Raw genomic sequence first — 43,756 nt, forward strand, 5'->3', positions numbered from 1 at the left:
CCTCCCGTGGGGACGGTTGACCGAGATGACCGGCGGTGACGGCTGCGGCTGTCTGCCGACGGGATTCCCGGCGTCAGCCCCATTGTGTTGGTGCGTCGCCAGCCGACCTGCGCATTTGCCGGTTGTCGACAGCCACCCCCGCGAGGGACATCACCAAGAAACAGCATCCATTTCAGCTTTTGTCGGTTATGGCGGCCAGTGATCCGACGGGATACGCCCGGAACGACGAAAGTCGCATATCTGTCAGCCGGTGACGAACAGGCCTTTTCACGCCCCCACAGGTCTCAGCAGCTCCACCCCACGCAGGAACATGAGCCGCCACTCGGCCAACTTTCGCCCCTGCTTCAACTGCGAGCGACATCCGTCCCGGGTTAGGTTGGTTGCGCCGGTCCGGCCCAGTGCCGTCCGCCCGGATGGCCCCGGCCGGTGTCGCCGAGGGCGTCAGCAGCCCCGGCGGCCGTGGGAGAGGGGCCTTCCGCTCTTGTCATCCCTGAGAAACCTGCTGCGTACCGTGGCGCTCGCCGGCATGTCGGCCGCGCTGATCGCCCCGACGGCGGTGGCGCACGCCGAGCCGTCCCCCGCCGAACTGACCCGCCGGATCGAGACGTCCTCGGCCGAGTTGGAACGGGTCGTGGAGTCGTACAACAAGCTGCGTGAGGAGATCAAGACCAACGAGGCCACGGTGGGCCGATTACAGACCCGCATCGGCCCGCTGGAGCAGCAGGTCGAGCAGAGCAGGGCCGACGTGGCCGAGCTTGCCTCCACGGCGTACAAGAGCGGCGGCCTGCGGACCGCGGACGCCCTGCTGCGTCCCGGCGGCTCCGCCGCGCTGCTGGACCGGCTGGGCACGCTCGACCAGCTGACCCGCCAACGGCAGGAGCGCATCTCCGGCTTCACCGCCGACCAGCGACGGCTGCTGGACGAGAAGGCCAGCCTGGACGCCACCCTGACCCGGCAGGCAGCGCAGGCCCGTCAGCTCGCGACGGGCAGGAAGCAGATCGAGCAGGACCTGGCCAAGCTGTACGAGCTGCGTCGGCAGGCGTACGGGGCGGCCACCGAGCGTCCCGCGCCGAAGGCGGCGGCGGCCGAGGCCAAGAACGTGCCCGCGGTGGCCGGTGACGCCGGCGCCGCCGTGCGATACGCGTTCGGCGCGGTCGGCAAGCCCTACGTCTGGGCAGCCGACGGACCGAACGGCTACGACTGTTCCGGGCTGACCTCGGCGGCCTGGCGGGCGGCCGGAAAGTCCCTGCCGCACAACACCCGGATGCAGTGGAGTGCCGTCGCGCACATCGGGCGGGGCGACCTACGCCCGGGTGACCTGGTCTTCTACAGCGGGCTCGGGCACGTCGCCCTCTACGTGGGCGACGGCCAGGTGATCGACGCGCCAAGCGCCGGCCGCAACGTGCTCAAACGGGGCATGAACATGATGTCCATCCAGGGCTACGGCCGGGTCCGCTAGCTGACCCGACAACGGCGAACGGCCGGCGTCCCCCTATCGGACGCCGGCCGTTCGCCGTTGTTACTACCAGGTCAGGCTGCCTGCAGCCCCTCCGCCCGGGCCAGCTCACGCAGCCGGCCGAGGGCCTGGATCTCCAACTGCCGGATCCGCTCGCGGGACAGCGAGAACCGGGACGCGACCTCGGTGAGCGAGTGCTCCCGGCCGTCCTCCAGCCCGTAGCGGGCGCGCATGATGCCGGCGGACCGGTCGTCGAGGTGGTTGAGCAGCCCCTCGATGCGCTGCCGCTCCAGGCCGCTGAGGACGATGTCCTCCGGCGACGGCGCGTCGCTGTCGGCGACCAGGTCGCCGAGGCTCGTGTCGCCGTCGTCGCCGACCGGGGTGTCCAGCGAGACGGTGTCCTGCGACCAGCGGCGCAGCTCGTTGACCCGCTCGACGGTGACGCCGAGGGAGGCAGCGATCTGCTCCGGCTCCGGGTCGGAGCCCAGCTCACGGGTCAACTGCCGGGCCACGTTGCGCATCCGGTTGACGTCCTCCACGAGGTGCACCGGCAGACGGACGGTGCGCTCCTGCTGAGCGATCGCCCGGCTGATCGCCTGACGGATCCACCAGGTGGCGTAGGTGGAGAACTTGTAGCCGCGCTCGTAGTCGAACTTCTCGACCGCCCGGACCAGGCCGGTGTTGCCCTCCTGGATCAGGTCCAGCATGGGCATGCCCGACCGCACGTAACGGCGGGCGATCGACACGACCAGTCGGAGGTTGGCGCGGATGAAGAGATCCTTCGCCCGCTCCCCCTCGACGACCAGCCACTCCAGGTCGGCCCGGTCCACACCGGCGGGGACGGCTTCCTCACCGAGCAGGTGCTCGGCGTAGAGGCCAGCCTCGATCGCCTTGGATAGGTCGACCTCCCGGGCGGCGTCCAGCAGTGGCGTCCGGGAGATCTCGTGCAGGTAGACGCCGACCAGGTCGCGCTCCTCGGCTACCTGATCGGTGCGCATGCCGATGTTCTTGTCCACGTTGCCCACGGTCCCCTCGCTCGCGCCGGTTGCCCGGTTCCTAGCCATTCCCCACGTCCGTCAACCCCTGGTAACTTCTGCTGTGCCCATCGGTGCTGACACCTACACAACAGATGAGAAGTGCCGGGGATTCCGTGTGGTGAGTCGAAAGTGTCACGAATGCCTGAGTAGTAGCTGAGAGCACGGTCCACGTTTGCTGTCAGCATCCCGTCGGATGGCTCGCCGCTGGGCACCACGCACGGGTTACGCACCATGGCAACACCGCCCGCCGTGGGGGCACAGCGACCCGGGTCACCACCACGCTGCGATCCTGGTCACTGCCAGATACGCGTCGAAGGACCGGTCGGTTCATCCTCGGGGGTGTTATTACCCCCCGGCCAAGTGAACAATCCGAAGCCCCGTTCGCTTCCCGGGGGCGTACGGCTACGGGGCGAGCAGTGCGAGGGCTCCGCGTACCTGGTCGGCGGAGCGGGCCAGCGCGGCCCGGGCGGCGTCCACCTCGGCACCGGAGACCAGGGAGACCAGCGCCGTCTTCAGGTCACCGTCGGCCTCGGCGAGCGCCTGCCGGCAAACCTCCTCCGAGCAGCCGGTGGCCTCGACCAGAATCGAGATCATTCGGCCGCGGAGCTTCGCGTTGGTGGCCACCATATCGATCATGAGGTTCGAGTAGACCCGCCCCAGGCGCACCATGACGGCGGTCGAGAACGTGTTGAGCACCAACTTCTGCGCCGTGCCCGCCTTCATCCGGGTCGACCCGGTGACCACCTCGGGTCCGGTGTCCACCCCGATGAACACGTCCACCGACCGGCCGGCCTCCGCCTCCGGATTGGCGCAGAGCAACACCGTCGAGGCGCCCTTGGCACGGGCCGCGGCGAGCGCCCCGAGCACGTACGGGGTGCGTCCGCTCGCCGCCAGACCCACCACCAGGTCGCCGGTGCGTACACAACTGGCCGCCTCGACCGCGCCGCCCCGGTCGTCGTCCTCGGCGTCCTCCACGGCCCGCCACATGGCGTCCGGACCGCCGGCGAGGTGGGCGCAGAACCAGTGCCGGGGCGAGTTGAAGGTGGGGGCCAGTTCGGCCGCGTCGAGGACGCCGAGCCGACCGGAGGTGCCGGCGCCGAAGTAGTGCACCCGGTGGCCGCCGCGTAGCGCCTCGACCGCCAGGTCGACGGTGATGGCGATCTCGTCGAGCACCCCGGCGACCGCCGCCGGCACCCGCCGGTCCGCCTCGTTGATCACGGTGAGCACGTCCCGGGTCGACATCAGGTCGAGGTCGACGCTCAGCGGGTTACGCCGTTCGGTGGGTGCGCCCACCCGGACTGTCGGGCGGGCGGGTGGTGCGGGCAGGTCTGCGTCCGGTTCCACCGCACCGGCCGTCACGGCCGCCTCCGGTTGGCACCCACCCGGTGCGACTGGACCGCCTCGGCGGTCGACTCCAGGGCCTTGCGGGCCCGAGCCCGGTTGCGGGCGGCCACCCCGACGAAGAGGCAGTCGACGACGGTGAGCTGGGCAAGCCGGCTGGCCGTCGCGCCGGAGCGGTAGGTGGTCTCCCGGGCGGCAGTGGTCAACACGAAGTCCGCCACGTCGGTGATCGGCGAGCGCGGGAAGTTGGTGAGCGCCACGGTGACGGCACCTCGCGTACGGGCCTGCTCCAGCACCTCGATCACGTCGGAGGTCGTGCCGCTGTGCGAGATGCCGATCGCCACGTCACCCCGACCGAGGAGCGCGGCCGAGGTCAGCGCGGTGTGCACGTCCGGGAAGTAGAAGGCGATCCGGCCGATGCGGTGCAGCTTCTGCTGGAAGTCCGATGCGACGAACCCGCTGGCGCCAGCGCCGTAGATGTCGATCCGACCGGCGCTGTTGATCGCCTCGACCACCTGCTCACAGACGGCGGGGTCGAGCTGCTCGGCAGTCTCCTCGACCGCACGGGCGTCGTTGAACGCGATGGTGGCGATGATCTGGGCGAGGTCGGCACCGGGCGGGATGTCGCCGCCGACCACCCGGGCGTCCGGTGGCTCGATCCGGCGGGCGGCCTCGGCGGCGAGCCGGATCCGCAGTTGGGGGTAACCGTCCATGCCGACCGAACGGCAGAACCGGATGACTGTCGCCTCCGAGGTCTCCGCCGCGGTGGCGAGGTCGGTGATGGTCCGCCGGGCCGCAGCGGCCGGGTCGGAGACGACCAGCCGGGCAACCCGCTGCTCGGCGGGCGACAGCGACGGCAGCAGCCCACTGATGTGGACGATCAGCCCACCGGGCTCCTGACTCGCAGAAATCTTCGGACTCTTCGCCACGGATGAAACTTACTTTCACCTGGCGTGAGCGTCAACCATGACTGGCCGTTACGACGGAAACGGCCGACGGCTGAATCACCGGTCCCGGACAGCCTGCCACTCCCGCAGCACCGCCGCCTCATCCGCCGGGTCCAGTCCCCCCTGCCGGACGGCCGCCGGGTCCGCTGCCATCCAGTCGGCGGTCGCCCGAACAGTGTCGGACAGTGGACGGACCGCCAGCCCGGCGCCCAGAGCCGGACGCGCGTCCCGGTCCATCAGGCCGGCGTTCTCCGGCAGCCGCGCCCACAGCGGGAGAGCCCGCTCCCCCGACCACTCGCGGACGTCGTGGGCCAGCAGGAACTCCTGCTCCACCCAGGTGAGGACCGGTTCGGCGACACCCAGCCCGGCGGCGACCCCGTGCAGCAGGTCGGCGCGGGACATGGCCGGCCCGGTGCCGTCGTACGTGCCGGCGAGGCCGGTGCCGGCGGCATGCAGCAGCCAGGCCGCCAGATCGGCGACGTCCACGAACTGCACCCGGTCGGTCGGCCGACCGGGCGCGAGCACCTCTCCACCTGCCGCCAGCCGCCGCACCCAGTACGGAAAGCGGTCGCTCGGGTCCTCCGCGCCGACGATCAACCCCGCCCGGCAGATGAACGAACGGTCCACACCCATCCGCTCCCGGACCAGCCGCTCGATGCTCACCTTGGACTCGCCGTACCAGCGGTGGTCCGGACCGACCGGGCCGTCAACCTCGGGTGGGGCCGGTGCCAGCACCGGCGCGTCCGACGCGGTCTGACCCGGGGTGGTGTTGTCCGCGTACACCGAGATCGTCGACACGAAGGACCAGTGGCCGACCCGATCGGCAAGCGCGGCCAGCGCGTACCGGGCGTGACTGATCTGGCGGGTCACGTCGACCACGGCGTCGAAACCCGCGTCGGCGAGCGGTGCCAGCGCCTCGGGGTCGTCCCGGTCCACGGGCACGAAACGGACCCCGGCCGGTACGGCGCCAGACACGCCCCGGGCCGGACAGGTCACCTCGTGCCCCTGCTCGACGGCGAGCTGGGCCGTAGCCCGACCGAGGAATCGAGTGCCACCGAGAATGAGGATCCGCATCCGCCGATCCTGCACCCCCACGCTCCAGACAACCCCACCAATCTGCCCACCGCAGACAGCGATCATGAGGTTGTAGCCACTCACCTCGGCGTGTCGCAGCAATAACCTCATGATCGACGGGGGCAGGGGCGGGGGGTGTGGGGGCGCGGCGGGGGGTGTGGGGGTACTAGCGTGGGTTTTATGGCGGGGCGGAGCGTTTTGGTTACTGGGGGGTTCGGGGGGCTTGGCGGGGCCGTGGTGGCCTCGTTCGTCGAGGCGGGTTGGCGGGTGGTCGTACCGGAGCGGACCGCCCGGCCCGGCTCGGGCCCGGCGGCGGACCAGGTGGTCCGGCTGGTCGCGGACCTGGCCGAACCGGAGGGGGCCGCGCGGGCGGTCGAGGCCGCCGCCGACGCGCCGGCCGCGCCGCTGCGGGCGGTGGTCAACCTGGCCGGCGGGTACGCGAGTGGCGGCCTGGTGCACGAGACGCCGGTGACGGATTTCGAGCGGATGCTCACCGTCAACCTGCGGCCCACCTACCTGGTCACCCAGGCCGCGTTGCCCCACCTGGTGGCGGCCGGCGGTGGCGCGGTGGTCTGCGTCGCGGCTCGCGCGGCGATCACGCCGTTCCCCGGCGCAGCCGGCTACGTGACGGCCAAGGCGGCGGTGCTCGCCCTCGCCAACGCGGTCGCGGTGGAGTACCGGTCCCACAACGTGCGCTGCAACACCGTGCTGCCAAGCGTCATCGACACCCCGGCCAACCGGGCCGCCCAGCCCGACGCCGACCACTCCCGCTGGGTGGCCCCGGCCGAGATCGCGTCGGTGATCCGGTTCCTCGCGTCGGCCGACTCCGCGCCGACCAGCGGCGCCACCGTGCCGGTCTACGGGCGGGCCTGAGCCACCAACGGGTCGCCATCTCCCTCCGCCGGCCCGGGGGCCGTCGGCAGCCAGGTCTCCAGGTGCGCCTGGATCTGCTCGGTCACCTCCTCGGTCGGGCGGCCCGCGTCCACCAGGACGAAGCTCGGGTACTCCGGGAGTGCCCGGTAGGCGGTGTCCGCAGCGGTCAGCCAGCCCATCGTCTCGTGGTCGGTGCCGCGCTCCTCGATGCGCCGGTACGCCTCCGCCGGGTCGACCGCGAGCAGGAAGGTCACCTGCGGGGTCGGGAACAGTCGGTAACCGGCGCGGGCCAGCCGCTCCCACCGGTGCCCACCATGCGCGCGGATGCTCGCGTACTGGCAGGCCGAGTAGCGGTCCATCACCGCCGTCCGGCCGGTGAGCAGGCAGGTGATCAGTGCTACGGCGATGGCGAGCCAGCGCAGCACGGACTCCACCGCCAGCACGCCGTCGCGCCCGACGAGCCGCTGGGCGTCCGGTCGTCCGAGCCGGTGGGCCAGCCGGCCGAGCCAACGGCGTCCGCTGGCGTTGCGTCGGTAGGTGGCGGGGCGCCCGGCGGCCGTCAGTGCGTCGGCCAACCGGTGCGCCTGGGTGGTCTTGCCCGAGCCGTCGATGCCGATCAGGGCGACGGTGCGCAACCGGTCCCCGCCGCGTCGCATCCTCGATGATCTGGCCACCCTCCACAGATTATCCGACCCGCGCATCGGCTCCGCGAGGTTTGTGATGTTTCATCCCTGTTGCCACCCGACCGCGTCTCATGGAGGTGTGGCCGACCGGAATGCCGGGTACGGGAGTCTGAAACCCAAACCGCCGGTCCACCAACACGACGGGAGATCCAGATGGCTGAGCGCGGGGACGAGAGTCTGGTGCACACCCTCAAGAAGGTCGCCGCCGTGCTCAAGCAGTCCGAGATCCCGTTCGCCCTGGGCGGCAGCTTCGCCGTCTACGCCCACGGGGGCCACTCCAGTGAGCACGACGTCGACTTCCTGATCCGGGAGGCCGACGTGGAACAGGCCCTGGAGGTCCTGGTGGCCGCCGGCTTCGTCGCTCAGCGACCACCGGAGGACTGGCTGGTCAAGGTCTTCGACGACGGCCGGATGGTGGACCTCATCCACCGGCCGATCGAGACGCCGGTTACCGAGGAGACGTTCGCCGACACGGTCATCCGGCCGGTGGACGCGATCCAGATGCCGGTGCTGTCCGCCACCCAGCTGATGGTGCACAAACTGCTCAGCTTCTCCCAGCACTACTGCGACTTCGCCCGCGGCCTGCCACTGGCCCGGTCGCTGCGGGAGCAGATCGACTGGGATCGGGTACGCAAGGAGACGCAGCACTCGCCGTACGCCGAGGCGTTCCTGGTGCTGCTGGACCGGCTGGAGGTGGTGCCGGCGGTCGGCACCCAGCCAGGAGAGGGGACATCGTGACCCATCATCGCGACATCGGCGCCGGGCCACCACCCGACGAGTACGTCGAAGCGGAGATCCAGCGGCTGCTCGCCGAGGACCCCGCCGTCGCCGAACAGGGGATCACCGTGGTCCGACGGGAACGCGCCCTCGTCCTCTACGGCGAGGTGGAGAGTCCGCACCGGCGGGCGGAGATCCTGCGCCGGGTGTCCGAACGCTTTCCTGACGTACCGATCGCCAGCGACATCGGGGTGATCCGCGCCCAGGCGCCCACGGAGATCGAGCAACTGCCCTGAGGGAGGGTTCCATGGTGATCCGGATCGCCGCGGTGGGTGACGTGCATCTGGACGAGGACGTGGTCGGACGGTTCCGGCCGGCGTTGGAAGAGCTGCCGGAGTGCGCCGACGTGCTGCTGCTGGCCGGGGACCTGACCCGGCACGGCACCGAGGCCGAGGCGCGCTGCGTGGCGGAGGAGTTCGGTGGGTTGGCCGTGCCGGTGGTGACCGTGCTGGGCAACCACGACCACCAGTGTGACCAGGTGCCCCAGGTGGTCAAGGTGCTCGAGGACGCGGGCATCACCGTGCTGGAGGGCAACGGCGTGGTGTTGGACTGCGCCGGCGGCCGGCTCGGCATCGCCGGGGTCAAGGGCTTCGGCGGCGGGTTCGCCGGGCGGTGCGCGAGTGACTTCGGCGAGCCGGAGATGAAGTCCTTCGTGCGGACCACCACCGACAGCGCGGACCGCCTCGGCGCCGCGCTGCGCTCGCTGGACTGCGACATGCTTGTCGCGCTCACCCACTACGCACCGGTGCCGGACACGCTCGTCGGCGAACCGCTGGAGATCTACCCGTTCCTCGGGTCGTACCAGCTGGGTCAGGCGATCGACTCGGCACCCACGGCGCTGGCCCTGCACGGGCACGCACACGCCGGCACCGAGCGCGGCACGACCCCCGGTGGGGTACGCGTACGCAACGTCGCGCACCCGGTGATCAAGCAGGCGTACAGCGTGTTCCACGTGGGCGATCAACTTGACACCGACCAGGTTTCCACGATCAGTCAGTCGGGTATTCAGAGGTCATGGAGCTGATTCTTTGGATTCTCGCAGTCGTACTCGTGGTCGCCGGCATCCTCGCGCTGTTCCGCCGGCAGATCCTGTGGGGCATCGTCCTCATCGTTGTCGGGCTGTTGGTCGGCCCGGGTGGTGTCAGCATCTTCAATTAGCGTTCGCACGCCGTCATAACCGGGACCCGTCGGGGTCGCCGCGACCGGAGCTCCGTCCTCCCGACAGGAGCACCGGCCGGGGCGATCCCGGCGCTTTTTTTGTGGGCGATCGTGCCGCCGTCGGCGGTTTGGGCGGACGCTGCTGGGAAATTATCTCGACCATGGAGATAACTCAGAGCGCCTCGAGGACCTCCGGACGGCGACGGCGGTGGGCCCTCGTCGGCTTCGCCGCGGCCGTCTTCGTCGCGGCCGCGATCGGCGGGCTGGGGGTGCAGGGCACCACCGACGAGTACGCGAGTCTGCGGCAGCCCGACTGGGCGCCGCCCTCCTGGCTGTTCGGCCCGGTCTGGTCGCTGCTCTACGCGCTGATCGCCGTGGCCGGCTGGCTGGTGTGGCGCCGGGTTGGCTTCTCCACCGCCCTCTGGGCGTGGACCGCGCAACTGGTGCTCAACGCCATCTGGACCCCGCTGTTCTTCGGCGCGGGACAGTACGGGCTGGCGTTCGCCGAGATCGTGGTGATGTGGCTGGCGATCGGGCTCACCGTGGTGCTGTTCGCCCGGGTGTCCCGGGTGGCGGCCGCGCTGCTGCTGCCCTACTGGGCCTGGGTCACCTTCGCCGCCGCGTTGAACCTGTCGATCTGGCAGCTGAACTCCTGACCGACAGGTCCCGGCGGTGCCGACCGCCGGGACCGTGGCCGTTCCCGGGTCAGCAGCGGGGCACGCCGGGGATGTAACCGTCCGAGCCGGTGTAGACGTACGCGTCGGCGATGTACCTACCGGAGCCGATGCGGTCCCAGATCGAGCTGGTGCCGTACGTGCCGGTGACCGTCGTGCCGCTGGTCTGGCAGGCGATGGTCACCCGGGCGCCGTCGGCGACGGTGCCCACCGAGGCGTACCCGGTGCCCGGGCCGGAGCGGACGGTCAGCGGGGTGCCGCTGGTGTCGACCGTGCCGTTGCCACTGCCCGAGGAGCACCCGTTGTCGCTGGTGTAGGTCTTGGTGCCCCAGTAGAGGCCGAGGCCGCCGTTGAAGCGGACCTGGATGTCGCTGCCGTTGAGGCGCTGCTCGTAGTGCAGGTGGGGGCCGGTCGAGCCGCCGGTGCTGCCGACCCAACCGAGCACCTTGCCGTAGGCGACGGTCTGCCCGACGGAGACGTTGAAGCCGGTCAGGTGGGCGTAGTAGGTGCTGTAACCGCCACCGTGGTTGATCCGGACATATTTGCCGTAGCTGGTGCCGCCGAGGTCGGTCACCCGGTCGACGGTGCCCGGGGCGCTGGCCACCACCGGGTCGCCGACGTCGTCGGTGCGGTTGAAGTCGACGGCGTACGCCGGGCTGTGATCCGACCTGGTCTGGCCGGACCAGGACTGGCCGCACGGGAAAGGCACCTTGAAGGTCGGCGCGGCCAGCGCCGGGCTCGCCGGCACCAGTGTTCCCCCGACGAGCAGACCCGTCACCAGCAGGCTCATCCACCGCTTGCGCATGCAGCTCCTCCTATGTCGAAAACCTTCGATCCGGTGCGCCCAGCCTGACAGATATCGTCAATCTTCGAAAGAGTCCAGGATTCGGGATGGCAGCGCGCCCACCAGGCAGCCCGCAGGTTTCCGGATTGTTACTCGCTCGTGTCTGACAGGGGGTGGACCGGAGCGAATGCAAGCGCTTACATGTGTGCACGCCCAATCGGACCGGCGACGGGTCACCAGCACGACCGCGCCGGCTAGGAAGGAGGACGGCATGGCGGTCTTTACCAGACCACGCCAGGCCTTCGTGATCGCCGGCGTACTCGGGCTGGCGCTCAGCGCCACCGCCTGCGGTACCGGCGACGACAAGAAGAGCAACAACGCGGGCTCCGCGGAGTGCGCCGCATACGACAAGTACGAGGGCCACGACGGCAAGAAGGTCTCGATCTACGCGTCCATCCGTGACGCCGAGGCCGACCTGCTGGAGCGCTCGTGGTCGGACTTCACCAAGTGCACCGGCATCGAGATCGACTACGAGGGCAGCGGCGAGTTCGAGGCGCAGCTTCCCGTCCGGGTCGACGGCGGCAACGCCCCCGACATCGCCTTCGTGCCCCAGCCGGGCCTGGTGAAGCGCTTCGCGGACGCCGGCAAGCTGAAGAACCTGAGCGCCGACACCAAGGCCCTCGCCGAGCAGAACATGCCGGCCGACTGGCTGAAGTACGGCACCGTCAACGGGACGCTCTACGGCGTGCCGCTCGGCGCCAACGTGAAGTCCTTCGTCTGGTACTCGCCGAAGACGTTCAAGGAGAAGGGCTGGGAGGTCCCGACCACCTGGGACCAGCTCATCACCCTGAGCGACAAGATCGCCGCCAGCGGCATGAAGCCGTGGTGCGCGGGCGTCGAGTCCGGTGACGCCACCGGCTGGCCGGCCACCGACTGGATCGAGGACGTGCTGCTGCGGACGGGCGGCCCCGAGGTCTACGACCAGTGGACCACCCACGCCATCCCGTTCAACGACCCGAAGGTCGTCGACGCGGTCGACCGCGCCGGCAGCATCCTCAAGAACGACAAGTACATGAACGGCGGCTTCGGCGGCGTCAAGAGCATCACCACCACCGCCTTCCAGGAGGCGGGCCTGCCGGTGACCACCGGCAAGTGCGCGATGCACCGACAGGCGTCGTTCTACGCCAACCAGTTCCCCGAGGGCACCAAGGTGGCCGAGGACGGCGACGCGTTCGCCTTCTACCTCCCGGCCATCGACCCGGCCAAGGGCAAGCCGGTGCTGGGCGCGGGCGAGTTCGTCGTCGGCTACGCCGACCGTCCCGAGGTCCAGGCGGTGCAGACCTACCTGGTCTCCGCCGAGTACGTGAACAGCCGCGCGAAGCTCGGCAACTGGGTCACGGCGAACAACAAGCTGGACATCGCCAACGTGGCCAGCCCGATCGACAAGCTCTCCGTCCAGATCCTCCAGGACAAGACGGGCACCTTCCGCTTCGACGGATCCGACCTGATGCCGGCCGCCGTCGGCGCGGGAACGTTCTGGAAGGGCATGGTCGAGTGGCTGAACGGCAAGCCGACCGCCCCGGTGCTCCAGGGCATCGAGAGCAGCTGGCCTAAGTGATCCCGGCGGTGGCCCGGTCCGCGCTCGCGGGCCGGGCCACCGGCCGAGGTGGACCCGGAAGGGAGGGTTGATGAAGTTCGACTTCGCCGATCAGCAGCCGAAGTTCCTCATGCTGATGTACGGGCTGGTCGCCTTCGTGGTGGTCGTTGGTGGTCTGCTCCTGCTGCTCGACGTGGTGCCGGCCTGGTTCGCCCGTCGGCGGGAGGCCCAGCTCGTCGCCGCCTCCGTGGGCGGGGGTCCGCTGCCTCGCCGACGCAAGCAGCGGGAGGGGCTCTTCGCGTTCTTCTTCCTGCTGCCGACGCTGCTGCTGCTCGTCATCGGCCTGGTCGTGCCGGCCATTCGCACCACGCTGCTCTCCCTGATGGACGGAAGCAGCACCAACTGGGTGGGTCTGCGCAACTACGGCTGGATGTTCTCCGACGACTCGATCGTCCGAGTCCTGATCAACACCCTGGTCTGGGTGCTCCTGGTCCCGTTGGTGGCGACCGGGTTCGGCCTGCTCTACGCCGTACTCGTAGACAAGGCCCGGTTCGAGGCGGTGGCCAAGTCACTGATCTTCCTGCCGATGGCCATCTCCTTCGTCGGCGCCAGCATCATCTGGAAGTTCGTCTACGCCTACCGGGGTGACGGCGACCAGATCGGTCTGCTCAACCAGATCGTGGTCAGCCTCGGCGGTGAGCCGAAGCAGTGGCTGCTGGAATCACCACTGAACACGCTGCTGCTGATCGTCATCATGGTCTGGATCCAGGCCGGTTTCGCCATGGTGGTGCTCTCCGCCGCGATCAAGGCCATCCCCGGCGACATCGTGGAAGCCGCCCGGCTCGACGGCGTCAGCCCCTGGCAGATGTTCTGGCAGATCACCATGCCGAGCATCCGGCCGGCGCTGATCGTCGTGGTCGTCACGCTCACGATCGCCACGCTCAAGGTCTTCGACATCGTCCGGACCTCGACGAACGGCAACTACGACACCAGCGTGATCGCCAGCGAGATGTACAACCAGGCGTTCCGGTACGGCCAGAACGGGCAGGGCTCGGCGCTCGCCGTCTTCCTCTTCATCCTGGTCATCCCGGTCGTGATCTACCAGATCCGCAACCTCCGTCAGCAGCGGGAGGGCTGAGATGACCACCGCAACGCCCACCGTCGCCGCCGGCGCCCAGCAGACCGACGGCACCCCGACCACCGCCGCCGGACGGGTCCGCAAGCGGTTGAACAGCCGCACCGCGACCCTCGTCTCGGTCATCATCGCGGTGGTCTGGACCATCCCGACCTTCGGCCTGCTCGTCTCCTCCCTCCGACCGGAGGACGAGATCAAGACCACCGGCTGGTGGACGGCCTTCACCAACCCGCAGTTCACGTTCGAGAACTACCAGCAGGTCCTGTTCGGGCGGTCGTCGTCCTCCGGACAGCTCGCCGGTTCCTTCATCAACTCGCTGGCGATCACCATCCCGTCGGTGCTCTTCCCCCTCGCCTTCGCGTGCCTGGCCGCGTACGCGCTGGCCTGGATCAACTTCCGCGGCCGGGACTGGGTCTACATCGCGATCTTCGCGTTGCAGATCGTGCCGTTGCAGATGGCCCTGGTGCCACTGCTGAAGTTCTTCTCCACCGGCGTCACCCTCGGTGGCGTCACCCTGATGCCGGCCTGGGACCTGGTCGACGAACAGAAGTTCGCCCAGGTGTGGTTCGCCCACACCTGCTTCGCGCTCCCGTTCGCCGTCTTCCTGCTGCACAACTTCATCTCGCAGCTGCCCGGAGACCTGATGGAGGCGGCCCGGGTCGACGGGGCCACCCACCCGAAGATCTTCCGCAGCATCGTGCTGCCGTTGATCACCCCGGCGCTGGCGGCGTTCGGCATCTTCCAGTTCCTCTGGGTCTGGAACGACCTGCTGGTCGCGCTGATCTTCGCTGGTGGCGGCAACGAGACCGCCCCGCTCACCGTCCGCCTCGCCGAGATGGCCGGGACCCGGGGCAACGAGTGGCAGCGGCTCACCGCCGGCGCGTTCGTCTCCATCGTCGTACCGCTCATTGTCTTCCTGTCCCTGCAGCGCTTCTTCGTGCGAGGTCTGCTCGCCGGCAGCGTCAAGGGCTGACCCGATGCGCCCGCCGCCGCCGGACCCCTCGGGCGGCGGCGGGCGCATCGGGCACCGAGCGGGGGAACCGTGACGAGGATCGATGATGTGGCCCGGCTGGCCGGTGTGTCCACGGCCACCGTCTCGCGGGCCCTGCGGGGGCTACCGACGGTCTCCGCCGCCACCCGGCACCGGGTGCTCGCCGCCGCCGAGCAACTCGACTACGCGGTCTCACCGAGCGCGTCCCGGCTCGCCGGTGGCCGGACCGGCACGGTCGCGGTGGTGGTCCCCCGGATCACCCGCTGGTTCTTCAGCACCGTCGTCGAGGCGGTCGAGGAGTACCTCCACCAGTCCGGTTACGACCTGCTGCTCTACAACCTGGGTGGACGGGAGCAGGTCCGCCAGCGGGTCCTGCGCACGGCCAACCTGCACAAGCGGGTGGACGCCATGATGCTCGTCGCCACGCCACTGCGGCCGGCCGACCTGACCGCGCTGGCCACTCTGGAACTGCCCGGGGTCACCATCAGTTCGGGCAGCCGGGTGCCCAACTGGCCCTGCGTACGGATCGACGACGTCGCGGCCGCGCGGGCCGCGACCCGGCACCTGATCGACCTCGGCCATCACCGGATCGCGCACATCTCCGGCGACCCGGACGACGAGTTGGCCTTCACCACCCACCTCGACCGACGCCGTGGCTACCGGGCGGAGCTGCGCTCCGCCGGCCTGCGGCCCGACCCGAGCCTGGACGTCGAGTCCACCTTCACCATCGACGGCGGCAACCGGGCCACCGCCGAGTTGCTGGCCAGTGGCGAACCGCCGACCGCGATCGTCGCCGCCTGCGACGAGATGGCGATGGGCGCGATGACCGCGGTACGCGACGCCGGACTGCGGGTGCCGCAGGACGTCAGCGTGATCGGCATCGACGATCACGACCTGGCCGGTGTGCTGGGACTCAGCACCATCGCCCAGCCCGCCGCCGAACAGGGACGACTCGCCGCCCGAATGCTGCTCGACCCGCTCGGGGCGCGCCCTCCGGGCGCCATCGTGAGTCAACGGAACGCCGGCCGCGACACACCGGTGATCCTGCCCACTCGGTTGGTCGTCCGGGACTCGACCGCACCACCCCGGGCACACTGAAATCCACACACCGCGACACGGGAGAAGACCCTGAACACCGATCCGACGCAGCAGAACTCCTCCGGTCACCCGGTCACCGGCTGGTGGACCGAGGCGACCATCTACCAGATCTACCCCCGCTCCTTCGCCGACTCGGACGGCGACGGGATCGGCGACCTGCCCGGCATCACCGCCCGCCTCGATCACCTCGTCGAGCTGGGCGTGGACGCGGTGTGGCTCTCCCCCTTCTACCCGTCGCCGCAGGCCGACGCCGGCTACGACGTGGCCGACTACCGCGACATCGACCCGCTGTTCGGCACCCTCGCCGACGCCGACAAGCTGATCGCCGAGGCCCGGTCCCGCAGCCTGCGGGTGATCGTCGACCTGGTTCCCAACCACACCTCGTCCGCGCACCGCTGGTTCCAGGAGGCGCTGCCCGCCGCGCCCGGCAGCCCGGAACGATCCCGGTACATCTTCCGGGACGGCCGCGGACCGGCCGGTGACCAGCCGCCGAACGACTGGCAGAGCGTCTTCGGTGGCCCGGCCTGGACCCGGACGGTGGACGCCGACGGACAGCCCGGCCAGTGGTACCTGCACCTGTTCGACACGGGCCAGCCGGACCTCAACTGGGACAACCCGGAGGTGCACGCGGAGTTCCTGGACGTGCTGCGGTTCTGGCTGGACCGCGGCGTGGACGGCTTCCGGGTGGACGTGGCGCACGGCCTGATCAAGCAGGCCGACCTGGCCGACTGGCAGGAGCCCCAGGAGATCCTCTCCGGCAACGAGATCGACAAGCCGCGCCCGCCGATGTGGGACCAGGAGGGCGTACACGAGATCTACCGGCAGTGGCGCCAGGTTCTGGACAGCTACCCCGGTGAGCGGGTGCTGGTCGCCGAGGCGTGGGTGGAGCCGGCCGAGCGGCTGGCCCGCTACGTCCGCCCGGACGAGATGCACCAGGCGTTCAACTTCGAGTACCTGCTCGCCGCGTGGACCGCACCCGCCCAGTACGCGGTGATCACCCGCTCACTGGAGGCGACCGACTCGGTCGGCGCGCCGACCACCTGGGTGCTGTCCAACCACGACGTGGTGCGGCACGCCTCCCGACTCGGCCTGCCGATCGGCACCGTACGGCCCAACGGCATCGGCATCGGCGACCCGCAGCCGGACGCCGCGCTCGGCCTGCGCCGGGCACGGGCGGCCACCCTGCTGATGCTCGCCCTGCCCGGCTCGGCGTACCTGTACCAGGGCGAGGAACTGGGGCTGCCCGAGCACACCACGCTGCCCGACGAGGCCCGGCAGGACCCGACCTGGGCGCGCAGTGGGCACACCCAGCGCGGCCGGGACGGTTGCCGGGTGCCGATCCCGTGGGAGGCCGACGCCCCGTCGTACGGCTTCGGCCCCACCGACGCGAGCTGGCTGCCGCAGCCGCCGCTCTGGGCGGAGTACGCGCTGGACCGCCAGCGCGACGTGCCCGGCTCGACGTACGAGCTGTACCGCACGGCGCTGCGGCTGCGCCGCGAGCACGGGCTGGGTCGCGGCACCCTGGAGTGGGTGTCCTCCGGCGACGAGGCGCTGACCTTCCGCAACGGTGAGCTGACCGTGCTGACCAACTTCGGTGCGGCATCGGTGCCGGTGCCGGCCGGTGCCGAGGTGCTCGCCGCCAGCGCACCCCTGGACGACGACAACGCGGTGCCGACCGACGTGACGGTCTGGCTGCGCGGCTGATCTCGCGACGACCGGCCCGTCCCGCCGAGCGGTGCTCGCGGGCGGGCCGGTCAGGCTGGATCGCCGCGCGGTGGAGCTGATGTCGTAAACGATTCACGGCCGCGCCGCCCGCCCACGCCGCGCCCGCCCACGCCGCGCCCGCCCGCCCGCGCCCAGCACCCTCAAGATCGCACTACGTCCAGGATGCAGTGGCCTCGGCCCGCCGGAAGGCAACTAGAACTAAGAAGTAGCGCGATCTTGAGTACCGCGGGACGTGCGGGGACGCCTGGGCCCTCGGAACCGCACACCGAACGTGCCCCCACGCCGCCGCGCCGCCGATCTGCAGTTTCGGTCGCCGATATGGGTTCAATGCCCGCCTTTGCCGAGACAGTAAGCGCAAGATCGCGCGGCCGGGGCGGTCGGCCCGTCGATCATGGAGTTGTGGTGCCTGCTTCGGTGCCTCACAGGTCATTTGTCACCCACCACAACTCCATGATCGACGGGGCGGGGGCGGGGCGGGGTGGGGGCGGGGCGGGGTGGGGTGGGGTGGGTTAGAGGCGGTTGGCGCGGGTGTGTAGCAGGTCGTGGACGTTGTCGATGTCCGCTGGCGACGTCCGCGAGGCGAGCCAGTACATGACGCCGGTGGGGATGAAGAAGAGCTGGAACGCGGCCAGCCCGACGGCGAAGTTCAACGGCGGCGGGAAGGCCACCCGCAGCCCCTGGAAGGCCACCCCGACCAACCCGTTACCGGCCGCGCGACCGACCCCGTTGACCAGGTTGCCCAGGCTGTAGACCGTGCCCCGGTGCTCCGGCGGGTTGACGTCGGCGATCAACGCGAACCAGTTCGGTGAGTTGGCCGAGGTCAACGCGAGCGCCACGATCGCGGTGAGCAGGCTCAGCCCGACCGACGGCTCGGTGAACACACTGGTCAGTACCGCGCCCACGACCGCGCCGCCGCTGGCGCCGTCCGGCACGTCGATGGTCACCGGGACGAAGAACAGCACCAGGTAGAACGGCAGCGCGGCGAGGATGCCGACCGCGGCGACCAACGCCCGACCCCGAGGGGTACGCCGCTGCACCGCGTCGCCGATCAGGCCACCCACGATGGAGAACACCCCGCCGAGCTGGAACAGCGTGGCGAAGACGCTGCCCACCACCACGGCTGTCGACGTCGAGTAGCCCTGGGCCTCGGCCCGTTCGGCGAAGAGCACCGGCAGCCAGACCAGCGAGCCGAACGCGGCCTGCGCCGTCAGCCCCTGGAGGATCAGCCACCGGTTGGTCCGTCGGGCCAGGATGCGCGGCAGGTCGGCGCGACTGATCCGGTAGTCGTACTCGGCGCCGGCGTCCAGCCGGTCGGCCAGCTCCGGCTCGCTCTGGCCGCGCCGGACGTCGTACGTGAAGAGGTAGGCCAAAGTGGCGACCAGGCCGACGCCGGTCAGGATCAGGAAGGGTCGTCGCCAGTCGGTTGCCCCGAGCAGGCCGCCGACGAGCGTGCCCGCGAGGGTGCCGATCCCCTGGGAGAGGCCCCAGAAGCTCATCACCAGCCCTCGCCGGGACGGTGAGATCAGGTCGGTGACCACGGAGAAGCCGACCGAGCCGACCGCGCCGAGGCCGACGGCCGCGACCAGCTGCGCGGCCAGGAAGGTCAGGTACCCGCCGGCGAGCGCGCTGCCGCCGGTGCCGGCCGCCCAGAGCAGCGTGCCCACCATCAGCAGCCGCTTGCGGTTGGCCCGGTCACCGACGTACGCCCAGCCGACCGCGGCCACCGCGCTGACCAGGAAGCTGACCGCGGTGACCAGGCCCAGTAGCCGCCCCGACACGCCGAACGCGTCGGAGATCGGGCCGTAGAGCGGCGGTATCAGCCCGATCGCGACGTTGTCCAGGGAGGCGAGCAGCACGAACACCACGACGCTGTACAACCGGTGGGCCGTACCGCCGCCCCGACCGGGCGGGCGTGAGCCGGGCTGCGCCCGTCCCCGCTCGGGTCCGCCACTGGTCACCGTCATGCCGGCAGCCAACCAGACTCCGCGGAGGGAGCCGTCACGCGGGTGGGTGCCGGTCGACGTGACCCGGCACCCACCTCGTCGATCCGGACGGTCAGCGCCGGTCGAGGACCAGTCCGCGAGCCGCCGCGTACTGGTCCCGCACGGCGGGGACCGGCTCGGCCGCGTACTCCTCGGTGCCCTCGACCGCCCACTGCGGTGGCGTCGGGCCGCCCAGGGCGACCCAGGCGGCCTGGCGGGCGGCGCCGTCGGCGACGTACTCCCCGGCCGGCGGGACGACGACCGGGCAGCCGAAGACCTGCGGGGCGATCCGACGGACCGCGGCTGACCGGGCTCCGCCGCCGACCAGGATGACCCGGCGGACGGTGGCGCCCTGCGCGGTCAACGCGTCCAGGCCGTCGGCGAGCGCGCAGAGCATGCCCTCGACGGCAGCCCGCGCCAGGTGCGCGGGGGTCGACGTGCGCAGGGTCAGCCCGTGCACGGCGCCGGTGGCGAGCGGTCGGTTCGGCGTCCGCTCGCCCTCCAGGTAGGGCACCATGACCAGCCCGTCCGCGCCGGCCGGCGCGGAGAGTGCCAGATCGGCCAGCTCGTCCAGGCTGACGCCGAGCATCGCGGCGGCGGCGTCCAGCACCCGGGCCGCGTTGAGCGTGCAGACCAGCGGCAGGAACCGACCGGACGCGTCGGCGAAGCCGGCGACGGCGCCGCTCTCGTCGGCGGCCGGCACGTCGGCGACGCTGAACACGGTGCCGGAGGTGCCGATCGAGACGACCACGTCACCGGGGCCGGCACCGACGCCGAACGCGGCGGCGGCGTTGTCCCCGGTGCCCGCGCCGAGCAGCGCGCCGCCCGACCCACCCAGCTCGTCGGCCAGCTTGCCGGCCGACTCCGCCGGGCCGAGCACCTCGGGCAGCACCAACTGCCGGCCGAAGCCCCGTTCCAACAGGTCCGGTCGGTAGTCGCCGGTCGCCGACGACCAGTAGCCGGTGCCGCTGGCGTCACCGCGGTCGGTGCGCAGCGCGCCCAACCCCGGGGCGCCGGCCAGCCGCCACGTCAGCCAGTCGTGCGGCAGGCAGACGGCCGCCACGCGGGCCGCCGCCTCCGGCTCGTGGGTGGCCAGCCACCGCAGTTTGGTGATGGTGAAGCTGGCCACCGGGACACTGCCGGCGGCTTCGGCCCAGAACCGACGCCCGGCCGCGCCGCCGCCGGCCTCCTCGACGAGGTCGGCGGCGGCGTCGGCGGATCGGGTGTCGTTCCACAACAGTGCCGGGCGGACCACCCGGCCGTCCTCGTCGAGACACACCATGCCGTGCTGCTGGCCGGCGACGGAGATCGCCGCCACGTCGGCCAACCCGCCGGCCTGGTCGACGGCGCTACGCAGCGCCTGCCACCAGGCTTCCGGGTCGACCTCGGTGCCGTCCGGGTGCGGTGCGCGGCCCTGCCGGAGCAGAGCCCCGGTCTCCGCGTCCCGGATGACCACCTTGCAGGACTGGGTGGACGAGTCGACGCCTGCGACCAACGGCATGGCGGGGCCTCAGCGAGCGCCGAGCAGGTGCTCGACGGCGAGCTGGTTCAGCCGGACGAAGGCGAAGCCCCGCTCGGCGACCGCGTCGACGTCGACATCCTCGAACGCGGACCGGTCGGCCAGGAACTCCTCGTAGCCCTCGCCGTCGTTGAGCGTCGGCGTGTTCAGGTCGCCGACCTTGCTGGCGGCGAGCGCCTCGACCACCTCGGGGTCGGCGCGGAACGCCGCGGCCCGCTCCTTGAGCAGCAGGTAGGTGCTCATGTTGGCCGCCGCCGAGGCCCAGACACCGTCCATGTCCTCGGTGCGGGAGGGCTTGTAGTCGAAGTGGCGCGGCCCGTCGTAGGCCGGCCCGCCGTTGGGGCCGCCGTTCTCCAGGAGGTCCACCAGGGCGAACGCGTTCATCAGGTCACCGTGGCCGAAGACCAGGTCCTGGTCGTACTTGATGCCGCGCTGGCCGTTGAGGTCCAGGTGGAACAGCTTGCCCTGCCAGAGCGCCTGGGCGATGCCGTGGGCGTAGTTGAGCCCGGCCATCTGCTCGTGGCCGACCTCGGGGTTGAGGCCGACCAGCTCCGGGTGGGCCAGCTGGGAGATGAAACCGAGCGCGTGCCCGATGGTCGGCAGCAGGATGTCGCCGCGCGGCTCGTTGGGTTTGGGCTCCAGGGCGAACCGCAGGTTGTAGCCCTTGTCGATGGAGTACTGGGTGAGCAGGTCCACCGCCTCGCGGTAGCGGTCCAGGGCGGCGCGGACGTCCTTGGCGAGGTCGTACTCGGAGCCCTCGCGGCCGCCCCACATGACGAACGTGCTGGCACCCAGCTCGGCGGCCAGGTCGACCTGACGCAGCACCTTGCGCAGCGCGTACCGGCGGACGTCGCGGTCGTTGCTGGTGAAGCCGCCGTCCTTGAAGATCGGGTGGGTGAAGAGGTTGGTGGTGACCATGGGCACCACGAGGCCGGTCTCGTCGAGGGCCTTGCGGAACCGGGCGATGTGCTGGTCCCGGGTGGCGGCGTCGACGCCGAACGGGATCAGGTCGTCGTCGTGGAAGGTGATGCCGTACGCGCCCAGCTCGGCGAGCCGGTGCACCGCCTCGACCGCGTCGAGCTCGGGACGGGTCGCGTCACCGAACGGGTCGCGGGCCTGCCAGCCCACGGTCCAGAGCCCGAAGGAGAACTTGTCGGCGGGGGTGGGACGGGGTGCCATGAGCGACCTCCGGGGTGGTGTTGTCCGCTATTTGTTCAGCGATTGAATTATTTGCTCAGCCTATGGCACTGTCAAGGGGTGAGCCTCACCCACGCCCCGGCCGGCGCAGTCCGTCAGGGCAGTCTGCGCGAGCTCAACCTCGCCCTGGTCCTGGGCCGGATCGCCGCGGCCGACCGACCGCCGTCCCGCGCCGACCTGGCGACCGCGACCGGCCTGACCCGAGCCACGGTGTCCGCGGTGGTCGAGGACCTGCTCGCCGGGCAGTTGGTCAGCGAGTCCGAGCCGGCCCCCCGCGCCGGCGCCGGCCGCCCGGCCCGCGGTCTCGTCCTGGCCGACCAGGGGCCGGCGGGGCTCGGCCTGGAGGTCAACGTCGACTACCTGGCGGTCTGCGTGGTGGACCTCGCCGGACAGGTCCGGCACCGCACCGTGCACCGGGCCGACCTGCGCCCGGTGGCCCCCGCGGACGCCCTCGCCCAGCTTGTCGAGATCGCCGGGACGGCCCGCGACGTCGCCGCCAGCGAGGGCCTCACCCTGGTCGGGGCCGCACTCGCGGTGCCCGGCCTGGTGGACGACGACGGGCTGGTCCGGCTCGCACCGAACCTGGGCTGGCGCGACGTGCCGGTACCCGCGCTGCTCGCCGCGCACCCGCCGCTTGTCGAGCAGGTGCCCGGCGTCCCGGCGCTGGTCGTCGACAACGAGGCCAACCTCGCCGCGCTCGGCGAGCTGCACTCCCGGCCACCCGGCCCGGCCAGCTTCCTGCACATCTCCGGAGAGGTGGGCATCGGCGCCGGCATCGTGCTCGACGGCGCCCTGTTCCGGGGCGTCCGCGGCTGGAGCGGTGAGATCGGGCATCTCCCGGTGCACCCCGAGGGCCGTCCGTGCCGCTGCGGCGGACAGGGCTGCCTGGAGCAGTACGCCGGCCAGGAGGCGATTGTGACCGCCGCCGGGCTGGCCCGGACGGAACTCCCCGCCGACACCGCGACAGCGCGGCTGGCCGAGCTGGCCGAGGCCGGTGACCCGGACGCGCTGCGGGCGCTGCACGACGCCGGGACGGCGCTCGGTGTCGCGGTGGCCGGTGTCGTCAACCTGCTCGACCTGGACACCGTGGTGCTCGGTGGCGGGTACGCGGCGCTGGCACCCTGGCTGTGCCCGCCGGTGCTCGCCGAGATCGCCAGTCGGGTGCTCACGGCCGCCTGGTCGCCGGTCACGGTCCGGCCGTCGCGGCTCGGCGCGGAGGCCGCCGCCGTGGGCGCCGCCGGCTCGGTGGCCCGCCGGATCGTCGCCCAGCCCGCCGGCTGGCTGGGCCGCTCCGGCTGATCGACGCCCCGCGCTCGGTGGTCGGGTGCCCGTCTGGCTCGGTAGCCTTTCCCCAGCCAGCGATCCGCGGCGAGGAGGCGAGAAGCAGGATGCGCACAGGTCGTCAGACGCGCGGTGGCGTCGGACGGTGACCTCGACCCGGCAACCCAGCGGCAGCACCCTGCCAGCGGACGCGAGACGCGCCCGCGAGCTGCTCGACGGGCTCGCCGAGGCCGTGCTGACCACGGACGGGACCGGTCGGGTCACCCTGGCCAACGCCAGGGCCACACACCTGCTCCCGGAGATCACCGTCGGCAGCGACCTGGCCGGCTGCCCGGTGGCCGCCCTGGCCCGAGCGTTCGCCGAGGACGCCGCCCAGTTCGACACCGAGCACCACGGCCGGCGACTACAGGGCACCCGGCGGCAGCTGGCCGACTCCCGGTACGCCTGGTACGTCCGCGACGTCACCGAGGAGCACGCCCACGCCGCCGCGCTGGAGGCCGAGCGCGCCCGCACCGCCTTCCTCGCCCAGGCCGGCGGTCGGCTCGGGCTCGCCCTGCACCGGGACCAGGTGCTCCTGGCCACCACCACCCTCGCCGTGCCGTACCTGGCCGACGTCGCCGTGGCCCTGCCGCGACCGGCCACCCCGACCGAGCCGCACGCCCGTTGGGTCCGGTACGCCGACGGGGAGCCGACCCCGGTCACCGGGCTGACCCCCGCGACCCGGACCGGCAGCGTGCCCGGCCTCGCCGAGGCGCTGAGCGGCGAGTTCGCCGAGCCGAGGCCAGGGCTGGACGCCGAGTTCGCCGAGCCGAGGGCCGAGCCGGACGCCGAGTTCGCCGACCTGGCCACCATGCTTCCGCCCGGATTCGGCCGCCCGGGCGCCGTGCTGGTCAGCCCGCTGACCAGCGGCGACGGATCGGCCGGCGCCCTGCTGCTGATCCGCCGAGTTGGGCGGGCCGGTTTCGACGAGCGTGACCGCGAACTGGCCCGCGAGTTCGCCGCCCGGGCCGGCGCCGCACTGACCAGCGCCGACCTTCATGGCGAGCAGATCCACCTGGCCCAGGTGCTGCAAACAAGCCTGCTCCCGCCCGAGCTGCCCACCGTTACCGGTGTGACCATGGCCGGCGGATACCGGGCCGCCGGGGACACCCTGCGCATCGGTGGCGACTTCTACGAGGTGTTCCCCCACTCACGCGGTGCCCTCTTCGCCCTCGGCGACGTGTGCGGCAAGGGAGTGGGCGCGGCCGTGTTGACCGGCCGGGTCCGCCAGTCGTTGCGGACGCTGCGGCTTGTCGAGCAGCGACCACTGGAGCTGATCCAGCTACTCGACCGGGCGTTGTCCGACGCCCCGGACGCGGCGCGGCGCAACCAGTTGACCACCCTGCTGCTCGGCTCGATCGAGCGCGGGTCCGCCGGGCTGGACATCCGGATCGCCGGCGGGGGCCACCCGGCGCCACTGCTGGTCACCGCCGCCGGCAGGGTCAGCACGGTCCCGGTCGGCGGGATGCCGGTCGGCGCGCTGACCGCCGCACGATTCGCCGAGACCCGGGTGCACCTCGACCCGGGTGACCTGCTGTTCGCGTACACCGATGGGGTGACCTCGGCGCGCGGGCCGGGTGACCTGACGACGTTCGGTGTGGCCCGGCTGCGCGCGGCGCTCGCCTCGGCGGCCGGGCGGACGCCGGCGGCGCTCGTCGAACGGGTGCGGCAGGCGGTCGACGACTGGCTGGCCGGGGAGTCCCACGACGACATCGCGATGCTGGCCGTGGGTGCCCCGACGCCGCAGTGATCGACGGCCCTCCCGGAGGCCGGTGGAATCGAGGTGATCAGGCGGTCCGCGCCACCGGCGGTCCGCCGGCCGACCGGTCCCGGTTGCCGCCGATCGACCGTTCCGGGTCACCCGACGGGTCCGCCCAGACCGTGCGGGTCTGCCGGTCCTGGTCGATCGACACGTCTCCCGAGCGCCCAGCGGGCCGGTCCGGGTCGTGCGGCCAGTCCCCCGGATCCGTCGGGTCACCCGGCGAATCGGTGATCTGCGGCTGCTGCTGGCGAGCGACGTTGTCGAACTCCCGCATGCCGTCGAGCAGCGCGTCGCGGCCCGCGGGGCTCATCCCGGCCAGTACGGCGGCGAGCTGCGCCTGACGGTCGGCCCGCAGTTCGGCGAGGAGCCGACGGCCCTCCGGAGTGAGGTGCAGCGAGATCTCCCGCCGGTCGAAGCGGCCCGGCTCACGCTCCAGCATGCCGGCGGCGACCAGCCGGTCGCAGAGGCGGCTGGCGGAGCTGAGCAGCATGTCGAGCCGGGTGGCCAACCGGCGCAGGTTGATCCCGTCGTGCTGCTCCACCACCATCACCGCGCGTAGCTGGGCGCCGGACACCCGGCCGGCGGTCCCCTCCCGGGCGGATTCCCAGATGCCGAGCAGGGCTGCGGCCGCCACGTCCAGCGCGGCAGCCATACTCGTCTCGGGGTCCGTCGGACGGTGCAGTTCAGCCATGGTGGCCCGAGAGTACTCCGAACCCACTGGTGGTCGAGCTTTCAGCGAGGGAGTGACGATGAGCGAACCGGTCAGTCAGGCACGACGTGCCCTGAATGAGACACCGGCGGACCGGCTCGTCGGCGGTGTCGGGGAGGTGCTCGCCCGGTCGTACGGAATCACCGACGTCGAGCTGTACCAGGTCGACTACCGACTCGCGGAGCTACTGCCACTCACCGAGGGTGACCCGATCACGAATCCCGGGCATCCCGCCTGGCGTGCCTTCGACCACCAGTCGCCGATACTGACCGACGGCACCGCCTGGTTCCCGGTGACGATGCGTGGCGAGCGTCGCGGGGTACTGTGCCTGGCGCCCGTCCCGGACGACCGGAAGGTCCTCGTCGAGCTGGCCGACATCGCCACCGCACTCGCCCACGAGGTGGCGGCGGTCTCCGCCGGCACCGACGTCTACCAGGCGGCGCGGCGGACCCAGCGCCTCACCCTGGCCGCCGAGATGCAGTGGGATTTGCTTCCCGGCCGCAGCCGGATCCGTCCCTCGTTCAGCCTGGCCGGGCAGTTGGAGCCGGCGTACGCGGTGCGCGGCGACAGCTTCGACTGGTCCGACGACGGGGAACGACTCTGGTTGTCCACGATCAACGGCACCGGTGAGGGTGTCGCCGCCTCCCTGCTCACCTCGCTGGCCACCCACGCGCTGCGCAACGCGCGTCGGGCCGGGCTGAGCCTGGCCGACCAGGCCGCCCTCGCCGACCGGGCCCTCTACGACCTGTACCGGGGCGAGCAGCACCTCTCCGCGTTGCTGATGGAGCTGGACCTGCGGTCCGGGATGATGACGGTGGTCGACGCCGGATCACCCCGGCTGGTCCTGCTGCGCGACGGGGAGGTCACCGAGCAGCCCCTGGAGGCGCAGTTCCCCCTCGGCATGTTCGAGGAGACCGACTACCACGAGCAGAAGTTCCCGCTGGAACGCGGCGACCGGCTCTTCGTGGTCAGCGACGGGGTGGTGGAGGCCACCGGGCAGCACGTGCGCTACGGCGAGACGGCACTGGACCGGTTCCTGCGGCGGACCGGGCCGATGGAGCCACTGGAAGCCGTCCGGTCCCTGATCGGTGACCTGCGCGCCTTCGTGGCCGGTGACCTGGTCGACGACGCGGTGGTCGTCTGCCTGGACTGGACCGGCCCGCAACCGTGACCGGCGGTCGTCAGTACGCTCCGCGGCCGTTCAGGACCGCACCGAAGGTCTTCCAGAGGATGGTGAGGTCGGCGGCGAGGGACCAGTTCTCCACGTAGTAGAGATCGAGCCGGATGCCGTCCTCCCAGCTCAGGTCGGAGCGACCGCTGACCTGCCACAGCCCGGTCATGCCGGGCTTGACCAGCAGCCGCCGGGCCACGTCGCCGTCGTAGCGGGCCACCTCCGAGGGCAGCGGTGGCCGGGGGCCGACCATGCTCATCTGACCCAACAACACGTTCACCAGTTGCGGCAGCTCGTCCAGCGACCACTTGCGCAGCAACCGGCCCACGCGGGTGACCCGGGGGTCCTGGCGCATCTTGAACATCAGGCCGTCGGTCTCGTTGCGCGCGGTCAGCTCGGCGAGCAGCGTGTCGGCGTTCACCACCATGGTGCGGAACTTGAACACGCCGAACTCCTGCCCGCCCCGACCGACGCGGACCTGCCGGAAGAGCACCGGGCCCCGGCTGTCCAGTTTGATGGCCAGGGCGATGACCGCGATCAGCGGCATCAGCAGCGCCAACGCCAGCGACGAGGCCGAGCGGTCGACGAGGCCCTTCACCAACTTGCGCGCACCGCGAAACTCCGGTGCCTCGACGTGGATCAGCGGCAGGCCGGCAACCGGGCGGGTGTGGATCCGCGGGCCGGCGACGTCGGTCAGCGCGGGCGCCACGACCAGGTCGATGCCGGTGCCCTCCAACTGCCAGCCGAGGCGGCGCAGCCGGGTCGCGGTCAGCTCTCCGGAGGCGGTGACCGCGACCGTGTCCGCGCCGATGGCCGTGGCGGCCTCCGGGATGCCTCGGAACGACCCCACCACCGGTACGTCGCCCAGTCGCTGTGCCACCGGCGCGAGCAGCGCGTCCGGAATGCACGCGCCGACCACCTGGTAGCCGGCGTACGGCTCGCGACGCAGCGTGTGCACCAACTCCAACACGTGGGCGGTGTCGCCGACCACCAGCACCCGGCGAGACCAGCCGGCACCCATCGAGCGGGCGCGGTGCAGGCGCTTACGGGCGGCGAACCGCGCCACCTCCAGCCCGACGGTGCCCACCCCGAAGGAGATGCCGAGGAAGCCCCGCGACACGCCCAGATCGGTGATGTAGCCGATGATGGCTATCGCGCCGGCCAGGCGCAGGCTCGCGGAGCTGACCCGCCGGTACTCGTCCGCCCCGTAGCCGATCACCCGGTCGTCGTAGCAGCCAAGCGCCTTGAGCGAGATCAGCCAGGCCAGCACCAACCCCGGGGCCACCAGTACGTACGGGACCTCGGAGCCGGTCGGCCGGCCGTCACCGAATCGGGTGACGTAACCGATGAACAGCGCGACGATGAGCACGGTGGTGTCCAGGACCACCATGACCCGGACGTAGGACCGCTCGTCGGCGCGCGCCACCAGCCCGGCGCGATTGTCGTTCGGCTCCGCCGACGTGGCGGGGGTCAACAGTGTCGCCGCGGTCACCGGCCCTCCCACTCTGCTCAGGATGGCCCCGGCCAATGGGTCGGACCGGAGGCGGACCGACCATGCCGGAACAGTCGACATCCTGCCTCGATAACTATGACTACCGATTGCTTCGGACGTATTGCCGTCACTTTTCTTCAACCTGGAAGCCAAAAAAGGCCTGCCTACCGGGGATCCGGTAGGCAGGCCTTCGACCTCGGTGCGTCAGCTCACCGCGGTGCCGGCGGACGACGCGCGATGGCGCTGAGGAAGATGCTGCCGATCTCACTCGGATCCTTGGTGACGAAGACGTCGCCACCGGTCACCTTGGTGATCGACTCGAGCTCGGCCTTGCTGACGCCCTCGCCGATGCCGATCATGATGACCTGGACCGGCCGGTCCGGATCGGCGACCTGCTTGAGCTTGGCGAGCAACTGCTGCTGGTTGAGGCCGTTGTCGTCGTCGTTCTTGCCGTCGGTGAACAGCACGATCGAGTTGACCCGGCCGGGTTGCCAGTTTTCCTGCACCGCCTGGTACGCGGCCAACATGGTGTCGTAGAGGCCGGTGTCGCCGTCGGAGGGTTTGATGCCGCCGAGCGCGCCCTCCAACTGGGCACGTTGGCCGGAGAGCGGGCCGATGCCGACCAACTCCCGGTAGTCCCGGTTGCCGACCAGCTTGGTGGAGAAGGTCCACAGGCCGATCGACCAGGAGTCGTCGAAGAGGCCGAGTCCGCGACGGGCCGCGTCGACGGTGACCTCCTCCCGGCTCCGGTTGTTGGCGGACGGCACCGGGTCCTTCATCGAGCCGGAGACGTCGATGACGGCAAGCATCCGGCCGGGCTGGGTGGCGATCGACCAGCTGGAGACGACCCGCTGGATCGCGGCCGGGTCCAGACCACCCGCGGCGGTGCCGCCGTTCGCCGGCGCGGTCGGCGCGCCGCCGGACGGGCTCGGGGCACCCTGCGGGGCCTTGAAGCCGTCACCCCAGTTGCCGTCCGGCGAGCGCAGCGACTGCGCCGCGAGCCGGTTACGGAAGGAGGGGCTGGTGAGCAGCTCGAACAGCACCCGGGCCGCCGAGGCCTTGCTCGGCTCGATGCCGGGCAGCACCGCGTACGGGTAGTCCAGCGGCATCGGCGCCGGCTCCATGTAGAGCGCGGCGAGCGGCACCGGTGGCTTCTTGCTGTTGAAGGCGATCACGTCCTCTTCGGACAACGCCGCCGCGCCCAGACCGCTCGCGATGGTCGTCGCGTCGTTCGAGGTCGGGAACCGGGCCAGCAGGTCGTTGCGCAGCGAGGATCGACCGGTGGCCAGTGCGCGAAGCGCGCCGACGGTGCTGCGTTGGGCGTCCTCGCCCGCGCCGTTGGCGGCGGCGGTCAGCGAGAGCAGGCCGGACAGGCCGGCCGCGTCGCGGGTCGGCTCGACGATCCCGGTGTGCAGCGGTGTGCTGGTGTTGTTCATCTGCTTGAGCAGGTCGGTCCAGTTGAACTTCTTGTCCGGCCAGCCCAGCCGGAGGGCGATCGGCTCGGGCATCGCGACGACGATGGGGCTGCGCGCGATGGACGCGCCGTTGGTCGGAGCGAACGCGGTCGCGTCCTTCTTCAACCGCAACAGCCAGGTCGAGGAGTCCGGCACCCAGACGTCCGGGCTGACGGCGGTGCCGCTGGCCTGCCCCACACCGGCGAGGACCGCACCGTGCTTGGCCGCCACCACGGCCGCCACGTCGACTGGGTCGGACGCGGAGACGTCGACCCGGATGCAGGTGGGACCCACCGCGGCGCCGTCCTTGACCCACTGGGACGCGGCGGCGTCCACCGCGGGTGCGAGCTCGGAGGCGACCGCCACCGCGAGTCGGATCTCACCCGAGCAGTTGGACTGGATCAACTCCCGATAGCCGAACCACGCGCCGGTCGTGACGACGAGCACCGCCGCCATCGCGGCGGCGGCTGCTAGGTGGAGTTTCGAACGCATGCGATGGCGGCCTGCTGACACGGTGACCATCTTGCGTACAAGGTGCCGTCTCTGCCACATCCGTTCGGCCTAAAGTTACGGAGGAGAAACAGTTGATCACCATTTAGCGACAGAGCGTGACGTAGCGGCCCCGAGGTGTTGCCGAATCAGCGCCGGCTTCACGTCCCTGCGTCGGCCCTCACGGCAGCACACACGTCGGGCTCGGCACCGGCACCGGCTCTCCGATCGCCTCCGGAACGCCGGTCTCGACGTCGCGCCGGAAGACCCGCACCATGTCGGCCCGTTCGTCGGCGACGTAGAGGTGCTCACCGATCAGCGCGAAGTGCCGGGGCCACTCACCACCGGTGTCCACTTCGGCCACCAGTTCGGGCAATTCCCCAGCCAGGGCGAATGCCGACAGGGTCCCCACCCCCCGGTTGGCGACATAGAGAAACCGTCCGTCCGGGCTGACCGCGACCTCCGAGGGCTGCACGTGACCGGGCCGCTCGCTCGCCTCGACCCGACCCCGCTTGTGCAACGCGCCGTCGTCGGTCAGCTCGTACGCGGTGACGGAGGCGTCCAGCTCACCGACGACGTAGCAACGCCGTCCGTCCGGGTGGCGGGCCAGGTGCCGGGGTCCGGTGCCCGGCGTCGTGCGGGTGCGTGGCGCACGGGGCACCAGCCGCCCGCTCGCCGCGTCCAGGTCGTACCGGTAGACCGAGTCGGTGCCGAGATCCACCGCGAGCAGTGGCCCCTGGCCCGGCCCCGGCGAGACCATGTGGGCGTGCGCGTGGTCCTGCCGCTCCGGGTCGGGGCCGTGCCCCTCGTGCACCACCAGGTCGGTGCGCTCGCCGGGCACCCCCTGCGGGTCGAGCGCGAAGACCGCCACGCTGCCGCTGCCGTAGTTGGCCGCCACCAGGTGGCCGCCGTCGGGCACCACCGCCAGGTGGCAGGGCTCGGCCCCGCCTGTCGACCGGCTGCCCAGCGGATCCAGCGCGCCGTCCGGCCCGACCCGCCAGGCGCTGATCTCCCCGGCCGTCAACTCGTTCACCGCGTACAGCACCGGCTGGGTGGGGTGCCGCGCCAGGAAGGAGGGGGACGGGGTGACCGCCACCGTGCCGAGCGGGGTCAGCGCCCCGGTCGTCGGGTCGCGGCGCGCGGCGACGATGCCACTGCCCCGCCCACCGCTCTGCGCGGTGTAGCCCCCGATGTGGACGACCTCACCCTGAGCACTCACGTTCCACTCCTCCGCCGGCATCCTCCGCTGATCCAACCAGAGGCTGCCCGCATCGCCCGCCGGTTAACCGGCTTTGCCGGCCGGATCTCAGGCCGCCGGCACCGGCTCCCCGCGCTGCCGGGCGACATGTTCGACCAGAGAGATCAACACCATCTTTCCGGACTGCCGGTCGCGGGCGTCGCAGAGCACCATCGGCACGTCCGGGTCCAGGTCGAGTGCCCGACGTACGGTCTCCAGGTTGAACCGGCGGGAGTCGTCGAAGCAGTTCACGCCGACCACGAACGGGATGCCACGCTGCTCGAAGTAGTCGATCGACGGGAAACAGTCGGCCAGCCGACGGGTGTCGGCGAGCACCACCGCGCCGAGCGCGCCGAAGGCCAACTCGTCCCACAGGAACCAGAACCGATCCTGGCCCGGGGTGCCGAACAGGTAGACCTGCAGGTCGTCGTTGATGGTGATCCGGCCGAAGTCCATCGCCACCGTGGTGGTCGACTTGCCCTCCACCCCGGAGACGTCGTCGGTGCCGATCCCGGCGCCGGTCAACACCTCCTCGGTCTGCAACGGGCGCACCTCGCTCAGGGCACTGACCAGTGTCGTCTTGCCAGCTCCGAAGCCGCCCGCGATGAGGATCTTCAGTGCCAGCGGGATGGTGGTGCTGGTGCCCGTATGGTCATAGCGCACGGAGTCCACTGACCACCGCCTTGAGGATGTCGTCGTCGGGAAGTTTTCCGGCGGCCGGCGGCTCGTGCACCGCAACCAGCCCCTCGGCCAGGAGATCACCGAGTAGTACCCGGACCACACCGACCGCGAGGTCCAGTTCGGCTGCCAACTCGGCCACCGACACCGGCCGGAGGGCCAACGCGATCAGCCGTCGATGCTCCGGGAGCAGGTGTGGATGGCCGGCGTCGTCGACGTCCGATTCCGCAAGCACGATCGCGACCAGGTCGAAGCCGTCGCCGGCGGAACGGACCCGGCCTTTGGTGAGGGTGTACGGGCGCACCACCGGGCCGGCCTCGCCGTCCAGCCACTCGTGTTGCGGCCCGGGCGGCTCAGCCCGCATCACCGTCTCCCGCCGACGATCGGGCCGGCGCGGCGAGGCTCTCCCCCACCCGGATGACAAGCATCGCCATCTCGTACGCGACCAACCCGATGTCCGCGGCGGCGTCGCTCACCACCGCCAGGCACGCGCCCTGCCCGGCGGCCGTGACGAAGAGGTACGCCGACTCCATCTCCACCACCGTCTGCCGGACCGGGCCGCCGTCCACGTGCCGGCTGGCGCCCCGCGCCAGGCTGGAGAAGCCCGCGGCGAGCGCACACAGGTGCTCCGCGTCGGAGCGCTCCAACTCGGCCGAGCAGCCGAGCAGGAGACCGTCGGCGGACAGCACCACCGCCTCCCGGGCCGCCGGCACACGTTGCACCAGCTCGTCGAGCAACCAGTCCAGGCCGGCGCTCTGCTTCGTCGAATGCCGCACTAGGCGTCCCTCTCAGTCGCGGTCGGGGGTTCGGGGGGCGTCGCCGGGCTGGCCGGGGCCGCCGGTCCGGGTGGCACTGCCGGAGCAGCCGGGGTGGTGACGGTGGCGCGTCCGCGCGCCGTGCCGGCCTGCAGGGCCGCCATCACCCGGCGCACCTCCTCGGGAGACCGGGGCGCCGGGGTGTCGGCGACTGTCGACCGGGGTTGGGCGGCCGCGGGAGTACGACGTCGCACCCGGCGGGGCAGACCGTCCAGCTCGTCGTCCGCGGCCGACCCCCCGTCGACCGGCCCGCCGCCCGAGGTCGGTACGCCGGTGGGTGGGGCGGACGGTGCGGCGACGGCGCGCGGCCCGGTGGGTGGGCGGGTGCGGGGCACGGCACCCCGACGAGCCGTCCGGGCCAGCCGCCGGGCCGGGTCGGCCGACGCGGCGGGAAGCGTCGCGGGGTCGGGGCCGGCCGGCGGCTCGGCGGTCACCAGGCCGGCGGGGATCAGCACCACCGCGGTCACCCCGCCCTGCTCGGAGGAACGCAACCGCACCCGTACGCCGTGCCGGGCCGCCAGCCGGGCCACGACGAACAGGCCGAGCCGGGCGCTCTGCGCCGGGTCGAACTCGGGCGAGCTGGCCAGCCGGGTGTTGGCGGTCTCCAGGGCCGCGGCGGACATGCCCAGCCCCTGGTCGGTGATCTCCAGGGCGTACCCGTTGGCCACCCGTTCCCCGGTGACGGTGACCCGGGTGTCCGGCGGGGAGAAGGCGGTGGCGTTCTCGACCAGCTCGGCGAGCAGGTGGATGACGTCGCCGACCGCCCGGCCGAGCACGCCGGCGGGCTGCGCGCCGGCGATGTCCACCCGGTCGTACGCCTCGACCTCGGAGATCGCGCCGCGGATCAGGTCGACCATCGCGACCGGGTTTCGCCAGCCCCGGCCGGGCGCGGAGCCGGCGAGGATGACCAGGTCCTCGGCGTGCCGGCGGAGCCGGGTCGCCAGGTGGTCGACCTGGAAGAGCTCGGCCAGCTCGTCCGGGTCCTCGGCACGGCGCTCCATGCGGTCCAGCAGGTGCAACTGACGGTGCACCAGGCTCTGGCTCCGGCGGGCGATGTTGAGGAAGACCTCGTTGAGCCCACGGCGCAGGGCGACCTCGTCCACGGCGGCTTGGACGGCGGTGCGCTGCACCTCGGTGAAGGCGCGGCCGACCTCGCCGATCTCGTCGTGGCCGTACTCCAGTGGCGGCGCCTCCCGGGCGACGTCGACCTGCTCGCCGCGCCGCAACCGGGCCACCACGTCCGGGAGACGGTGCTCGGCCAATTCCAGCGCGGCGGTGCGGACGCCGGTGAGGCGCTGGGCCAGCGTGCGGCCGAGCCGCAGCGCCACCAACACCGAGACCACCACGGCGACGAGCCCGAGCACACCGGCGGCGGCGAGCCGTGCCAGGATGCGTACCGCCATCGGCACCGAGCGGTCGGTGAGACCGTCGGCCTCGGCCAGCTCGAAGTCGCGCAACTGCTGCTGCACCGCGTCATGGCTGGTCTGCCAGGCCGCCGCGTCGACCGGCGGCCGGCCCGACCGGTTGGCCACGACCAGCGCGTCCTGCATCGTGCGCAACCGGGTGAACGCCTCGCCCTCGGCCAACCGCTGGTACGCGGCCCGATCGGCCGCGGGCAGGTCGGCCACGGCGCTGTCGGTGAGCCACCGTTGGTTGCCGATGGCCTGCACGAGTTGGGTGTGCTCCCCCTCGGCGAACCGTCCGGCGCTCAGCGCGCCGGCCAGCAGCGCGTCGCCCTGGCCGAGCAGCTCCCGGGAGCGGCCCAACGCGGTGAGTGCCAGTGCCTGCCGGTTGAGGTCCGGGTCGTTGAGGGTCGCCATCGCGGAGAACGCCTGGAAGGCCGCGGTGACCATGCCGCTGTAGAGGCCGACCGCGCCGCTGCGGTCCAGACTGCGGTCGTCGATGAATGTCCGACCGGCCGGCAGCGCCGCCAGTGCGGTGACCAGATGGTCGATCCGGGCCTCCAGCGCGTCGTTCGCGGCGTCGCGCAGGGCTTCACCGTCGACGCGGCGGCGCAGCTCGGCGATGGCCCGGTCGGTGCGCTCCCGTTGCTCGGCCAGGACGGGCAGCCGGGTGGTGCCCGCGAGCTGCACGACCGAGAGTCGGCGTTCCCGTTGCAGCTCGGTGACCACGACCTCGCCGGGGCGACCCAGGTCGTACAGCAGGGTGCGAGCGGAGAGCAGATCCAGGGCGGGACCGAAGGTCAGCGTGGTCGCGAAGATCCACAGCGCCAGGAGCGCGGTCACCGGCACGACGACCAACGCGGTCAGCTTCGAGCGGATCGGCCAGTCGCGGGTTCTCATCAGACCTCGCCCGTGCAGGGGTGGCAGGAGGGGTGCCGGCACCGCCGGGCAACGCGTCGGCCGGCTGCGCGCCCGGCGTGACGCCGGGCACCGGCGCGGGCGCCTTGGGCAGGATACGTAATCAAGGGCCGTTGCACTACTGCCCGTCGCGCCGACATCGACGCTCCGAGATGCCTTGCGGGCGACCGCGGATCCGCACCCGGTCGACCTGAGCAGGCGCGTTTTCTGGACCTGGTCAGGTCTGGGCCGGTCGGCGGGGCGGCAGCGCCGGACAGCGCTTCTCCCGTCCCGGAGGCAAGCCGGCCAGCGTCCCGGAGGCAAGCCGGCCAGAAAGTACCCCGGATCGGGATTGGCGATCAGTGCGCGGAGGGAATACCAGGTGACGAAGGAGGAGCCCATGTCGCCCACGCAGGTAATCGTCATCGTGCTCGTCGTGCTCGTGGTCGTCGCGGTGCTGGCCGTGGCCGTCCGGTCGCTCGGCCGCCGTCGCGCGCTGCGCGACCGGTTCGGGCCGGAGTACGACCGGGTGGTGGAGGAGCAGGACAGCCGATCCGCCGCCGAGCGCGAACTGCGCGACCGGGAACGCCGGCACGCCGAGCTCACGCTCACCCCGCTCAGCCCGGAGTCCCGGGCCCGCTACAGCGCCGCCTGGGAGGAACTCCAGGTGCGCTTCATCGACTCGCCCGGCGATACCGTGGACGACGCTGACGAACTGGTCACCCGGCTCATCGAGGAGCGGGGCTACCCCACCGGGGACTTCTCCGACCAGATCGCCCACCTCTCCGTCGACCATGCGCGCACGCTGACCAACTATCGGGACGCGCACAACATCAACCTGCGCAACTCCGAGGGCGAGGCCAGTACCGAGGAGCTGCGGCAGGCGATCGTGCACTACCGGGCACTCTTCGCCGACCTGCTCGGCGAGGAGCCGGTCGGCCACCGTACGCCCGAACAGCGCCACCACCCGGACCACGACTCCACGAGCCGCTGAGGAGGCCACCGATGCGCCAGGAAGAGCAGCAGGTGAGCAACGACCACCCGGAGGCCGTCCGGTCCGCGCCCGTCCCGGTACCGCCCACCGGCGACCGGGCCGGCCGCTCGGACGTCCCCGAGGACGCCCTGGACGACCGGGGCACCTTCGACGACCAGACCGCCCCGAACGAGCGGAACGCCTCGAACGAGTGGACCGCCCCCGGCGAGCGAGCCGGCGACACCGACCGGGACGCCGCGTACGACCCGGTCGACGACGAGCGAGCCGACGACTCCGACCCGCGCCACCGGCGGGACGACCGCTCCGCCGACGAGGGCGGTTTCCACGAGCCGGGGCCACTGCCCACGGCGTTCGGCGCCACCACGGTGGCCGACGCGGTGGCGGCCTCGGCACTCGCGAGCCCCAACCCGCAGGATCAGCCGGACGCTCGGGCCGAGCGGACGGCCCAGCCGGGCGACGGCGCCGAGGACGGCGAGCGTGAGGGCCTGCGGGCCGACCCCACGGCCGAGTTGCACCGCCGCGACGTCGCCCCGGGGACCGACCCCGACGCGGTGGCCGCCGGCTACGGTAGCGCCGCGCCGGAGATGGTCGATCCGGACGCGGACGGCGAGCCGGTCGACACCGAGGGCGACGGCACCTCGTTGGGGGCTGCCGGGACGTCCCGGCCCGCCGGGTCGACCGTCGCGGCCGAGCCGGCGACACTCCTGGACACCGACACCGCGCAGGGCTTCCGGGACCGCTGGCGCGACGTGCAGCTGCGTTTCGTCGATGATCCGCACGCGGCGGCCGGCGAGGCGCAGTCGCTGGTGGAAGAGGCCATTCAGGCTCTCTCGTCGGCGCTGGCCGCCCAGAAGAACACGTTGGGCGGGTGGCAGGACGCCGGCTCGGCCGACACCGAGCAACTGCGGATGGCGGTGCGCAACTATCGGGACTTCCTGGACCGCGTACTGGGTCGCTGAACGACGCGCCACCGAGGGGCGCTCCGGCCGGTCGGCCGGGGGCGCCCCTCGCCCTGTGCGGCGGGTACGCCTCGCCGTCGACGAGCCGGTCGGCAGGCGCGTGACATCCCCCAATCCGCCCGAACCTCACCCAACCAGCGTCGAGGCGTGAAAACGTCCGGACGGGGTAATAGGGCGCGCGCGCACCAACCAGCGCAGACGTCGGGACGAGGGGTGACGGGATGGACGGCGACGGTCTTCGGCTCAACATGAACGGCCTGGACTACCTGATCCTGGCGCTGTACTTCGTCACCGTCCTCGGGGTCGGCATCGCCGCGCGCCGGGCGATCCGGACCAGCGTCGACTTCTTCCTCTCCGGCCGGTCCCTGCCGGCCTGGGTGACCGGGCTCGCCTTCGTCTCGGCGAACCTGGGCGCGCTGGAGATCATCGGTATGGCCGCGAACGGCGCCCAGTACGGCGTCATGACGGTCCACTACTACTGGATCGGCGCGGTGCCGGCGATGGTCTTCCTCGGCATCGTGATGATGCCCTTCTACTACGGCTCCAAGGTCCGCAGCGTGCCCGAGTACCTGCGGCTGCGGTTCAACCGCCCCACCCACCTGCTCAACGCGCTCAGCTTCGCCGTCGCCCAGGTGCTCATCGCCGGCGTGAACCTCTACGCGCTGGCCCTGGTGATGCAGGCACTGCTCGGCTGGCCGCTCTGGACCGCGATCGTGGTCGGCGCGGCGATCGTCCTGGCGTACATCACCATCGGTGGTCTGACCGGCGCGATCTACAACGAGGTGCTTCAGTTCTTCGTCATCCTGGCGGGCCTCATCCCGGTCACCGTGATCGGCCTGGTCAAGGTCGGCGGGGTGAACGGCCTGATGGACGCGGTACGCGACTCCAAGCTCGGCGAGGCGGGCCTGCACGCCTGGCAGGACACGGGCAGCACCGCCAACCCGCTGGGCGCGCAGTGGATCGGCATCGTCTTCGGCCTCGGTTTCGTGTTGTCCTTCGGCTACTGGACGACGAACTTCGCCGAGGTGCAGCGGGCGCTGTCCGCGAAGAACATGAGCGCCGCCCGGCGTACGCCGATCATCGCCGCGTACCCGAAGCTGTTCATTCCCCTGGTCACGGTGATCCCCGGCCTGGTGGCCCTGGTGACGGTCAAGGGCCTGGGGGCGGAGACCGGCGACCTGCAGTACAACAACGCGATCCCGCTGCTGATGCGCGACCTGCTCCCCAACGGCGTGCTCGGCGTCGCGGTCACCGGTCTGCTGGCGTCGTTCATGGCCGGCATGGCGGCCAACGTGAGCGGTTTCAACACCGTCTTCACCTACGACATCTGGCAGGCGTACATCCGTCGCGACCGGCCGGACGACTACTACGTGCGGGTCGGTCGGTGGGCGACGGTCGCCGCCGTGGTGGTCGGCATCGGCACGGCGTTCATCGCGGCCGGGTTCAGCAACATCATGAACTACATCCAGGCGCTCTTCTCCGTCTTCAACGCGCCACTGTTCGCCACCTTCATCATCGGCATGTTCTGGAAGCGGATGACCGCCCTCGCCGGCTTCTGGTCGCTGCTGCTGGGCACCCTGGTGTCGCTGAGCCTCTACCTGCTCTACAAGGGCGGCGTGATCGACTTCAACTCCGACCTGGAGGAGAGCTTCTGGGGCGCCGGTCTCGCCTTCGTCACGGCGGTGGTGGTCGCCGCGATCATCACCCCGCTCACCGCGCCCAAGCGCGACGAGGAGTTGCGCGGGCTGGTCTACGGCATGGGCGGCGTCGACCTCAAGGGGGACGTGCTCGCCGGGGACGCCGTCTGGTACCGCTCCCCGGTGCTGCTCGGTCTGATCGCGGTCGCGCTGGCCGCCCTCTTCTACATCCCGGTCTTCTAGGAAAGGAGTCGGCAGATGAGCAACGACGGCCAGCCGGCACAGGACCCGCTGATCGACGAGTCGCAGGAGGAGCAGCGCCGATCCGCCGCCGCCCGACTGTTCGACGTCCGCCGGGTGATCGGTGGCCTCTTCGTGGCGTACGGGGTGATCGTGACGTTGATCGGCGTCTTCGACAGCGCCGCCGAGATCGACAAGGCCCAGGGTGTCCGGATCAACCTGTGGGCCGGGTTGGTGATGCTCGTCTTCGGCCTGCTCATGCTGTTCTGGCAGTGGCGGCGCCCGGCGGAGCCGCCGGCCGCCAACGAGAAGCAACCCGGCACCTGACGGCTGCTCCTTCGGCCTGAGCGAGACCCGTCGGCCTGAGCCCGCCCCGTCGGCCTGAGCCCGCCCCGTCGGCCTGAGCCCGCCCCTTCGGCCTGAGCCCGCCCCTTCGGCCGGTGCCCGGCCCTTCGGCATGAGCCCGGCACGAGGGGGTACGCCAGGGGCAGCAGGCAACGTGTCGGACACAGGAGGCACCACCATGACCGATCGCGATCGGCAACCGCCGTTGGAGGACAGCCCGGAGGTCGCCTCGGCGGTGGACGACGACGCCACCGTCCCGCAGTTTCGGACCGGCGGCGGCCCCGACCGGGACACTCCCGGGTTCGCCGAGCCTCGCAGCCGGCCGGACGACCTCGCGCCGGACACCGACGAGCTGATCGGCGACCCGTACGGTGCCGGCACCGGGGCGACCGGGACGGGCACCGGGGCCGGCGGCGACAACATCCGCACCGGCGCGGAACAACCCTGGGAGCCGGAGGACCTGGTGATGGCCCGCGGGCAGGACCTCACCCCGGAGAACCTGGACAAGGCCCGCCGCGATCTGGCTGAGCAGGGTCGGGCGGCCATCGAGCGCACCGTGCCCTGATCGGACACGAAGGGGGGTCCCCGACCCGACCTTGACGGTCGGGCCGGGGACCCGGGGGACCTGCCGCCGGCAGTGCCTCACCTACTGCCGGCGGCGGGTGGTTACGGTCGCGATCCGGTCAGAGCGCCGGGTACGCGTTGCGCATGAGCTCCTGGAACTGCGCGGAGAACCACGCACCGGAGATCGGCGCGTCGCCCAGTGCCCCGGACGGGTTGTTGCCGTTGCGGGCGTTACCGCCGTACGTCGGGTCGCACATCCGGTCGAAGCCCTTGCCCTCGTTGTTCGGGATCTCCTTGCTGGAGCCGTCCGACTCACCCGGCGGCTTCACCCAGACGTACGCGTCGATGCCCGCCGCCGGGGTCGCCCGGGGCCGCTCACCGAGACCGGCGCCGGCCTGGTTGCACCAGTTGCCGAGGTGGGCCCGGCGGTCGATGCGACCACCGTTGACGTAGGCGTCCACGCTGGTCATCGGGCCCGGCCCGGTGGGCCGCGCGGAGCCGCCCCAACCGTTGCGGGACGTGTCGATCAGCATGCCGATGTTCGAGTTGAAGCCGACCGAGACCAGCTGGTTGCGGAACGCCTGGGCGAACGACAGCTCGTCGACGTAGAAGTTCCAGTCAACCCACTTGGACTGCCGCACCGTCTGACCGTTGACGTTGTCGGTGACCTTGAAGTGCGGCTCCTGCAGCGCCGAGTAGTTCGCGGTGTTGGTGATGAACCCGTGCACGTTGTTGACAGTGCTGCCGGAGGCGACCGCGGCGGTCTTCAGGATGTTGGAGGTCGGGACGAAGTTGGAGTCCCAGCCGAGCCAGCCGTGGTGGCCGGCGTCGATGTAGTTGTAGACGTTGCCGAGCGAACCCAGCTTGGCCAGCGCGTAGCCGACACCGTTGACGTAGGCGCCGTTGGCCTTGACCGTGTCGCACATGACCGTGCCGCCGGGCTGACCCGAGGTGTTGGTCACGATGTTCGGCAGCGAGTCGATCTCGATGATGTTGATGATCCGCAGGTTGCGGTACTTCGACTCACCCTGGATCGCGGCGATCGGGTCGATGTACTCGGCCTTGTACTTGGGCAGCTCGTCCGGACCCAGCTCACCGTTGGAGGAGAGCGCGGAGCAGTCCCGGCCGGGCAGGTTGTAGATGACGAACTGAATGTAGCCAGCGCCCTGGCGCAGCGCCTCGTCCAGGTGGTCACGCACCCCGAAGGCACCGTTCGAGCTGCTGTCCGGGGTGCCGTTGATCGCGGCGATCCGGTCCAGCCAGACGGCGGTGGGGTTGTTGGAGACCCGGCTTCCGCCCGGCTCGGCGTCCGCCTTGGCCTTCCACTCCGGGTTCACGTAACCCGGCACCCCGACGTACGGGTTGTCCACCTTCTGCCCCGGCGGCGTGCTGGTCGGGGGCGCGCTGGTCGGCGGTGCGCTGGTCGGAGGCGCGCTGGTGGGCGGCGCGGACGTCGGCGGCACGCTGGTCGGCGGCGCGGAGGTCGGGGTGACACCGCCGTTGCAGACCACGCCGTTGAGGGTGAACGAGGTCGGCTTCGGGTTGCTGCCGCTCCAGGCGCCGTTGAAGCCGATGTTCGCCGACGCGCCGGCGGCCAGGGTGCCGTTGTAGGACATGCTCCGGGCGGTCACCTGGCTGCCGGACTGACTGAACTCGGCCGACCAACCCTGCTGCACCCGCTGGCTGGAGTTGGGGAAGGTCCAACCCAGCGTCCAGCCGTTGACCGGGTCGCCGAGGTTCTTGATGGTGATGCTCGCGGTGAAGCCGCCGGACCAGTCGTTCGTCGTGTAGCCGATCTCGCACTGCGTCGCGGCCTGCGCCGCCGTAACCGGAATCGTTACCAACCCACCGGCGACCAGGGCACCCGCGCCGGCGAGCGCGAGGGCCCGGCGTTGGCCGGACAGCCTTCTCCACATATTCATGCCACTGATCTCCTTGGGCGAGACCGGGCCCACGTACGGCCCGGCGAGACGGCCCGGTGGGCGTCCTGCACGGACGGCCGCCGGCGCCAACGGGATTCTTTCGGGGACGCCCGACCCGGACGGGCGATGGTGGTGGTGGTGGTGCACGACCGGCACGGTGGCCGGTCGATCGACGGCGGGATGTCGCCCCGGTGACACCGGGTGCCCTCGACTGCCTGCCTGCGCGGTGTGGCTCCCCCGAACCGCGTGCGCCGATTCTTGCATGGGAGCGCTTCCATGGCAATGGCTCGATGCGTCGCGGGCCGGCGGGGCTCGCCTGCGGAGCCGTTTCGGACGATACCCCCGAGTTCGCCCGAGCGGCACGTCCGAGACGCGGGCGGCACTACCGGATGGCCGGAGCGGGTCCGACACGACGAATACCGAACGCCGTGGGCCAACCGCAAGGCGGCGCGGTGCCAGAGATGACGCGGCGCGCACTGAAAGCCGCGTAGCACCCCTTCACCTCTTACCGGGCCAAAGGTCAAAACGCGAATCTTTCACTTCATAAGTCATGAAACGGTCTAACGTCGGTCTTAGCTCGGTTGTCGCCGGGCTCAGGACAACAGGGATGGAGTGACGCAGGTCATGGCTAAGAAGATGCTCGGGAAGGTCGTTGCGGGCGCCGCGCTCGGCGGCGCGTCGCTCCTGGTGTTCGCACCGGGGATCGCCTACGCCAACGGCCACGACGACGGCAGGGACCAGGACGGCAAGGTCTACGCCAAGCCGCACGTCGTCAAGGCCGGCGAAGAGATCAAGCTCCTCGAGATCTGCCCGGATCGGCAGGAGCACGCGTTCGTGTGGTCCAAGGTCACCGGCAAGGTCAAGCTCGAGCCGGCCAAGGAAGACCGGGGCGAGGACCGCGAGTGGGGCGAGGAGGAGGACTCCTACGACCACGAGAACGGCAAGGACGACGAGGGCAAGGACGAGAACGGCAAGGACGACAAGGGCAAGGACGACAAGGGCAAGGACCACGAGGGCAAGGACGAGAACGGCAAGGACGAGCACGGCAAGGACGACAAGGGCAAGGACCACGAGGGCAAGGACGAGAACGGCAAGGACGAGCACGGCAAGGACGACAAGGGCAAGGACGACAAGGGCAAGGACGAGAACGGCGGCCAGGGTGGCGGCGCTGCCGCCGACGCCTACGAGGACGAGGACAGCAAGGACTGGAAGGGCGAGGAGCACGGCCAGGACGCGGACGACAGCCGCGAGGAGAAGGACTGGAGCTCCAAGGACGAAGACAAGAAGGACTGGGAGTCCAAGGACGAGCACGGCTCGGACAAGGGCTGGGAGTCCAAGGACGAGCACGGCTCGGACAAGGGCTGGGAGTCCAAGGACGAGCACGGCTCCGACAAGGGCTGGGAGTCCAAGGACGAGCACGGCTCCGACAAGGGCTACGACTCGAAGGACGAGGACGAGTACAGCTCCGACAAGAGCTGGGAGTCCAAGGACGAGCACGGCTCCGACAAGGGCTACGACTCCAAGGACGAGGACGAGTACAGCTCCGACAAGAGCTGGGAGTCCAAGGACGAGCACGGCTCCGAGTACGGCTCCGACAAGGGCTGGGAGAACAAGGACGAG

General features: G+C 71.2%; 38 protein-coding genes and 1 pseudogene. 21 read left to right on the forward strand and 18 right to left on the reverse strand.

The window, feature by feature from the left end:
• The first annotated feature begins 481 nt into the window (after positions 1-481).
• Positions 482-1,459 (forward strand): NlpC/P60 family protein, encoded by a 978-nt coding sequence (locus AB0O48_RS00615; RefSeq protein ID WP_357254733.1) that lies wholly within the window; start codon positions 482-484, stop codon positions 1,457-1,459.
• Positions 1,460-1,530: 71 nt separating this feature from the next.
• On the opposite strand, the gene AB0O48_RS00620 is transcribed toward AB0O48_RS00615, so the two are convergent.
• The 4 genes from AB0O48_RS00620 to AB0O48_RS00635 all read right to left on the reverse strand — a co-directional run bounded on the left by AB0O48_RS00620 (position 1,531) and on the right by AB0O48_RS00635 (position 5,855).
• Positions 1,531-2,520, reverse strand: coding sequence for a sigma-70 family RNA polymerase sigma factor (locus AB0O48_RS00620; protein WP_357254735.1), 990 nt, complete (start codon positions 2,518-2,520; stop codon positions 1,531-1,533).
• 375 nt (positions 2,521-2,895) lie between these two features.
• Positions 2,896-3,852, reverse strand: a complete 957-nt coding sequence (murQ, locus tag AB0O48_RS00625) for an N-acetylmuramic acid 6-phosphate etherase (RefSeq protein ID WP_357254737.1) — start codon at positions 3,850-3,852, stop codon at positions 2,896-2,898.
• The gene (locus tag AB0O48_RS00630; protein WP_357254739.1) at positions 3,849-4,763 is read right to left on the reverse strand and encodes a MurR/RpiR family transcriptional regulator; all 915 of its coding nucleotides are present in this window, start codon (positions 4,761-4,763) and stop codon (positions 3,849-3,851) included. Before AB0O48_RS00630 ends, murQ begins: the two co-directional genes overlap by 4 nt.
• Positions 4,764-4,838: 75 nt before the next feature.
• Positions 4,839-5,855, reverse strand: a complete 1,017-nt coding sequence (locus AB0O48_RS00635; RefSeq protein ID WP_365062242.1) for an NAD-dependent epimerase/dehydratase family protein — start codon at positions 5,853-5,855, stop codon at positions 4,839-4,841.
• Between the two features lie 180 nt (positions 5,856-6,035).
• On the opposite strand from AB0O48_RS00635, the gene AB0O48_RS00640 reads away from it, so the two are divergent.
• A complete protein-coding gene (locus AB0O48_RS00640; RefSeq protein WP_357254742.1) occupies positions 6,036-6,728 on the forward strand; it encodes an SDR family NAD(P)-dependent oxidoreductase in 693 nt (230 codons plus the stop codon).
• On the opposite strand, the gene AB0O48_RS00645 is transcribed toward AB0O48_RS00640, so the two are convergent.
• Positions 6,713-7,384, reverse strand: coding sequence for a thymidylate kinase (locus tag AB0O48_RS00645; protein WP_357254744.1), 672 nt, complete (start codon positions 7,382-7,384; stop codon positions 6,713-6,715). The genes AB0O48_RS00640 and AB0O48_RS00645 overlap by 16 nt on opposite strands.
• Before the next feature lie 180 nt (positions 7,385-7,564).
• On the opposite strand from AB0O48_RS00645, the gene AB0O48_RS00650 reads away from it, so the two are divergent.
• The 5 genes from AB0O48_RS00650 to AB0O48_RS00670 all read left to right on the forward strand — a co-directional run bounded on the left by AB0O48_RS00650 (position 7,565) and on the right by AB0O48_RS00670 (position 10,002).
• Complete coding sequence (locus AB0O48_RS00650) at positions 7,565-8,149, forward strand: nucleotidyltransferase (protein WP_357254746.1); 585 nt, start codon at positions 7,565-7,567, stop codon at positions 8,147-8,149.
• On the forward strand, positions 8,146-8,424 hold the full coding sequence (locus AB0O48_RS00655; protein WP_357254748.1) for a hypothetical protein: 279 nt from the start codon (positions 8,146-8,148) through the stop codon (positions 8,422-8,424). The genes AB0O48_RS00650 and AB0O48_RS00655 overlap by 4 nt, the downstream gene beginning before the upstream one ends.
• Positions 8,425-8,435: 11 nt before the next feature.
• A complete protein-coding gene (locus AB0O48_RS00660; RefSeq protein WP_357254750.1) occupies positions 8,436-9,212 on the forward strand; it encodes a metallophosphoesterase in 777 nt (258 codons plus the stop codon).
• On the forward strand, positions 9,203-9,346 hold the full coding sequence (locus AB0O48_RS00665; RefSeq protein WP_007464364.1) for a GPGG-motif small membrane protein: 144 nt from the start codon (positions 9,203-9,205) through the stop codon (positions 9,344-9,346). The genes AB0O48_RS00660 and AB0O48_RS00665 overlap by 10 nt, the downstream gene beginning before the upstream one ends.
• Positions 9,347-9,507: 161 nt before the next feature.
• Positions 9,508-10,002 carry a TspO/MBR family protein gene (locus AB0O48_RS00670; RefSeq protein WP_365062247.1) on the forward strand — a complete coding sequence of 165 codons (495 nt, stop codon included), beginning with the start codon at positions 9,508-9,510 and terminating at the stop codon, positions 10,000-10,002.
• 49 nt (positions 10,003-10,051) lie between these two features.
• On the opposite strand, the gene AB0O48_RS00675 is transcribed toward AB0O48_RS00670, so the two are convergent.
• Positions 10,052-10,825, reverse strand: a complete 774-nt coding sequence (locus AB0O48_RS00675; protein WP_357254755.1) for a peptidoglycan DD-metalloendopeptidase family protein — start codon at positions 10,823-10,825, stop codon at positions 10,052-10,054.
• A 250-nt stretch (positions 10,826-11,075) separates the two neighbouring features.
• Here AB0O48_RS00675 and AB0O48_RS00680 point away from each other — a divergent pair, with 250 nt between their 5' ends.
• The 5 genes from AB0O48_RS00680 to AB0O48_RS00700 all read left to right on the forward strand — a co-directional run bounded on the left by AB0O48_RS00680 (position 11,076) and on the right by AB0O48_RS00700 (position 17,329).
• Positions 11,076-12,422 (forward strand): ABC transporter substrate-binding protein, encoded by a 1,347-nt coding sequence (locus AB0O48_RS00680; RefSeq protein WP_357254757.1) that lies wholly within the window; start codon positions 11,076-11,078, stop codon positions 12,420-12,422.
• A gap of 70 nt (positions 12,423-12,492) precedes the next feature.
• Positions 12,493-13,539, forward strand: coding sequence for a sugar ABC transporter permease (locus tag AB0O48_RS00685; RefSeq protein ID WP_357254759.1), 1,047 nt, complete (start codon positions 12,493-12,495; stop codon positions 13,537-13,539).
• A gap of 1 nt (position 13,540) precedes the next feature.
• Complete coding sequence (locus tag AB0O48_RS00690; protein ID WP_357254761.1) at positions 13,541-14,509, forward strand: carbohydrate ABC transporter permease; 969 nt, start codon at positions 13,541-13,543, stop codon at positions 14,507-14,509.
• 69 nt (positions 14,510-14,578) lie between these two features.
• The gene (locus AB0O48_RS00695) at positions 14,579-15,625 is read left to right on the forward strand and encodes a LacI family DNA-binding transcriptional regulator (RefSeq protein ID WP_357254763.1); all 1,047 of its coding nucleotides are present in this window, start codon (positions 14,579-14,581) and stop codon (positions 15,623-15,625) included.
• 30 nt (positions 15,626-15,655) lie between these two features.
• On the forward strand, positions 15,656-17,329 hold the full coding sequence (locus AB0O48_RS00700) for a glycoside hydrolase family 13 protein (protein ID WP_357254788.1): 1,674 nt from the start codon (positions 15,656-15,658) through the stop codon (positions 17,327-17,329).
• Positions 17,330-17,859: 530 nt separating this feature from the next.
• Here AB0O48_RS00700 and AB0O48_RS00705 read toward each other — a convergent pair.
• The 3 genes from AB0O48_RS00705 to xylA all read right to left on the reverse strand — a co-directional run bounded on the left by AB0O48_RS00705 (position 17,860) and on the right by xylA (position 22,030).
• Positions 17,860-19,314: an MFS transporter gene (locus AB0O48_RS00705; protein ID WP_365062251.1), complete on the reverse strand. Its 1,455-nt coding sequence runs from the start codon at positions 19,312-19,314 to the stop codon at positions 17,860-17,862.
• Between the two features lie 91 nt (positions 19,315-19,405).
• Entirely contained in the window at positions 19,406-20,833 is a 1,428-nt protein-coding gene (gene xylB / locus AB0O48_RS00710; protein ID WP_365062252.1) for a xylulokinase, read from the reverse strand.
• A 9-nt stretch (positions 20,834-20,842) separates the two neighbouring features.
• Positions 20,843-22,030: a xylose isomerase gene (xylA, locus tag AB0O48_RS00715; RefSeq protein ID WP_357246204.1), complete on the reverse strand. Its 1,188-nt coding sequence runs from the start codon at positions 22,028-22,030 to the stop codon at positions 20,843-20,845.
• Between the two features lie 78 nt (positions 22,031-22,108).
• On the opposite strand from xylA, the gene AB0O48_RS00720 reads away from it, so the two are divergent.
• Complete coding sequence (locus tag AB0O48_RS00720) at positions 22,109-23,347, forward strand: ROK family transcriptional regulator (protein WP_357571778.1); 1,239 nt, start codon at positions 22,109-22,111, stop codon at positions 23,345-23,347.
• Positions 23,348-23,474: 127 nt separating this feature from the next.
• Positions 23,475-25,118: a SpoIIE family protein phosphatase gene (locus AB0O48_RS00725; RefSeq protein WP_357571779.1), complete on the forward strand. Its 1,644-nt coding sequence runs from the start codon at positions 23,475-23,477 to the stop codon at positions 25,116-25,118.
• Between the two features lie 37 nt (positions 25,119-25,155).
• On the opposite strand, the gene AB0O48_RS00730 is transcribed toward AB0O48_RS00725, so the two are convergent.
• On the reverse strand, positions 25,156-25,821 hold the full coding sequence (locus tag AB0O48_RS00730) for a MarR family transcriptional regulator (RefSeq protein ID WP_357246213.1): 666 nt from the start codon (positions 25,819-25,821) through the stop codon (positions 25,156-25,158).
• A 58-nt stretch (positions 25,822-25,879) separates the two neighbouring features.
• On the opposite strand from AB0O48_RS00730, the gene AB0O48_RS00735 reads away from it, so the two are divergent.
• A complete protein-coding gene (locus tag AB0O48_RS00735) occupies positions 25,880-27,010 on the forward strand; it encodes a PP2C family protein-serine/threonine phosphatase (RefSeq protein WP_357246216.1) in 1,131 nt (376 codons plus the stop codon).
• A gap of 10 nt (positions 27,011-27,020) precedes the next feature.
• Here AB0O48_RS00735 and AB0O48_RS00740 read toward each other — a convergent pair whose 3' ends face one another.
• From AB0O48_RS00740 to AB0O48_RS00770, 7 genes are all read right to left on the reverse strand, one after another.
• Positions 27,021-28,487, reverse strand: coding sequence for a sugar transferase (locus AB0O48_RS00740; protein WP_357247132.1), 1,467 nt, complete (start codon positions 28,485-28,487; stop codon positions 27,021-27,023).
• A 224-nt stretch (positions 28,488-28,711) separates the two neighbouring features.
• On the reverse strand, positions 28,712-30,469 hold the full coding sequence (locus AB0O48_RS00745; RefSeq protein ID WP_357246219.1) for a substrate-binding domain-containing protein: 1,758 nt from the start codon (positions 30,467-30,469) through the stop codon (positions 28,712-28,714).
• Between the two features lie 157 nt (positions 30,470-30,626).
• Complete coding sequence (locus tag AB0O48_RS00750; protein WP_357246220.1) at positions 30,627-31,664, reverse strand: lactonase family protein; 1,038 nt, start codon at positions 31,662-31,664, stop codon at positions 30,627-30,629.
• 87 nt (positions 31,665-31,751) lie between these two features.
• On the reverse strand, positions 31,752-32,354 hold the full coding sequence (locus tag AB0O48_RS00755; protein WP_357246223.1) for an ATP/GTP-binding protein: 603 nt from the start codon (positions 32,352-32,354) through the stop codon (positions 31,752-31,754).
• Positions 32,335-32,724, reverse strand: a complete 390-nt coding sequence (locus AB0O48_RS00760; protein ID WP_357246225.1) for a DUF742 domain-containing protein — start codon at positions 32,722-32,724, stop codon at positions 32,335-32,337. The genes AB0O48_RS00755 and AB0O48_RS00760 overlap by 20 nt, the downstream gene beginning before the upstream one ends.
• On the reverse strand, positions 32,714-33,136 hold the full coding sequence (locus AB0O48_RS00765; RefSeq protein WP_357246228.1) for a roadblock/LC7 domain-containing protein: 423 nt from the start codon (positions 33,134-33,136) through the stop codon (positions 32,714-32,716). The genes AB0O48_RS00760 and AB0O48_RS00765 overlap by 11 nt, the downstream gene beginning before the upstream one ends.
• Positions 33,136-35,478 (reverse strand): nitrate- and nitrite sensing domain-containing protein, encoded by a 2,343-nt coding sequence (locus AB0O48_RS00770; protein WP_365062256.1) that lies wholly within the window; start codon positions 35,476-35,478, stop codon positions 33,136-33,138. The genes AB0O48_RS00765 and AB0O48_RS00770 overlap by 1 nt, the downstream gene beginning before the upstream one ends.
• Positions 35,479-35,875: 397 nt before the next feature.
• Between AB0O48_RS00770 and AB0O48_RS00775 the strand changes: the two genes are divergently transcribed.
• The 5 genes and pseudogenes from AB0O48_RS00775 to AB0O48_RS00795 all read left to right on the forward strand — a co-directional run bounded on the left by AB0O48_RS00775 (position 35,876) and on the right by AB0O48_RS00795 (position 40,215).
• A complete protein-coding gene (locus AB0O48_RS00775; protein ID WP_357246234.1) occupies positions 35,876-36,469 on the forward strand; it encodes a hypothetical protein in 594 nt (197 codons plus the stop codon).
• 320 nt (positions 36,470-36,789) lie between these two features.
• Positions 36,790-36,978 (forward strand): annotated as a pseudogene (locus tag AB0O48_RS00780) (hypothetical protein); the annotation flags it as partial.
• Positions 36,979-37,649: 671 nt separating this feature from the next.
• Positions 37,650-39,308, forward strand: a complete 1,659-nt coding sequence (locus AB0O48_RS00785; protein ID WP_357246237.1) for a sodium:solute symporter family protein — start codon at positions 37,650-37,652, stop codon at positions 39,306-39,308.
• Between the two features lie 15 nt (positions 39,309-39,323).
• A complete protein-coding gene (locus tag AB0O48_RS00790; protein WP_357246239.1) occupies positions 39,324-39,632 on the forward strand; it encodes a hypothetical protein in 309 nt (102 codons plus the stop codon).
• A gap of 196 nt (positions 39,633-39,828) precedes the next feature.
• Positions 39,829-40,215: a hypothetical protein gene (locus tag AB0O48_RS00795; protein WP_357246242.1), complete on the forward strand. Its 387-nt coding sequence runs from the start codon at positions 39,829-39,831 to the stop codon at positions 40,213-40,215.
• Positions 40,216-40,333: 118 nt separating this feature from the next.
• Here the strand turns inward: AB0O48_RS00795 and AB0O48_RS00800 are convergent, their stop codons facing one another.
• Positions 40,334-42,136 (reverse strand): glycoside hydrolase family 6 protein, encoded by a 1,803-nt coding sequence (locus tag AB0O48_RS00800; RefSeq protein WP_357246245.1) that lies wholly within the window; start codon positions 42,134-42,136, stop codon positions 40,334-40,336.
• Between the two features lie 624 nt (positions 42,137-42,760).
• Between AB0O48_RS00800 and AB0O48_RS00805 the strand changes: the two genes are divergently transcribed.
• Positions 42,761-43,756, forward strand: a 996-nt coding sequence (locus AB0O48_RS00805) for a hypothetical protein (protein WP_365062260.1), incomplete at its 3' end; no start/stop codon positions are given.

It is taken from the genome of Micromonospora sp. NPDC085948, from assembly GCF_040686315.1.
GTDB lineage: Bacteria > Actinomycetota > Actinomycetes > Mycobacteriales > Micromonosporaceae > Micromonospora.

Excerpts from the sequence above, each read along its gene's own strand:
- AB0O48_RS00760 (WP_357246225.1), bottom strand. The coding sequence starts at position 32,724 with ATGCGGGCTGAGCCGCCCGGGCCGCAACACGAGTGGCTGGACGGCGAG.
- AB0O48_RS00690 (WP_357254761.1), top strand. The coding sequence starts at position 13,541 with ATGACCACCGCAACGCCCACCGTCGCCGCCGGCGCCCAGCAGACCGAC.
- AB0O48_RS00735 (WP_357246216.1), top strand. The coding sequence starts at position 25,880 with ATGAGCGAACCGGTCAGTCAGGCACGACGTGCCCTGAATGAGACACCG.
- AB0O48_RS00640 (WP_357254742.1), top strand. The coding sequence starts at position 6,036 with ATGGCGGGGCGGAGCGTTTTGGTTACTGGGGGGTTCGGGGGGCTTGGC.
- xylB (WP_365062252.1), bottom strand. The coding sequence starts at position 20,833 with ATGCCGTTGGTCGCAGGCGTCGACTCGTCCACCCAGTCCTGCAAGGTG.
- AB0O48_RS00675 (WP_357254755.1), bottom strand. The coding sequence starts at position 10,825 with ATGCGCAAGCGGTGGATGAGCCTGCTGGTGACGGGTCTGCTCGTCGGG.
- AB0O48_RS00670 (WP_365062247.1), top strand. The coding sequence starts at position 9,508 with ATGGAGATAACTCAGAGCGCCTCGAGGACCTCCGGACGGCGACGGCGG.
- AB0O48_RS00795 (WP_357246242.1), top strand. The coding sequence starts at position 39,829 with ATGACCGATCGCGATCGGCAACCGCCGTTGGAGGACAGCCCGGAGGTC.
- AB0O48_RS00705 (WP_365062251.1), bottom strand. The coding sequence starts at position 19,314 with ATGACGGTGACCAGTGGCGGACCCGAGCGGGGACGGGCGCAGCCCGGC.
- AB0O48_RS00620 (WP_357254735.1), bottom strand. The coding sequence starts at position 2,520 with ATGGCTAGGAACCGGGCAACCGGCGCGAGCGAGGGGACCGTGGGCAAC.
- AB0O48_RS00650 (WP_357254746.1), top strand. The coding sequence starts at position 7,565 with ATGGCTGAGCGCGGGGACGAGAGTCTGGTGCACACCCTCAAGAAGGTC.
- AB0O48_RS00645 (WP_357254744.1), bottom strand. The coding sequence starts at position 7,384 with ATGCGACGCGGCGGGGACCGGTTGCGCACCGTCGCCCTGATCGGCATC.
- AB0O48_RS00790 (WP_357246239.1), top strand. The coding sequence starts at position 39,324 with ATGAGCAACGACGGCCAGCCGGCACAGGACCCGCTGATCGACGAGTCG.
- AB0O48_RS00770 (WP_365062256.1), bottom strand. The coding sequence starts at position 35,478 with ATGAGAACCCGCGACTGGCCGATCCGCTCGAAGCTGACCGCGTTGGTC.
- AB0O48_RS00665 (WP_007464364.1), top strand. The coding sequence starts at position 9,203 with ATGGAGCTGATTCTTTGGATTCTCGCAGTCGTACTCGTGGTCGCCGGC.
- xylA (WP_357246204.1), bottom strand. The coding sequence starts at position 22,030 with ATGGCACCCCGTCCCACCCCCGCCGACAAGTTCTCCTTCGGGCTCTGG.
- AB0O48_RS00685 (WP_357254759.1), top strand. The coding sequence starts at position 12,493 with ATGAAGTTCGACTTCGCCGATCAGCAGCCGAAGTTCCTCATGCTGATG.
- AB0O48_RS00730 (WP_357246213.1), bottom strand. The coding sequence starts at position 25,821 with ATGGCTGAACTGCACCGTCCGACGGACCCCGAGACGAGTATGGCTGCC.
- AB0O48_RS00635 (WP_365062242.1), bottom strand. The coding sequence starts at position 5,855 with ATGCGGATCCTCATTCTCGGTGGCACTCGATTCCTCGGTCGGGCTACG.
- AB0O48_RS00775 (WP_357246234.1), top strand. The coding sequence starts at position 35,876 with ATGTCGCCCACGCAGGTAATCGTCATCGTGCTCGTCGTGCTCGTGGTC.
- AB0O48_RS00680 (WP_357254757.1), top strand. The coding sequence starts at position 11,076 with ATGGCGGTCTTTACCAGACCACGCCAGGCCTTCGTGATCGCCGGCGTA.
- AB0O48_RS00785 (WP_357246237.1), top strand. The coding sequence starts at position 37,650 with ATGGACGGCGACGGTCTTCGGCTCAACATGAACGGCCTGGACTACCTG.
- AB0O48_RS00800 (WP_357246245.1), bottom strand. The coding sequence starts at position 42,136 with ATGAATATGTGGAGAAGGCTGTCCGGCCAACGCCGGGCCCTCGCGCTC.
- AB0O48_RS00660 (WP_357254750.1), top strand. The coding sequence starts at position 8,436 with ATGGTGATCCGGATCGCCGCGGTGGGTGACGTGCATCTGGACGAGGAC.